At 67.8% G+C, this 56871-nt stretch carries 57 protein-coding genes and 1 pseudogene (1 of these 58 only partly in view); 17 read left to right on the top strand and 41 right to left on the bottom strand.

Going from position 1 to position 56871, the window contains the following annotated elements:
* The 4 genes in view from N536_RS0121665 to mutA are tightly spaced (at most 56 nt apart) and all read right to left on the bottom strand, a layout consistent with a single transcriptional unit that may run on beyond the window.
* A protein-coding gene (locus tag N536_RS0121665; RefSeq protein ID WP_029115530.1) for a serine hydrolase domain-containing protein crosses the window boundary here: on the bottom strand, positions 1 to 1099 show its 5' portion. The gene continues 170 nt to the left of window position 1, outside the view; 1099 of the gene's 1269 nt are visible here — the first part of the coding sequence; the start codon lies at positions 1097 to 1099; its stop codon lies beyond the left edge, outside the window.
* Positions 1100 to 1155: 56 nt separating this feature from the next.
* Entirely contained in the window at positions 1156 to 2133 is a 978-nt protein-coding gene (gene meaB, locus N536_RS0121660; RefSeq protein WP_029115529.1) for a methylmalonyl Co-A mutase-associated GTPase MeaB, read from the bottom strand.
* A gap of 39 nt (positions 2134 to 2172) precedes the next feature.
* Positions 2173 to 4398 carry a methylmalonyl-CoA mutase gene (gene scpA, locus N536_RS0121655; protein ID WP_029115528.1) on the bottom strand — a complete coding sequence of 742 codons (2226 nt, stop codon included), beginning with the start codon at positions 4396 to 4398 and terminating at the stop codon, positions 2173 to 2175.
* 1 nt (position 4399) lies between these two features.
* Positions 4400 to 6274 carry a methylmalonyl-CoA mutase small subunit gene (gene mutA / locus N536_RS0121650; RefSeq protein ID WP_197040204.1) on the bottom strand — a complete coding sequence of 625 codons (1875 nt, stop codon included), beginning with the start codon at positions 6272 to 6274 and terminating at the stop codon, positions 4400 to 4402.
* A 137-nt stretch (positions 6275 to 6411) separates the two neighbouring features.
* Between mutA and N536_RS0121645 the strand changes: the two genes are divergently transcribed.
* Complete coding sequence (locus N536_RS0121645; protein WP_029115526.1) at positions 6412 to 7155, top strand: TVP38/TMEM64 family protein; 744 nt, start codon at positions 6412 to 6414, stop codon at positions 7153 to 7155.
* Here the strand turns inward: N536_RS0121645 and N536_RS0121640 are convergent.
* Genes N536_RS0121640 through N536_RS0121630 form a run of 3 tightly spaced genes read right to left on the bottom strand, consistent with a single transcriptional unit; the run spans position 7145 to position 9153 of the window.
* Positions 7145 to 7504 (bottom strand): DoxX family protein, encoded by a 360-nt coding sequence (locus tag N536_RS0121640; protein WP_029115525.1) that lies wholly within the window; start codon positions 7502 to 7504, stop codon positions 7145 to 7147. The two genes, N536_RS0121645 and N536_RS0121640, sit on opposite strands and share 11 nt — an antisense overlap.
* On the bottom strand, positions 7501 to 8712 hold the full coding sequence (locus N536_RS0121635; RefSeq protein ID WP_029115524.1) for an SPFH domain-containing protein: 1212 nt from the start codon (positions 8710 to 8712) through the stop codon (positions 7501 to 7503). Before N536_RS0121635 ends, N536_RS0121640 begins: the two co-directional genes overlap by 4 nt.
* Positions 8713 to 8724: 12 nt before the next feature.
* Entirely contained in the window at positions 8725 to 9153 is a 429-nt protein-coding gene (locus N536_RS0121630) for an NfeD family protein (protein WP_029115523.1), read from the bottom strand.
* Positions 9154 to 9212: 59 nt separating this feature from the next.
* Here N536_RS0121630 and N536_RS0121625 point away from each other — a divergent pair, with 59 nt between their 5' ends.
* The gene (locus N536_RS0121625) at positions 9213 to 10073 is read left to right on the top strand and encodes a hypothetical protein (protein WP_029115522.1); all 861 of its coding nucleotides are present in this window, start codon (positions 9213 to 9215) and stop codon (positions 10071 to 10073) included.
* Here N536_RS0121625 and N536_RS0121620 read toward each other — a convergent pair.
* The 10 genes from N536_RS0121620 to N536_RS0121575 all read right to left on the bottom strand — a co-directional run bounded on the left by N536_RS0121620 (position 10070) and on the right by N536_RS0121575 (position 19335).
* On the bottom strand, positions 10070 to 10291 hold the full coding sequence (locus N536_RS0121620) for a hypothetical protein (protein ID WP_029115521.1): 222 nt from the start codon (positions 10289 to 10291) through the stop codon (positions 10070 to 10072). The two genes, N536_RS0121625 and N536_RS0121620, sit on opposite strands and share 4 nt — an antisense overlap.
* Positions 10292 to 10353: 62 nt before the next feature.
* Positions 10354 to 11412, bottom strand: coding sequence for a ferrochelatase (locus N536_RS0121615; RefSeq protein WP_029115520.1), 1059 nt, complete (start codon positions 11410 to 11412; stop codon positions 10354 to 10356).
* A gap of 7 nt (positions 11413 to 11419) precedes the next feature.
* Positions 11420 to 12229: an NADH-dependent enoyl-ACP reductase InhA gene (gene inhA, locus N536_RS0121610; protein WP_029115519.1), complete on the bottom strand. Its 810-nt coding sequence runs from the start codon at positions 12227 to 12229 to the stop codon at positions 11420 to 11422.
* A 49-nt stretch (positions 12230 to 12278) separates the two neighbouring features.
* Positions 12279 to 12995: a 3-oxoacyl-ACP reductase FabG1 gene (gene fabG1, locus N536_RS0121605; protein ID WP_051574672.1), complete on the bottom strand. Its 717-nt coding sequence runs from the start codon at positions 12993 to 12995 to the stop codon at positions 12279 to 12281.
* A 106-nt stretch (positions 12996 to 13101) separates the two neighbouring features.
* Positions 13102 to 14109, bottom strand: coding sequence for a VWA domain-containing protein (locus N536_RS0121600; RefSeq protein WP_029115517.1), 1008 nt, complete (start codon positions 14107 to 14109; stop codon positions 13102 to 13104).
* Positions 14110 to 14197: 88 nt separating this feature from the next.
* Positions 14198 to 15151, bottom strand: coding sequence for a DUF58 domain-containing protein (locus tag N536_RS0121595; protein WP_029115516.1), 954 nt, complete (start codon positions 15149 to 15151; stop codon positions 14198 to 14200).
* Positions 15148 to 16299, bottom strand: coding sequence for a MoxR family ATPase (locus N536_RS0121590; protein ID WP_029115515.1), 1152 nt, complete (start codon positions 16297 to 16299; stop codon positions 15148 to 15150). Before N536_RS0121590 ends, N536_RS0121595 begins: the two co-directional genes overlap by 4 nt.
* A 134-nt stretch (positions 16300 to 16433) precedes the next feature.
* A complete protein-coding gene (ripB, locus tag N536_RS0121585; RefSeq protein ID WP_081809320.1) occupies positions 16434 to 17150 on the bottom strand; it encodes an NlpC/P60 family peptidoglycan endopeptidase RipB in 717 nt (238 codons plus the stop codon).
* A complete protein-coding gene (gene ripA, locus N536_RS0121580) occupies positions 17150 to 18586 on the bottom strand; it encodes an NlpC/P60 family peptidoglycan endopeptidase RipA (protein WP_029115513.1) in 1437 nt (478 codons plus the stop codon). Before ripA ends, ripB begins: the two co-directional genes overlap by 1 nt.
* Before the next feature lie 218 nt (positions 18587 to 18804).
* Positions 18805 to 19335: a DUF6676 family protein gene (locus N536_RS0121575; RefSeq protein ID WP_029115512.1), complete on the bottom strand. Its 531-nt coding sequence runs from the start codon at positions 19333 to 19335 to the stop codon at positions 18805 to 18807.
* Between the two features lie 163 nt (positions 19336 to 19498).
* Here N536_RS0121575 and N536_RS0121570 point away from each other — a divergent pair, with 163 nt between their 5' ends.
* Positions 19499 to 22312: an aconitate hydratase gene (locus N536_RS0121570; RefSeq protein WP_029115511.1), complete on the top strand. Its 2814-nt coding sequence runs from the start codon at positions 19499 to 19501 to the stop codon at positions 22310 to 22312.
* A gap of 34 nt (positions 22313 to 22346) precedes the next feature.
* Positions 22347 to 22910, top strand: coding sequence for a TetR/AcrR family transcriptional regulator (locus N536_RS0121565; protein WP_029115510.1), 564 nt, complete (start codon positions 22347 to 22349; stop codon positions 22908 to 22910).
* Here the strand turns inward: N536_RS0121565 and N536_RS0121560 are convergent, their stop codons facing one another.
* The 16 genes from N536_RS0121560 to N536_RS39105 form a co-directional block, all read right to left on the bottom strand.
* Positions 22911 to 23102 (bottom strand): helix-turn-helix domain-containing protein, encoded by a 192-nt coding sequence (locus N536_RS0121560; protein WP_029115509.1) that lies wholly within the window; start codon positions 23100 to 23102, stop codon positions 22911 to 22913.
* Between the two features lie 98 nt (positions 23103 to 23200).
* Positions 23201 to 24829, bottom strand: a complete 1629-nt coding sequence (locus N536_RS0121555; protein WP_029115508.1) for an ABC-F family ATP-binding cassette domain-containing protein — start codon at positions 24827 to 24829, stop codon at positions 23201 to 23203.
* Between the two features lie 26 nt (positions 24830 to 24855).
* On the bottom strand, positions 24856 to 25701 hold the full coding sequence (locus tag N536_RS0121550; protein ID WP_197040203.1) for an enoyl-CoA hydratase: 846 nt from the start codon (positions 25699 to 25701) through the stop codon (positions 24856 to 24858).
* A gap of 24 nt (positions 25702 to 25725) precedes the next feature.
* Positions 25726 to 26091, bottom strand: a complete 366-nt coding sequence (trxA, locus tag N536_RS0121545; protein WP_029115506.1) for a thioredoxin — start codon at positions 26089 to 26091, stop codon at positions 25726 to 25728.
* Between the two features lie 49 nt (positions 26092 to 26140).
* Positions 26141 to 27295, bottom strand: coding sequence for an NADH:flavin oxidoreductase (locus tag N536_RS0121540; RefSeq protein WP_081809319.1), 1155 nt, complete (start codon positions 27293 to 27295; stop codon positions 26141 to 26143).
* Positions 27296 to 27520: an anti-sigma factor gene (locus tag N536_RS0121535; protein ID WP_029115504.1), complete on the bottom strand. Its 225-nt coding sequence runs from the start codon at positions 27518 to 27520 to the stop codon at positions 27296 to 27298.
* Positions 27521 to 27522: 2 nt separating this feature from the next.
* Entirely contained in the window at positions 27523 to 28161 is a 639-nt protein-coding gene (locus N536_RS0121530) for an RNA polymerase sigma factor (protein WP_029115503.1), read from the bottom strand.
* A complete protein-coding gene (locus tag N536_RS0121525; protein WP_029115502.1) occupies positions 28158 to 28799 on the bottom strand; it encodes a hypothetical protein in 642 nt (213 codons plus the stop codon). The genes N536_RS0121530 and N536_RS0121525 overlap by 4 nt, the downstream gene beginning before the upstream one ends.
* A gap of 66 nt (positions 28800 to 28865) precedes the next feature.
* Positions 28866 to 29378, bottom strand: coding sequence for a hypothetical protein (locus N536_RS0121520; protein ID WP_369798455.1), 513 nt, complete (start codon positions 29376 to 29378; stop codon positions 28866 to 28868).
* A 67-nt stretch (positions 29379 to 29445) separates the two neighbouring features.
* On the bottom strand, positions 29446 to 29853 hold the full coding sequence (locus N536_RS0121515) for a metal-sulfur cluster assembly factor (RefSeq protein WP_197040196.1): 408 nt from the start codon (positions 29851 to 29853) through the stop codon (positions 29446 to 29448).
* The gene (gene sufU / locus N536_RS0121510; protein WP_197040202.1) at positions 29850 to 30311 is read right to left on the bottom strand and encodes a Fe-S cluster assembly sulfur transfer protein SufU; all 462 of its coding nucleotides are present in this window, start codon (positions 30309 to 30311) and stop codon (positions 29850 to 29852) included. Before sufU ends, N536_RS0121515 begins: the two co-directional genes overlap by 4 nt.
* Before the next feature lie 6 nt (positions 30312 to 30317).
* Positions 30318 to 31583, bottom strand: coding sequence for a cysteine desulfurase (locus tag N536_RS0121505; RefSeq protein ID WP_051574671.1), 1266 nt, complete (start codon positions 31581 to 31583; stop codon positions 30318 to 30320).
* An 11-nt stretch (positions 31584 to 31594) separates the two neighbouring features.
* On the bottom strand, positions 31595 to 32365 hold the full coding sequence (gene sufC / locus N536_RS0121500) for a Fe-S cluster assembly ATPase SufC (RefSeq protein WP_029115497.1): 771 nt from the start codon (positions 32363 to 32365) through the stop codon (positions 31595 to 31597).
* A 2-nt stretch (positions 32366 to 32367) separates the two neighbouring features.
* Positions 32368 to 33543 carry a Fe-S cluster assembly protein SufD gene (sufD, locus tag N536_RS0121495; protein ID WP_029115496.1) on the bottom strand — a complete coding sequence of 392 codons (1176 nt, stop codon included), beginning with the start codon at positions 33541 to 33543 and terminating at the stop codon, positions 32368 to 32370.
* Positions 33540 to 34970 (bottom strand): Fe-S cluster assembly protein SufB, encoded by a 1431-nt coding sequence (gene sufB / locus N536_RS0121490; RefSeq protein WP_029115495.1) that lies wholly within the window; start codon positions 34968 to 34970, stop codon positions 33540 to 33542. Before sufB ends, sufD begins: the two co-directional genes overlap by 4 nt.
* Positions 34967 to 35719, bottom strand: coding sequence for a metalloregulator ArsR/SmtB family transcription factor (locus tag N536_RS39105; protein ID WP_081809318.1), 753 nt, complete (start codon positions 35717 to 35719; stop codon positions 34967 to 34969). Before N536_RS39105 ends, sufB begins: the two co-directional genes overlap by 4 nt.
* A 76-nt stretch (positions 35720 to 35795) precedes the next feature.
* Between N536_RS39105 and mptB the strand changes: the two genes are divergently transcribed.
* The 4 genes from mptB to N536_RS0121465 all read left to right on the top strand — a co-directional run bounded on the left by mptB (position 35796) and on the right by N536_RS0121465 (position 40329).
* Positions 35796 to 37511: a polyprenol phosphomannose-dependent alpha 1,6 mannosyltransferase MptB gene (gene mptB / locus N536_RS0121480; RefSeq protein WP_029115494.1), complete on the top strand. Its 1716-nt coding sequence runs from the start codon at positions 35796 to 35798 to the stop codon at positions 37509 to 37511.
* Positions 37502 to 38440: an ABC transporter ATP-binding protein gene (locus N536_RS0121475; protein ID WP_369798460.1), complete on the top strand. Its 939-nt coding sequence runs from the start codon at positions 37502 to 37504 to the stop codon at positions 38438 to 38440. Before mptB ends, N536_RS0121475 begins: the two co-directional genes overlap by 10 nt.
* A gap of 97 nt (positions 38441 to 38537) precedes the next feature.
* Positions 38538 to 39311, top strand: coding sequence for an ABC transporter permease (locus tag N536_RS0121470; RefSeq protein ID WP_029115492.1), 774 nt, complete (start codon positions 38538 to 38540; stop codon positions 39309 to 39311).
* A gap of 61 nt (positions 39312 to 39372) precedes the next feature.
* Positions 39373 to 40329, top strand: a complete 957-nt coding sequence (locus N536_RS0121465) for a heme A synthase (RefSeq protein WP_029115491.1) — start codon at positions 39373 to 39375, stop codon at positions 40327 to 40329.
* On the opposite strand, the gene N536_RS0121460 is transcribed toward N536_RS0121465, so the two are convergent.
* Entirely contained in the window at positions 40279 to 41217 is a 939-nt protein-coding gene (locus N536_RS0121460) for a RimK family alpha-L-glutamate ligase (protein WP_029115490.1), read from the bottom strand. The two genes, N536_RS0121465 and N536_RS0121460, sit on opposite strands and share 51 nt — an antisense overlap.
* A gap of 18 nt (positions 41218 to 41235) precedes the next feature.
* On the opposite strand from N536_RS0121460, the gene N536_RS0121455 reads away from it, so the two are divergent.
* Positions 41236 to 42210 carry a quinone oxidoreductase gene (locus tag N536_RS0121455; RefSeq protein ID WP_029115489.1) on the top strand — a complete coding sequence of 325 codons (975 nt, stop codon included), beginning with the start codon at positions 41236 to 41238 and terminating at the stop codon, positions 42208 to 42210.
* A 32-nt stretch (positions 42211 to 42242) separates the two neighbouring features.
* Positions 42243 to 42674 (top strand): alternative ribosome rescue aminoacyl-tRNA hydrolase ArfB, encoded by a 432-nt coding sequence (arfB, locus tag N536_RS0121450; protein ID WP_029115488.1) that lies wholly within the window; start codon positions 42243 to 42245, stop codon positions 42672 to 42674.
* On the opposite strand, the gene N536_RS0121445 is transcribed toward arfB, so the two are convergent.
* Positions 42671 to 43588 (bottom strand): heme o synthase, encoded by a 918-nt coding sequence (locus N536_RS0121445; RefSeq protein WP_029115487.1) that lies wholly within the window; start codon positions 43586 to 43588, stop codon positions 42671 to 42673. The two genes, arfB and N536_RS0121445, sit on opposite strands and share 4 nt — an antisense overlap.
* Positions 43589 to 43796: 208 nt before the next feature.
* Here N536_RS0121445 and tkt point away from each other — a divergent pair, with 208 nt between their 5' ends.
* The 6 genes from tkt (at position 43797) to N536_RS0121415 (ending at position 50711) form a co-directional block, all read left to right on the top strand.
* The gene (gene tkt / locus N536_RS0121440) at positions 43797 to 45890 is read left to right on the top strand and encodes a transketolase (RefSeq protein WP_029115486.1); all 2094 of its coding nucleotides are present in this window, start codon (positions 43797 to 43799) and stop codon (positions 45888 to 45890) included.
* 34 nt (positions 45891 to 45924) lie between these two features.
* A complete protein-coding gene (gene tal / locus N536_RS0121435; RefSeq protein ID WP_029115485.1) occupies positions 45925 to 47043 on the top strand; it encodes a transaldolase in 1119 nt (372 codons plus the stop codon).
* Positions 47040 to 48581 carry a glucose-6-phosphate dehydrogenase gene (gene zwf / locus N536_RS0121430; RefSeq protein WP_029115484.1) on the top strand — a complete coding sequence of 514 codons (1542 nt, stop codon included), beginning with the start codon at positions 47040 to 47042 and terminating at the stop codon, positions 48579 to 48581. Before tal ends, zwf begins: the two co-directional genes overlap by 4 nt.
* A gap of 72 nt (positions 48582 to 48653) precedes the next feature.
* Positions 48654 to 49583 carry a glucose-6-phosphate dehydrogenase assembly protein OpcA gene (gene opcA, locus N536_RS0121425; RefSeq protein WP_029115483.1) on the top strand — a complete coding sequence of 310 codons (930 nt, stop codon included), beginning with the start codon at positions 48654 to 48656 and terminating at the stop codon, positions 49581 to 49583.
* On the top strand, positions 49580 to 50317 hold the full coding sequence (pgl, locus tag N536_RS0121420) for a 6-phosphogluconolactonase (RefSeq protein WP_029115482.1): 738 nt from the start codon (positions 49580 to 49582) through the stop codon (positions 50315 to 50317). Before opcA ends, pgl begins: the two co-directional genes overlap by 4 nt.
* 19 nt (positions 50318 to 50336) lie before the next feature.
* Positions 50337 to 50711 carry a hypothetical protein gene (locus tag N536_RS0121415; RefSeq protein ID WP_029115481.1) on the top strand — a complete coding sequence of 125 codons (375 nt, stop codon included), beginning with the start codon at positions 50337 to 50339 and terminating at the stop codon, positions 50709 to 50711.
* Between the two features lie 9 nt (positions 50712 to 50720).
* Here the strand turns inward: N536_RS0121415 and ppc are convergent, their stop codons facing one another.
* Entirely contained in the window at positions 50721 to 53516 is a 2796-nt protein-coding gene (gene ppc, locus N536_RS0121410; protein ID WP_029115480.1) for a phosphoenolpyruvate carboxylase, read from the bottom strand.
* A gap of 131 nt (positions 53517 to 53647) precedes the next feature.
* Here ppc and N536_RS0121405 point away from each other — a divergent pair, with 131 nt between their 5' ends.
* A complete protein-coding gene (locus tag N536_RS0121405; protein ID WP_155948677.1) occupies positions 53648 to 53902 on the top strand; it encodes a hypothetical protein in 255 nt (84 codons plus the stop codon).
* Positions 53903 to 53909: 7 nt separating this feature from the next.
* Here N536_RS0121405 and N536_RS39100 read toward each other — a convergent pair whose 3' ends face one another.
* From N536_RS39100 to N536_RS42275, 5 genes and pseudogenes are all read right to left on the bottom strand, one after another.
* Positions 53910 to 54398, bottom strand: coding sequence for a hypothetical protein (locus N536_RS39100; RefSeq protein ID WP_051574670.1), 489 nt, complete (start codon positions 54396 to 54398; stop codon positions 53910 to 53912).
* 22 nt (positions 54399 to 54420) lie between these two features.
* Complete coding sequence (gene secG / locus N536_RS0121395) at positions 54421 to 54657, bottom strand: preprotein translocase subunit SecG (protein WP_029115478.1); 237 nt, start codon at positions 54655 to 54657, stop codon at positions 54421 to 54423.
* Between the two features lie 45 nt (positions 54658 to 54702).
* Positions 54703 to 55488: a triose-phosphate isomerase gene (gene tpiA, locus N536_RS0121390; protein WP_029115477.1), complete on the bottom strand. Its 786-nt coding sequence runs from the start codon at positions 55486 to 55488 to the stop codon at positions 54703 to 54705.
* A gap of 46 nt (positions 55489 to 55534) precedes the next feature.
* Positions 55535 to 56764, bottom strand: coding sequence for a phosphoglycerate kinase (gene pgk, locus N536_RS0121385; RefSeq protein WP_029115476.1), 1230 nt, complete (start codon positions 56762 to 56764; stop codon positions 55535 to 55537).
* A gap of 2 nt (positions 56765 to 56766) precedes the next feature.
* Positions 56767 to 56871, bottom strand: a pseudogene (locus N536_RS42275) (type I glyceraldehyde-3-phosphate dehydrogenase); the annotation flags it as partial.

Raw genomic sequence — 56871 nt, 5'->3', positions numbered from 1 at the left:
CGAACGCCAAACCGGTGGCGGGGTCGGCCCAGCCCAGCGAGCCGCCCAGACCCACGTGCCCGAACCCGGGCATGATGCCTGGCAGCGGGAGGCCGTGATAACCCAGGTTGAACGACAGCGGCATCAAGATGCTGCCGTCGGGGTGCAGGCTGGGTCTGCTGATGAGCCGGGCGACGAGTTCAGCCGACAGGAACTGCTTTCCGTCCATCGTGCCGCCGTTGGCGATGGCCCCGTACATGCGGGCCAGGCCCCGGGCGGTCGCCACGCCATTGGCCGCTGGCAGTTCGGTGTCGAGCAGCGGTAAGTCACCCTGCACGGTGGCCTTCATGCCAGGGAAGTACAGCGAGCCGAAGCCCCCCGAGAACGGAAGGGCAGCCAGGTGCGGAGCCACCAGGTTGAAGAGGGGATTCTGCAACCTGCTCTGCGGCCCGATGATCTGGGCCGGTTGCGTCGGCCCCCCGACCGGCGGGCGACCAAGGTGCAGGCCGTCGGTGTCGAGCGGTTCGGCGAGTTCGGTGCGGATCAACTCCCGCATGCCGCAGCCGGTGACGGCGCGGGCCAGGCCCGCCATCAGCCATCCGTAGGTCAGCGCGTGGTAGGCGGGTCTCCCCCGCAGCCATCCCATGGCGGCGGCCGCCATGCGCTCCTCCATCAGGAGGTGGTCCATCAGGTCCGCCTTGGTCGCGCGATTCAGCTGCGACAGGCCCGCCCGATGTCGCATCAGGTCGCGCACGGTGACCGCCGACTTGCCGTTGGCGGCGAAGGCCGGCCAGTAGTCGGCGACTGCGGCGTCGTAGTCGATCAACCCCCGGTCGACGAGCCGGTGGATGACGGTCGATGCCATGCCCTTGGTCGCCGAGAACACCACGGTTCCGGTGTCGGCGGTCCAGTGTGTGGTGCCACGGCGGTCCGACCATCCGGTCCACACGTCGACGACCGGTACGCCGTCGAGGTACACGGTCAACGCGCCGCCGCCGAACCTACGGCCGGGAAAGAGTTGAGAGAACGCGCGCACGGCGCAGCCGAAATTCGGGTCCGCGGCGCCTTGGACGCCGTGCGGGAGCGCTACGCTGCGCTCCCGAGCCGTAGCTGGGGTCACATACTGAATTTACCTGGAACCGCGGCTAACAAAACTTCTGTTATCTATCTGTTAAATCAACCCGCGTCGGCGGCGTCGAGAATCTCCTGCGCAGCAAGCGCCGGAGTGAGCTCGCCATCGCGCACCCGTCGCTCCACGTCCGCCCGGATCCGGCGCACGTCGGGGTGTGACAGGATGCGGTCGAGCACCGTGTCGCGAACCATCGACCACGTCCAATCGACCTGTTGGGCACGTCGTTTCGCCTCGAACTCCCCCGCGTCCTTCAGGACGTCGCGGTGCTTGAGCACCGTGTCCCATAGTTCGGTGAGTCCGTCGCCGGTCAAGGCGCTCATCGTGAGAACCGGTGGGCGCCAAAGTGTTTCGCGCGGATAGATCAGTCGGATGGCGCCGGATAGTTCCCGCGCGGCGGCCTTGGCCTCGACCGCGTGCGCACCATCGGCCTTGTTGACCACCACGACGTCGGCCAGCTCGAGCACGCCCTTCTTGATGCCTTGCAACTGATCACCGGTGCGCGCCAGAGTCAGGAACACGAACGTGTCGACCATGTTGGCAACCGTCACCTCGGATTGGCCCACCCCCACCGTCTCGACCAGGATCACGTCGTAACCGGCAGCCTCCAGCAAAACAATCGTCTCGCGGGTGGCCCTGGCGACGCCACCGAGGGCGCCCGACGTCGGCGAGGGCCGGATGTAGGCATCCGCGTGTATGGCCAGCTGAGCCATCCGGGTCTTGTCCCCGAGGATCGACCCGCCGGTCCTGGTGGACGACGGGTCCACGGCCAGCACCGCAACCCGGTGCCCCTGCTCGATCAGATACATGCCGAGCGCTTCGATCGTCGTGGACTTACCGACGCCGGGAACCCCCGTAATGCCGACGTGCAGGGCATTGCCTGCATCGGGCATCAGCTCCAGCAGCAGGTGTTGCGCCTGGTCGCGGTGATCGGCACGGGTCGACTCCACCAACGTGATCGCCCGCGCGAGCGCGGCGCGGTCCCGGTTGCGGACCGCCGCCGCGAGATCCGCCACGGAGGACATTTCCCCGGTCGCTCCGCTCCTGCCCGCCGAGGAGGCCATCTAGCCGATGTCGTAACCGAGGCGCTCGGCGAGCTTCTCCAACAGGCCGATCGCGGCGTCGGCGATCACCGTGCCTGGCGGGAAGATCGCCGTCGCACCGGCGGCGTACAACTCGTCGAAGTCGCCCGGCGGGATCACGCCGCCGACGACGACCATGATGTCCGGCCTGCCCGCCTCGGCGAGCGCGTCGCGCAGTGCGGGCACCAAGGTCAAGTGCCCAGCAGCCAGGGACGACACTCCCACCACGTGGACGTCGTTGTCGGCGGCCTGGCGGGCGACCTCGTCGGGCGTGGAGAACAACGAACCTACGTCGACGTCGAAGCCGATGTCGGCGAACGCCGTGGCGATCACCTTCTGGCCGCGGTCGTGGCCGTCCTGCCCCATCTTGGCCACCAGGATGCGGGGCCGGCGGCCGTCCGCCTCGGCGAACTTCTCGACCAGTTCGGTTGCGGTACTCACGTTGCTCACCTTGCCCACCTCGTCGCGGTAGACGCCTGCGATGGTCCGGATCTCCGCCTGATGACGTCCCCACACCTTCTCGAGCGCATCGGAGATCTCGCCAAGCGAGGCCTTGGCGCGCGCGGCGTCGATGGCCAGGGCCAGGAGGTTGCCTTCTCCTCCGGAGGCAGCCGCCGAGAGTGCCGCCAATGCCGCCTCGACTGCCCCGGAGTCCCGATCGGCGCGCAACTGCTCGAGCTTGGCGATCTGCTCGGCGCGCACCCGGCTGTTCTCGACCTTGCGCACCTCGATCTCGTGGTCCTCGTCCACCTGGTACTTGTTGACGCCGATCACCGTCTGCGCGCCCGAGTCGATGCGGGCCTGGGTGCGCGCCGCGGCCTCCTCGATCCGCAGCTTCGGGATGCCGTCGCCGATGGCCTGCGCCATCCCACCGTGCTCGGCGACCTCGCGGATGTGCGCGCGGGCCTTCTCGGCGAGCTGGTGGGTCAGCCACTCCACGTAGTACGAGCCGCCCCACGGGTCGATGGGCCGGGTGGTCCCGGATTCCTGCTGCAGCAGCAACTGCGTGTTGCGTGCGATGCGTGCGGAGAAGTCGGTGGGCAGCGCCAGCGCCTCGTCGAGGGCGTTGGTGTGCAGTGACTGGGTGTGGCCCTGGGTTGCGGCCATGGCCTCGATGCAGGTTCTCGCGACGTTGTTGAACGGGTCCTGCGCGGTCAGCGACCAGCCCGACGTCTGCGAATGGGTGCGCAGTGACAGCGACTTGTCGCTCTTGGGCTGGAATTCCGAGACCAGTTCGCTCCACAGCAGCCGGCCGGCACGAAGCTTGGCGACCTCCATGAAGAAGTTCATCCCGATGCCCCAGAAGAACGACAGTCGCGGCGCGAACTTGTCGATGTCCAGGCCCGCGGCGAGGCCGGCCTTGATGTATTCGACGCCGTCGGCCAGCGTGTACGCCAGCTCCAAATCGGCTGTGGCACCGGCCTCTTGGATGTGGTAGCCGGAGATGGAGATCGAGTTGAACTTCGGCATCTTGGTGCTGGTGTAACCGAAGATGTCGGAGATGATCCGCATCGACGCCTGCGGAGGATAGATGTAGGTGTTGCGGACCATGAACTCCTTGAGGATGTCGTTCTGAATGGTCCCGGCCAGCTTCTCCGGCGGTACGCCCTGCTCCTCGGCGGCCACCACGTAGAGCGCGAGGATCGGCAGCACCGCACCGTTCATCGTCATCGACACCGACACCGTCGACAGGTCGATGCCGTCGAACAGCTGGCGCATGTCGAGAATGGAATCGATTGCGACACCGGCCATTCCGACGTCACCGGCCACCCGTGGGTGGTCGGAGTCGTAGCCGCGGTGGGTGGCGAGGTCGAACGCCACCGAGAGACCCTTCTGCCCCGCCGCGAGGTTGCGCCGGTAGAACGCGTTGGACTCGGCTGCCGTGGAGAAGCCCGCGTACTGGCGAATGGTCCACGGCTGGTTGACGTACATGGTCGGATATGGCCCGCGAATGAACGGCGGCTCGCCAGGAAAGCTGTCGAGCGGATAGCCGGCCGCTACGGCGGCGTCACGGTCGGCTTGCACGTACACCGGCTTCACGTCGATGCCCTCGGGCGTGACCCAGTCCAATTGATCGGGGGTGTAGCCGTGCGCGGCAGCGGCGGCCGCGACGTGGTCGGCGACGGCGGCCTCGGTCGCCGGCTGGCCCGCGCCCTCGCCGTGCAGCGGAACGTCGGCGAAGCTGCCGATTCCTGTTGTTGCAGTCACCTCAGGCCCCCAATCGGGTGAGCATGGTCGACAGCGCGGCGACGGCGTCGATCTTGGCGGTCAGGTACTCGTCGGGCAGGTGCGCGGCGTCGGCACCGGAACCGTCCAGCGCCTTCTGCGGGCCGGCCAGGTACACGTGCGAAACACCTGCGGAGCGGGCGGCTGCCACCACGTCGGCGACGTCGCTGGCGTACCGCGCGTCGGTGCCGCAGATCACCGCGGCCACCGGGTTGCCCGCCGCCGACACGGCCTCGCGCACGCCTGCGGCGTCGACGGTTCCGGGATTGACGGTCTCGACGCCGCCGGACGCCAGCAGGTTCGCCGCGAACGTGGTCCGAATGTTGTGCTCGGCGAGCGGTCCGAGCGGCAGCAGCAGGGCTTTCGGCCGTTCGCCCGTGGACGCGAGGTGGGCGTCGGACCGGTCCCGCAGCGCCTCGAAGCCGGCCGCGTATCGAGCCACGCCACCGGTTTCGGTACGGGCGGGCAGCGGTGTCTCGGCCAAGTTCGGGTACTCGTTGACGCCGGTGAGTGCCGTGCGCCGGTGGGCAATGTCGTCGCTTCGACGGTCGCGGACCTGCTCGATCTGAGCGACGACGTAGTCGCGGGCGTCCACGAAGCCACCGCGCGACTCGACGTCCTGGAAGTGCTTCCACGCCTCCTCGGCGAGGCGGCGGGTCAGATCCTCGACGTGCCAAGAACCTCCGCCGGGATCGAGGACGCGACCGACGTGCGATTCCTCGAGGAGCAGCAGTTGGGTGTTGCGAGCGATCCGGCGCGCGAAACTCGGTGCGATACCGGGCAATCCACCTGGGATCGCAGTGTCGAACGGCTGCACGAACACGGTATCGGCGCCCCCGACGCCGGCCGCGAAGGCGGCGAGCGTGGTGCGCAACATGTTCACCCACGGGTCGCGCTGAGCCATCATCGGCGCCGACGTCACGGCATGCAGGGTGGCGGCGCCGGCTTCGGGCTCGCCAAGCACTTCGGCCACCCGGGCCCAGAGTTGGCGCGCCGCCCGCAGTTTGGCGATCGTCATGAACTGGTCGTCGTCGGCGGCGTACCGGAAGCTCAACTGCCGCAGGGCATCGGCGACCGACACCCCTGCCTCGCCGAGGACCCGCAGATAGCTGGTTCCCGCAGCAACGGCGCCGGCGAGTTCCCACGATGCGCTCGCGCCGAGATCGTGGAAGGCGGGACCGTCGACGGTGACGGCGCGCACGCCGCCGTCGTACGCGACGGCCTTGACCGCGGTGCCGACCACCTCGTCGAGCGACGGTGCCGCGCGTCGGCTCAGCGGTGCGGTCAGCGGGTCCGCACCCAGATCGACCGACAGCCTGGCGCGCCGGTCGCCGTCGAGGTCGGTGATCAACGCCAGCACGGCGTCGGCCGCGGCGACGTAGTCGGCGCCCGCGTCGATCAGGACGGGCACGAGTTCGAGGAAGACGCCTTCGAGCAACTGGTCGAGCTCCGCTGCCGATGCGGCACCGGGACCCACCCGCAGCACCAGCGCGCTGGTGCCCTCGGTGAGTGCGGACAACACCGCGCCGTTGCCGTCGGCCACCGAGACCTGCCCGGGCAAGGGGAAGGCCTCGGCGACCCTCCACCCCGACTTCACGTCACGCAGCGCGTCGCCGCCGCGGACGAAGGGCCACTTGCCCGGTAGTGGCGGTTCCGGCAATGCGTCGAGCGCGGTGTAGAGGGGGCGGATCGGGAAGCCCTCGTACGTGGCCGAGTCGAGGAGCCGCTCGGGCTCCGCACCCAGTTCCGCCGGATCCTTGCGGCTGCCCTTGGCCAGCACGCCCGCCACGGCGGATCGCCAGCGCGCGTGATCCGACTCGGTGACACTGGTACTGGACCCCTGTACGGACACCGGCATCTCCTGTTGTCGCAGCGTGTGACTCAACACCTGCCCATCAGGCTAAATGATCGCGATCACGCGATTGACCGCCGGGCAGGCGACGCGCGTGCGCGTGGACGGGTGCCAGCCAGCAACGGCCCGTACCCTTGATAGACGTGAAGCCCGTCGTCAGCACCGTGCGCGCAGTATGCGGCGCCATCGTGACGACCGCGGCGCAAGTCCCCCGGCGACGGGTGGTGATGCTGGCAACCGCGATTGTGATTCTCGTCGCAGTCGCCGTGTTGGTGCCGCTACCCACTGCCGTGCAGCTCCGCGACTGGGCAACCTCGGTCGGCCCGTGGTTCCCGTTGGCCTTCCTGGCTGCCCACATCGTGGTGACGGTGTTCCCCTTCCCGAGGACCGCGTTCACGCTGGCCGCCGGGCTGTTGTTCGGGCCGCTCCTCGGCGTCGCGATCGGCGTCGTCGCCAGCACCACCAGCGCGATCATCGCCCTGCTCCTGGTGCGCGCGGCGGGTTGGCAGCTCAGCCGCCTGGTCAAGCATCCGCGGATCGACGTGCTCGACGCGCGCCTGCGGGCGCGTGGTTGGCCCGCGATCCTGTCGATGCGGATGATTCCGGCGGTGCCGTTCTCGGTGCTCAACTACGCCGCGGGCGCGTCCGCCGTGCGCGTGCTGCCGTACGCGCTGGCGTCGTTCTTCGGCTTGCTGCCGGGTACCGCGGCCGTTGTCATCCTCGGCGATGCACTCACCGGCAACGTCAGCCCGCTGCTGTTCCTGGTGTCGCTGTGCACGGCGAGCCTCGGCGTCGCAGGGATGGTCTACGAGATCCGCACCCACCGCAAGCACCACCGAGAGCACGCCGGCGAACAAACCGCCACCGAACCGGCCGTCACTCCCTGACCGACGGCCCCTTCACCGCCATTGCGCCATAGATCGCCAGCAAGGTGGTCGCGGCCGCCGCGTTGCGACCGAAATCGCGGGCGCGGACATGTGCTCCCACGGCGAGCACGAAATACACCGTCAGCATGAACGTGGTCAGGCGGGCAAGCGCCGGATACCGCCACACCGACACCAGCCCGACCGCGGACGCTGCCTTGATGACCGTGAAGATCCAGCGATGCCGCGCCGGAAAGCCGACGTCGTCGAGGCACTCCGTCACCGTCCGGACCGGTACGGCGCAGAGCGCGGCGTCGCCGGCCTGTCCGACCGCCAGCAGCGTGTACGTCCTGCTATCGGTCAGCAAGCTCACTGACCGGGGGCGCCGTGCCGCGGCGGCTGCGAGTAATCGGGTGTGGGCGGCTGCTCCTGCTGCGACAGCGGCAGGTACTGCGGTGGCGGGTCGATGGTTCCCTGCACGGGTGCCCGGGCCTCGGCCACCGCAGCAGCGACCGCCTGCGCGATCTCGGGATCGGTCTGCGTGTTGAACCACTCGGCCACCTCGGCCGAATCGTCTTCCGGCTTGGGCAGGTCGCCGTCCACCGGCGACGGGGTGTACCGGAACACGCCGTCCTCGCCGGGGGCACCCAACATCTTGGTGAATCCCTGCAGCGCGGAGCCGAAGTCGCTCGGCACGATCCACACCTTGTTCGCCTCACCCTTCGCCATCAGCGGCAAGGTCTGCAGGTACTGGTAGGCGAGCATCTCCGGGGTGGGCCTGCCTGCCTTGATGGCGGCGAACGTCTTCTCGATGGCCTTGGCCTGACCCTGCGCCTGCAGGTACTGGGCGGCGCGTTCACCCTGAGCGCGCAGCATCCTGGACTGACGGTCGGCCTCGGCCGCCAGGATCGCGGCCTGCTTGGCGCCTTCGGCGGCGAGGATCTGGGCCTGCTTCTGACCTTCGGCCTGCTTGATCGACGCCTCGCGGTTGCCCTCGGCGGTCAGGATCATGGCGCGCTTCTCCCGGTCGGCGCGCATCTGCTTCTCCATCGAGTCCTGGATCGACGGCGGCGGATCGATGCTGCGGAGTTCGACGCGCGCCACGCGCAGACCCCAGCGCCCGGTCGCCTCGTCGAGCACGCCGCGAAGCTGGCCGTTGATCTGGTCGCGCGACGTCAGCGTCTGCTCCAGCGTCATGCCGCCCACCACGTTGCGCAACGTGGTGGTGGTCAGCTGCTCGACGCCGACGATGTAGTTGCTGATCTGGTAGACCGCGGCCTGCGGGTTGGTGACCTGGAAGTAGACGACGGTGTCGATGTTGACCGTCAGGTTGTCCTCGGTGATCACCGGCTGCGGCGGGAACGACACCACCCGCTCGCGCAGGTCGACGCGCGCGCGGATCTTGTCGACGAACGGCAGCAGCAGTGTCAGCTGACCCGACACGGTCTTGCTGTAGCGGCCCAGCCGCTCGATCACCGCGGCCTCGGCCTGCGGGATCAGTGCAACCGACTTGGCGACGACGATGACGGCGAACAGCACCAGCACCGCCACCAGAATCAGACCGGCGATGGCACCATCCATGGGGGTTCCTTCCTAGGCCTTGAATACGACGGCGGTGGCGCCGTCGATGCGCATGACGGTCACGTGATCGCCAGCTTCGTACACATCGTTGTCGTTGAGCGGCCGCGCCGTCCAGACTTCTCCGTCGAGCTTCACCTGGCCTTCGTGGCGGGCCACCTTGTCCAACACCAACGCGCTCTTGCCTTCCAGTGCCTTCGCGGGTTCGAGTAGCCCCGGACCGGAAGCCAACCGACGCCGCAGCGCGGGCCGCACCAACAGCAGAAGCATGATCGAAACCACCAGGAATACGACGCCGTCGACCACGTAGTTGTCGACGAGCAGGCTCGAGGCTACGGCCGCCAGCGCGCCGCCGCTGAGCATTAGCAGGAAGAGGTCACCGGTCAACGCCTCGGCACCGGCGAGCCCGAGCGCTGCGATGAGCCAGATCAACCAGACGGGCATGCGCGCAGCCTATCGCGTGCCGGGCCTCTCGAGCCGTCAACAACTACACTGCGTGCATCATGTGGTGTCCAAGTGTTTCGCTGTCGGTGTGGGCCAACGCCTGGCTCGCCGGCCTCGCCGCGCCCGACGACGTTCTGGACGCGCTGTCACTGTGGGCGCCAAGACATTCCGTGACCGCGTACGACTCCGTCGCCGCAGGTCGAACGGGGCTGCCGTGGCCCGACCTCACCAATGCCGGCGGCGTGTCGATGCTGCAGACGCTGCGCACGGCGTCGGGCCCCGCAACCGGCGAACCCGCCATCACGGTGGTGTTGCCGGTGCCCGGCGACGTGCGCGGCCTGGTGGCCGGCAGCCCGTTCCAGACGGACGCACTGACGGCCGGTGAGGCGATCATCGTCTCGCGCATGGGCTCGGAGGCAGTGGGACTCGTTCCCGAATACGAGTACGACGACGGCTACCAGGACGACGACGACTCCGACTACGACCCCGAGATCCGCGCCCTGTCCTGGACGGTGTACTCCCTGCCCGGCATGCCCATCGCCGAGCACATCGACCTCGGCGAGGCCGAGTACGAACTACGGTCGGCGGTTCGCGCTGCGGCCAACGCGCTCGGCACGCTGCGCGCCGGCATGACGGGCGCCGACGTCGCCGATCCGCGCGGGCTCGTCGAGCAGGTGCTCGAGGCGGGGCGCCTTCACCAACTGCCCGAGCACTCGCCGGAACGGGCAGTCCGGGTGCTGGAGAACGCTGCCCACGTCGACGCGATCATCACGGTCAGTTCCGGGCTGATGCCGATCGGGCTGCAGTCGTCCTCGGAGATGCAGATCGCCAACGAAGCGTTGCGCCCATTGAACGGCGTGGTCCGGCAGGCGCGGATTGCCGCCGTCGGCGCGATCCTGCACTCGGCCTGGCGCCGCTAAACCGCCAGTACGGCCGCAAGGACGGCCACGATCAGCACCATCGCGACGGCCCCGATGATCCACGGCAGCTTGCTCTTCCGCGATGCGTCACCGTCCGGGCCGTGCGGTGCGAAACCGGGCTGAAGGTAGTCCGGCAGGGGGCCGCCGTAATCGGCTTGCCGCGCAGGCTCTGGCTGACCCTGACCGTAGGGGGATCCATCCCCGTAACCTGGCTGCACTCCGCCTACCCCCTGACTCGCGGCGCCGGTGAATCGACGCTATCACGGGTTTTCGGGATGCCTCAGCGGCTCTTTTCCATCGGCGCGCCGCCCGGCGCAACACACCAGGGCGACAGCCCGCACGGCTGGCCGTCGACGTCATATCCGCAGCCGGGCACCGGGTCTGGCCCGCTGACCCGAGCCGGTTCGGCGTCCGTGCGCAGCTCGTCGATCAGGTCGGCGACCAGCCGTGCGAACCGTGGGTCGGCGTTCGGCGTGGTCGCCCGCGCGAAGGCGATCCCGGCCCGTTCGGCCTGCAGGCGCAGTTCCTCATCGAGGTCCCACACCACCTCGATGTGGTCGGCGACGAAGCCGATCGGACTTACGATCACCGCCTTGGTGCCCGCCGCCGCGAGAGCCGAGAGGTGGTCACCGACATCGGGTTCCAGCCACGGTATGCGCGGCGGACCGGAGCGCGACTGCCACACCTGGTCGTAGTCGGAATAGCCGGCGGCCGCCGCGACCAGCCGCGCCGCATAGGCGACCTGCCGGCTGTACAGCCTGGGGCCCTGCCGATCGTCGGCCGCGATCGGCACGGAATGCGCGGTGAACACCAACCGGGCCTCGCCGCGCAGCTCGGCAGGCAACGACGCCGCCGCGGCCGCGATGCCATCGGCGAACATCTCGACGAAGAGCGGATGGTCGAAGTACTGCCGCAACTTGATCAACTCCGGCGCGCCCTCCCCTGCCGCTGCGCGGCCACGGGCGATGTCCTCGACGTACTGAGTGCAACTCGAATATCCACCCCAGGCCGACGTGGCGAACACTGCGGCACGGTGAATCCCGTTGTCCCGCATCTGCACAACGGCGTCTTCGACGTAGGGCTCCCAGTTGCGATTGCCGAAGTAGATCGGCACGTCGGCGCCGCGGCGGTCGAGTTCGGTCCGCAACGCGTCGATCAGCGCACGGTTGATGCCGTTGATCGGCGACACTCCACCGAAGTGCAGGTAGTGCTCGGCGACGTCGTCGAGGCGTTCCGGCGGGATATTGCGGCCCCGAGTGACGTTCTCCAAGAAGGGACGCACCTGCTCGGGGCCCTCGGGGCCGCCGAACGATAGCACCAGGACGGCATCGAAGTCCATCGACGGGTCAGAGCAATTGCGTGCTGGCGCCGCCGTCGGCGTAGATCACCGTGCCGGTCGTGGCGGGCAGCCAGTCGGACAGCAGGGCACACACCGTCTTCGCCACGGGCGTGGGGTCCTTCATGTTCCAGCCGACGGGAGCACGCTGATCCCAGCCCTCCTCGAGCAGCCGCATCTGATCGCCCGCCTCGGCGCCCAGCGCGCCGCCGACGATGGCGCTCATCGCCAGCGTCCGGATCGGCCCGGCGGCAACGAGATTCGACCGCACGCCGAACGGTCCCGCTTCGCGCGCCACGAACCGGTTGACCGATTCCAGCGCACTCTTGGCGACGGTCATCCAGTTGTAGGCAGGCATCGCCCTGGTCGGGTCGAAGTCCATGCCGACGATGCTGCCGCCGCGGTTCAGCACCGGCAGCGTCGCCTTCGCCAGCGAGGCGTACGAGTACGCCGAGATGTGAATGCCCTTCGCGACGTCCTCGTAGGGCGCGTCGAAGAACGGGTTGATGCCCATGCCGGTCTGCGGCATGAAGCCGATCGAGTGCACGACGCCGTCGAGCTTGTTGCCCTCGCCGATCACCTCGGTGATGCGACCGGCGAGGCTGTCGAGGTGCTCGGTGTTCTGCACGTCGAGTTCCAACAGCGGTGCCGGGTTGGGCAGCCGGTCGGCGATGCGCTGGATCAGCTTCATCCGGTCGAATCCGGTGAGCACCAGTTCGGCGCCCGCCTCCTGCGCGACCTTGGCGATGTGGAACGCGATCGACGAGTCGGTGATGATGCCCGTGACGAGGATGCGCTTGCCCTCGAGAAACCCTGTCATTGTCTTGACTCCTTCATGGGGAAGTGTTGAAGATCCGAAGCGCGCGGGCTCAGTGGCCCATGCCCATGCCGCCGTCGACCGGGATCACCGCGCCCGCGATGTAGCTGGCATCCTCGGATGCCAGGAAGCTGACCGCGCCTGCGACCTCCTCGGCGGTGCCGACGCGCTTGGCCGGGATGAACTCCAGCGCGCCCTCCTGGATGCGTTCATCCAAGGACCTGGTCATTTCGGTGTCGATGTAGCCGGGGGCCACGACGTTGGCGGTGACGTTGGCCTTGGACAGCTCGCGTGAAATCGAGCGGGCCATGCCGATGAGCCCGGCCTTGGCGGCGGCGTAGTTCGACTGGTTGCCGATGCCCCACATTCCCGAGACCGAGCCGATGAAGATGATGCGGCCGAAGCGCTTGCGCTGCATGCTGCGCGAGGCCCGCTGGGCCACCCGGAACGCACCGGTGAGGTTCGCGTTGATGACGTTCTCGAAGCGCTCCTCGGTCATCCGGATCAGGAACGCATCCTGGGAAATGCCGGCGTTGGACACCAGCACCTCGACGGCGCCCTGGTGCTCTTCGACTTCCTTGAACGCGCGGTCGACGGCCTCGCTGTCGGTGACGTCGCAGACGACACCGAAAAGACCGTCGGGCGCACCCGATCCGCGGTGCGTGACCGCGACCTTGTGACCGTCTGCGGCGAGGCGCTGAGCGATGGCGAGTCCGATGCCGCGGTTGCCGCCGGTGACCAGCACGGAGCGCGATACGAATTCGGGCATGTCCGCCAACCTATCGCCTCGCGGGGGTCCGTCCGAAATCGGCTCCGGAGGGCAGTCCACGCAAGCGCGGCTCCAGCGAGGCGACCCGGGAAATGAGCGGTGCGCCTCAGCCCGGCAGTCGACGGTTGAGCAGCAGCGCCGCCAGCGCCGCTAACGCGAGCACCAGGGCACCCAGCCGCAACCAGCCTGCGCTGGCGTCGCCCTTGGTGGTTTCGTAGCCGATCTGCTCCTGCAGGGTGGTGAAGACCTCCTTCAGCTGCTCCAGGCTCGACGCCGTATAGGCGTTCCCCCCGGACAGCTCGGCGATCTTCTTCAGCATCTCGTCGTCGACGGGCACCGGCTGCCGCTGCTCGTTGATCTCGACGTACCCGTACGGGGTGCCGAACGACACCGTCGAAATCGGCACGCCCTGATCCTTGGCCGTGCGCGCAGCGGTGTACGCGCCCTTCGGATTGTCCGGGTTGGACGGCACCGTCTCCTTGCCGTCCGACATCAGCACGATGCGCGCGGGCGGTGCCTCATCACCGCCGCCGATGACCGCGCCGACCGTCGCGATGGCCTGCAGCGCGGTGAAGATGCCCTCACCCGTGGCGGTGCGGTCGGCCAGTTGCAGCTTGTCGATGGCGGCCTTGGTCGCCACCCGGTTGGTGGTCGGCGCCGTCAGCACCGTTGCGGTACCGGCATACGCGATCAGACCCAGATTGATGCCAGGCGTGAGCTGATCGGCGAACTGCTTGGCCGCCTCCTGCGCGGCGACCAGTCGGCTCGGTGACACGTCGGTGGCGCGCATCGACTGCGACACGTCGATCACCAACATCACCACCGCACGGTTGCGTGGAATCCGGACGTCGTTGGTTGGCCCTGCCATGGCGACCGTCAGCAGTGTCAGCGACAGCACCAACAGGATCGCGGGCAGGTGCCGCCATCGGGTGGGCCGCTTGGGGGCAACGCTCTCCAGCAGCTCCATGTTGGCGAAGCGCAGCATCCGCTTCTGCCGTGCCATCTGCACGACGATGTAGAGGCCCACCACACCGAGCACCACCAGCAGGAACAGGAGGTACCAGGCGTGTTCGAAGCCCGACAACGTCATCGGTCCGAGCAGCGGTAAATTCATGTGCGACTTGTGGTCTCAGCGCTCATCGGTGCCTGTCTACTCTTCGCGCAAGCGCTCATCGGGGCCAGTCTGCTCTTCGCGCAAGCGCTCATCGGCGACCCGTCAGGGCACCGCGTTTGCGATTCGAAGCGACGAACCGGACCACGTCGGCGATCCAGTCCCGGTCCGTGCGCAGTGTGAGAAGCGGCGCGCCGCAGCGCCGTAGCGTGCGAGCCACTTCCGCACGGTGGGCCTGCGCGGCCTTGGCGAAGTCGTTGCGCAACTGCGCGTCGATGGTGAACTCCCGCGTGACGCCGGATTCGGTGTCCTGCAGGATCACGTCGCCGACGTCGGGCAACTCGACGTCGCGCGGGTCGATGATCTCGATGCCCAGCACCTCGTGCCGCCCCGCGATGGCGCGCAACGGCCGCATCCAGTTGATCGGACCGAGGAAGTCGCTGATGACGACCACCATGCCGCGTCGGCGTTCGGGCCTGCGCAGGGCATCGATGGCCGTCGCGAGGTCACCCCGCACCCCGACCGGCGCCTTCGGCGTGGTGGCGATCGCGCGCAACAGCTCCTGCTCGTGCATGCGACCCGACAGTGCGGGCACCCGCCGGGTGACGTCACCGTTGGTGATCACGGCGCCCAGCCGGTTGCCCCCACCGCTGTTGAGGAACGCGATGGAAGCCGCGGCGGCCACGGCGAGGTCGCGCTTCTCGCAACCGGCGGTACCGAAGTCGAGGCTGGCCGACACGTCGACCACCAGCCAGGTCTCGAGCTCGCGGTCGGCGATCATCTGCCGTACGTGCGGCGTGGTGGTCCGCGCGGTCACCGACCAGTCCATCCGGCGAACGTCGTCGCCGGGCTGGTAGATGCGTGACTCGCCCGGTTCCGAACCCGGGCCCGGCATGAGCCCCTGATGGTCGCCGTGCAACACGCCGTCGAGCTTGCGGCGGACCGTCAGCTCGAGCTTGCGCAGTGCCGCCGACAGGGCGGGGTCGCGGATCTCGCCACGCTGCAGGGACGGCAGGTCGACCGTCCGGCGTTGCGACCCGGTCACCGACCGCTGGCCGCCGCCGCAGGAGCGGGCATGGCCGGCGCGACCGAATGGCCTTGCTGCGGAATGGCGTTCACCTGAGGCAGCGCGACAGTCTGCAGGATGCGGTTGACCACGGTCTCCGCGGAGATCTCGTCGGCCAGCGCATCGTAGGTGAGCACCAGACGGTGCCGCAGCACGTCGGGGATGACCTCGACGACGTCCTGAGGGACGACGTAGTCGCGGCCACGGATCAATGCCAGCGCACGTGACGCGGCGATGATGCCCAGCGAAGCGCGCGGCGAGGCGCCGTAGGCGATCCACGCCTTTGCGTCGGGCATGCCGAACTTCTCGGGCTCACGGGTGGCGGTGACGACGCGGACCACGTAGTCGACCAGGGCGTGGTGCACGAACGTGTTCGCCGCGACGTTCTGCAACCGCAGCAGGTCGTTGGGGTCGAGGATCTGCTTCGGCGTGGGCGGCGTGACACCCATGCGGTAGATGATCTCGCGCTCTTCCTCCGGCGACGGGTAGTCGATGTTCAGCTTGAACAGGAAGCGGTCGCGCTGGGCCTCGGGCAGGGCGTAGACGCCTTCCTGCTCGATCGGGTTCTGCGTCGCCATGACCAGGAACGGGCTTGGCAGCGGGAAGGTCTTGCCGCCGATGGACACCTTGCGCTCGGCCATGACCTCGAGAAGTGCCGACTGCACCTTGGCGGGCGCACGGTTGATCTCGTCCGCGAGCAGGAAGTTGACCATCACGGGGCCGACTTCGATGTCGAACTCTTCCTTGCCCACCCGGTAGATGCGGGTACCGACGATGTCGGTGGGCACCAGGTCGGGGGTGAACTGGATGCGGGCGAAGGTGCCGCCGACGACCTTGGCGAACGTCTCCACCGCAAGGGTCTTGGCGACGCCTGGCACGCCCTCGAGCAGCACGTGCCCCTTGGCGAGCAGGCCGACCAGCATGCGTTCGACCAGCTGGTCCTGGCCGACGATGATGCGCTTCACCTCGAAGATCGCGCGCTCCAGCGTGTGCACCTCACCCTGCAGGCCGCCTGCCGGTTGCCCTCCGTTGGTCGGGCCCTGCTGGGAGCCGGGAGTAAAGCCCTGCGCCGGGCCAGGACCGGGGAACCCTCCGGCGCCCTGCGGCGGCCCACTCGGTGACGTCATTCAGCTTCCTCCCACTTGGTTCACTTCAGACCTACTGGTCAACGCGGCGCCCGGGCCTCTCGGCGGGCGTCCCTCGTCAACTATTCCAGGCAGTTCGGAATCCGTCGACGTCGCCGCTCGGATGGCAGTGTCGGTCAGCTCTCGATGATGCGCGCCAGGTAGGGCTGCAAGCCTGCCATCCGCACCGGGCTCACGGTCACCTTCTCCGCGCTACCCGAGGCCTCGAGCATCTTGCCGCCGCCGAGATAGATGGCGACGTGCTGGCTTCCGCCCGGTCCCCAGAACAGCAGATCTCCGCGCTTGGCCTGTGACTGCGGCACCTTGCGGCCGGTGTTGTACTGGTCGCCCGAGAACTTGGGAATCTGCACGCCCACGCCGGCGAACGCATATCTGGTGAACCCCGAGCAGTCGTAGCCGATCTTGCCCGCGTCGTAGTCGACGCCCGCGCTGGGACCGTTGAGCGCACCGCCGCCCCACGAGTACGGAACGCCCATCTGCGACGCGCCACGCCGAATCACGTACTCGATCGCCTGGGGGCCGCGCACCCGCCCGCCGGGCATCGCGGCGGCGGCCGGAGACCCTCCGAGGCCGATGCTCGACAGGAACTGCTGCCCCAGGCTCTGCGTGGTCTGCAGCGCGATCTGGCTGACCTGAAACGAGGCGTTGGCGATCGCCACCGGGTCGCCGGGCGCACCGGAGCTGACGATCTTCGGCAGCGTCGGATCCCACTGTCCGTCGTCGGGCTCGGCGGCCGCGGGCACGGCCGCACCAACCATGAGCGCGAGCGCGCACACCAGCGGTGCGAGCACCCACGCGGGACGAAAGAACTTCAATCGCAAGCTAATCACCATCAGTATTCGATGTAACGGACCACGTACGGCGTCATACCGCTGGTCCGTACGGGCGAGACCTTCACGGTCGAACCGGTGTAGGGAGCCTCGAGCATCTGCCCGCCGCCGAGATACAGCGTCACGTGCTGGCTGCCGCCAGGGCCGTAGAAGATCACGTCGCCCCTACGCATCTGCGACGACGGGATCTTGCGGCCCATGTCGTATTGCGCACCGGAATAATGCGGCAGCTTGATGCCGACGCCGGCGAAGGCGTACAGGATCAGGCCCGAACAGTCGAAACCGGTTGTGCCCGCGCCAGAGTCGATGCCCCTGCTCGGACCCACAGCGTTGCCGCCGCCCCACGAGTAGGGAACGCCCAGCTGTGAGCCCGCCCGCTTGATGACGTACTCCGCGGCCTCTCGGCCATAGACGCGCGGTATCGCACCGTTGGTGAAACCCGTTGGCGTTGGCAGAATTCCGAGCTTCTGCAGGAACTGGGTACCCATCTGGCTCGTCGCCTGCGCCGACGTCGAGGCGATCCCGAGCACCGCGTTGATGATCGCGATCGGGTCACCGCTGACGAACGCGCTGGGGATGGCTGGCAGCGTCGGGTCCCACGGCGATGCCCAGTCGGAGGCGCCCGGCGCCGCTGCAGCAGGCGCACGGTCCCAGTTCGCGGCGGGGTCGCCAGCCGGAGCGGCCGCCGCAGCCGCAGCCTGCGGTACGGCCTTGCCCGCCGGCGCTGACCACTGCCGCGCCTGGTCCAGCTTGGCTTGCGCCGCCGACCGTTCGGCCGTCAGTCGGTCGAGGTCGGCCTGTTGACTGCCGAAGGTCTGCTGCGCCTGAGTGAGCGCCGCCACGGCCGAATCCTGGCTGGCCTGCGCGTCGAGCACCGCCTGGTCGGCCTTCTGCTTCGCCAACCGAGCCGCCGACTCGCGATTCGACTCCTCGGTGCGGGCACGCTGCAGGTTGGCCATGACCTGCTGGCTGCTGAGCGACAGCGTCTGACTGGTGGCCGCCGTGTCGATGATGTCGGCGGGATCGCTGGCGGTCACGTAGGAGGCCGACGGTCCGCTCATGTACGTCGACGCCGCGAATCCGTCGAATCTCTGTTGCGCAGCGGTGATCGCGGCGGTGGCATCGGACAGACCCGCTTGGCTCGCGTCGACCTCCTGCTGGGCGGCCACCGCGGCGTCACGCGCTGTTTGAACGTCGACGAGCGCCTTGTTCACGCTCTCCTGTTGGGTCTGAATGGCGGCGCCGAGGTCCTGCAGCTTCTGATTGGCCTCGGCCACTGCGGTGACGAGCCCCGCTATTCCCTCTTGATTGCCGGGTTCGGCGACCGCGGTACCGGTGCCGGGCGCGATTACGGAAGCGACCAGGACTCCGAATACGAGTGAACCCACTCCGAATCGGCTCCACAGCCGCGACGCAGAGGCGCGAGTGATGCGTCTCATTGGCTTCTGGTCTCCCTCGGGCTGGATGCGAACGTGCCGGCGCGTTCGTCTGTGCCCTGTCACAGAAGTCACACCAAGCACAACTGCAACAACAGGCACCTTTTGCACCGTACGTCACAACAAGCGCTAAAGAAACGTCAGCAACAAATTACAAGTTTGTAATTGAAATGAGCGTTACCGAATGGTGATCTTCGAATTCGCCGAGCGCGCCTTTTGCGTCAGTCGGAGGACGTCGCGGGGTCCTGCTCGTCCACCGTTCGCCGCGCCCGAACCTGCAGCATGCGGGTGGCGACGGCAGTCAGCGCGACGCCAAGCACCAGAACGATCGTGAATGGCGTCCACGGAAAATGCGACGCAGTCAACTCACCGACGAAATTCTTCGACGACAGCACCGGATTGCCGGTCTTCGCCACGTCTTGACCCGCCTCCAAAGTGACGCGGTCGAACTCCTGGCTATACGTGCCCGCGAAGAACGGACTGATCGCCAGCACCGTCGAGCCGGGGTGGGCCTGGCCGACCTCGGTGGCGATGTCGCGCAGCGGGGTGTCGATCGGAGGATTGGTGGGAATCACCACGATCTTCAGGTCGATGCCCTGAGCGCGCGCATCCGCCACGACCTGCTTGAGCGCGGGCACGTCGGCGGCGGGTGCGCTCACGCCGTCGGCGGCGACGGCAGCATTGACCGCGTTCATGTCCACGTCGGGCGGGATGTACTCCGGCAGGAACGGGATGACGAGCGGTCCGGTCACAGGGGGGAGGTTACGGCACACCTTCTTTGTGGACTGGCAGCCCATGCCGATGAGGACAAGACTGGGAACCGCCCCGTGGTGGCTTACAGGACAAGCGTACTGTTAGAATCGACACCGCCGTTCGACACAGCCCGTCACGGCGAAAACTAAACCGGGAGTTGATGTGAGCAGCAAGGATTCGGTGAATTCATTCGGAGCCCGCGACACGTTGAAGGTCGGGGACTCCGACTACGAGATCTACCGCCTCGACGCGGTACCCGGAACCGAGAAACTCCCCTACAGCCTCAAGGTGCTCGCCGAGAATCTGCTGCGCACCGAGGACGGCGCGAACATCACCAAGGATCACATCGAGGCCATCGCGAACTGGGATCCGTCAGCCGACCCCAGCATCGAGATCCAGTTCACCCCCGGGCGGGTGATCATGCAGGACTTCACCGGCGTGCCGTGCATCGTCGACCTGGCCACCATGCGGGAAGCCGTCGGCGACCTTGGCGGGGACCCGCAGAAGGTCAACCCGCTCGCCCCGGCGGACCTGGTGATCGACCACTCCGTCATCGCTGACCTCTTCGGCACCGCCAACGCGTTCGAGCGCAACGTGGAGATCGAGTACGAGCGCAACGGTGAGCGCTATCAGTTCCTGCGTTGGGGCCAGGGCGCATTCGACGACTTCAAGGTGGTCCCCCCGGGCACCGGCATCGTCCACCAGGTCAACATCGAGTACCTGGCCTCGGTCGTCATGGAGCGCGACGGTGTCGCTTACCCCGACACCTGCGTGGGCACCGACTCGCACACCACGATGGAGAACGGCCTCGGCGTCCTAGGCTGGGGCGTCGGCGGCATCGAGGCCGAGGCGGCGATGTTGGGCCAGCCCGTGTCGATGCTCATCCCCCGCGTCGTCGGGTTCAAGCTGACCGGTGAACGCCCGACCGGCGTGACCGCCACCGACGTCGTACTCACCGTCACCGAGATGCTGCGCAAGCACGGGGTGGTCGGCAAGTTCGTCGAGTTCTACGGCGAGGGCGTGGCCGAGGTCCCCCTGGCCAACCGCGCCACCCTGGGCAACATGAGCCCCGAATTCGGCTCCACCGCAGCGATTTTCCCGATCGACGACGTCACGATCGACTACCTGCGGATGACCGGCCGCAGCGAGCAGCAGCTGGCTCTGGTCGAGGCCTACGCCAAGGCACAGGGCATGTGGCATGACCCGCAGCGCGAGCCGACGTTCTCCGAGTACATCGAGCTGGACCTGTCGGACGTCGTCCCATCGATCGCCGGACCCAAGCGGCCGCAGGACCGCATCGCGCTGAGCGACGCAAAGACAGCCTTCCGCAAGGACATTCACAACTACGTCGAGGAAAACATGCCGGTCGAGCACTCCAAGCTCGACGAGGCAGTCGAGGAAAGCTTCCCGGCCAGCGATCCCGCGGTGCTGTCTTTCGCGGACGCCGACGCGGTCGAGGTGGCCTCGGCCGCCGTGGGCTCCAACGGGCGGCCGAGCAAGCCCGTGGAGGTGCATTCCGACGAGCATGGCGACTTCATCCTCGACCACGGCGCCGTTGCGATCGCGGCGATCACGTCGTGCACCAACACCTCCAACCCGGAGGTCATGATCGGCGCGGCACTGCTGGCCCGCAACGCCGTGGACAAGGGCCTGGCCTCCAAGCCGTGGGTCAAGACGACGATGGCGCCCGGCTCGCAGGTGGTCAGCGACTACTACGACAAGGCCGGCCTGTGGCCGTACCTGGAGAAGCTGGGCTTCTACCTCGTCGGTTACGGCTGCACCACCTGCATCGGCAACTCCGGGCCGCTGTCGGATGAGATCAGCAAGGCCATCAACGACAACGACCTGTCGGTCACCGCAGTCCTCTCGGGCAACCGCAACTTCGAGGGTCGCATCAACCCCGACGTGAAGATGAACTACCTGGCGTCTCCGCCGCTCGTCATCGCCTATGCCCTGGCGGGCACGATGGACTTCGACTTCGAGACCGACCGCCTCGGCAAGGACACAGACGGCAACGACGTATTCCTCCGGGACATCTGGCCGACGCAGAAGGACATCAGCGACACCATCGCCTCGGCGATCAACACGGAGATGTTCACGAAGAACTACGGCGACGTGTTCAAGGGTGACGACCGGTGGCGCAACCTGCCAACGCCGAGTGGCAACACCTTCGAGTGGAACCCGGACTCGACCTACGTGCGCAAGCCACCGTACTTCGACGGCATGCCACCGGAGCCGCAGCCGGTGACCGACATCTCCGGTGCCAGAGTTCTTGCGCTGCTTGGCGATTCGGTGACCACCGACCACATCTCCCCCGCGGGCAGCATCAAGCCGGGCACCCCGGCCGCGCAGTATCTCGACGCACACGGCATCGACAAGAAGGACTACAACTCCTACGGGTCGCGCCGCGGCAACCACGAGGTCATGATCCGGGGCACGTTCGCCAACATCCGGCTGAAGAACCAATTGCTCGACGACGTGTCGGGCGGCTACACCCGCGACTTCACCGCTGAAGGGGCACCTCAGGCGTTCATCTACGACGCCGCCCAGAACTACGCGGCACAGAACGTTCCGCTGGTCGTGTTGGGCGGCAAGGAGTACGGCTCCGGATCGTCTCGCGACTGGGCGGCCAAGGGCACCAGCCTGTTGGGCGTGCGCGCGGTGATCGTGGAGTCGTTCGAGCGCATCCACCGCTCCAACCTCATCGGCATGGGGGTCATCCCGCTGCAGTTCCCGCAGGGCGAGTCGGCGGCGAGCCTCAAGCTGGACGGCACCGAAGTGTTCGACATCTCGGGCATCGAGGCACTCAATGAGGGCAAGACGCCGAAGACCGTGCACGTCACCGCCGCCAAGGGCGACGGTTCCAAGGTCGAGTTCGACGCGGTGGTGCGCATCGACACCCCCGGAGAGGCCGACTACTACCGCAACGGCGGCATCCTGCAGTACGTCTTGCGCAACATGCTGAAGACGAGCTGACCGCGGAACGCGGCCGAGAAGAAAAGGCATTCCGTTGCCCCGGGTGACCGAGGACCATCTGGCGGCCAGGCGCCGTCAGATTCTCGACGGCGCACGCCGGTGCTTCGCCGAGTACGGATATGACAAGGCGACCGTGCGGCGGCTCGAACACACCATCGGGCTGTCGCGCGGCGCCATCTTCCATCACTTCCGTGACAAGGACACCTTGTTCTTCGAGCTGGCACGCGAAGACGCGGAACGGATGGCGGACGTGGCATCGCGGGAGGGCTTGATCCAGGTGATGCGCGATCTGCTGGCCGCGCCCGAGCAGTTCGACTGGCTGGCGACCCGGCTGGAGATCGCGCGCAAGCTGCGCAATGATCCAGTGTTCAATCGCGGTTGGGCGGAGCGCTCAGCGGAGCTGTCCGTGGCGACGACCGAACGCCTTCGCCGGCAGAAGCAGGCGGGACGACTGCGGGACGACGTGCCGAGCGACGTGTTGCAGACCTACCTGGACCTCGTCCTCGACGGACTGGTGGCTCGGCTCGCTTCCGGTGACCAGCCCGAACGGCTCAGCGCCGTATTGGATCTGGTCGAGGCTTCAGTACGCCAGCAGTGATCAGCGCCGGTTGCGGTGATTGGGCCCACCGCGGCTTCGCATCGTCGTCCCCGACTCGCGCAGCATGCTGTGGACCGAACCGTACGAGCGTCCCGTCTTCTCCACCAGGGTCCGGATGCTGGCGCCCCCCTCGTAGGCATTGCGCAACTCGTTGAGCAACTGATCCCGGGACTTGTTCTTCAGATCTTGCATCGAAGCGTCTCCCACCTGTCGTATCCCCGACCCGTTTACGTCAACTACCCAGGTTCAAAGGCATTCAATCTGGGACGAAACGATTTTCGCGAGCGGCCTCAGGCCAGTTCGATGAGATCCCGGTATTCGTCGGACCAGTAGTCCTCGGTCGCGTCGGGCAGCAACACCACGCGCTGAGGTTCGAGTGCCTCGGCCGCGCCCGGGTCGTGGGTCACCAGCACGACGGCGCCCTGGTAGCTGCGCAACGCGTCGAGAACCTGTTCCCGCGACGCGGGGTCGAGGTTGTTGGTCGGCTCGTCGAGCAACAGGACGTTGGCCGTCGACGCCACGAGACCGGCCAGCGCCAGCCGGGTCTTCTCACCACCGGACAGCGTGCCTGCAGGCTGATCGAGCTGCGGTCCGCTGAACATGAAGGCGCCCAGCAGGCTGCGCAGGTCCTGCTCGCCCGTGTCGGGTGCGGCGTGACGGATGTTCTCCCACACCGACGCCATTCCGTCGATCGTGTCGTGTTCCTGCGCGAAGTACCCGAGCTTCAATCCATGGCCGGGCTCGATAGCTCCCGCATCGGCCGTCTCGACCCCCGCGAGGATGCGCAGCAGGGTGGTCTTGCCGGCACCGTTGAGCCCGAGGACGACGACGCGCGACCCCTTGTCGATGGCGAGGTCGACGCCGGTGAAGATCTCCAGCGAACCGTAGGTCTTGGTGAGCCCCTTGCCCACGAGTGGGGTGCGACCGCACACCGCGGGTGTGGGAAACCTGATCTTGGCGACCCTGTCGGCCACCCGCTCCTCGTCGAGTTCGGACATCATCCGCTCGGCACGGCGCAGCATGTTCTGTGCGGCAACGGCTTTGGTGGCCTTGGCACCCATCTTGGCGGCCTGGGTACGCAGCGCGGAGGCCTTCTTCTCGGCATTCGCGCGTTCGCGTCGACGGCGTTGCTCGTCGGTGGCGCGGGCGTCGAGGTACTTCTGCCAGCCCATGTTGTAGACGTCGGCCTCACCGCGCACGGCGTCGAGGAACCAGACCCGATTCACCACGTCAGCGAGCAGTTCGACGTTGTGGCTGATGACCACGAGCCCACCGGTGTGGTTCTGCAGGAAGCTGCGCAGCCAGCCGATGGAGTCCGCGTCGAGGTGGTTGGTCGGCTCGTCGAGCAGCAGCGTGGTGTCCGAACCCGACCCGGTGTCCGACGCAGCGAACAGGATGCGGCTGAGTTCGACCCGGCGCCGCTGACCGCCCGACAGCGTCCTCAGTGGCTGCGTCAGAACCCGTTCCGGCAGGCCGAGACTCGCGCAGATCCGGCCCGCCTCGCTCTCGGCGGCATACCCGCCGAGAGCGGAGAACCGCTCCTCGAGCTCACCGTAACGGCGCACTGCCTTGTCGCGGGCGGCGTCGTCGGCCACCTCGGCCATGATCGCCTGCTGCTTCTCCAGGTCCGCGAGCAGTGTGTCGAGGCCGCGCGCCGAGAGCACCCGGTCCCGGGCCAGCATGTCGAGGTCGCCTTCCCTCGGATCCTGCGGCAGGTAGCCGATCTCGCCGGTCCGCTCGATGGTCCCCGCGTAGGGCTCGCCCTCGCCTGCCAGAATTCGCATCGTGGTGGTCTTGCCCGCACCGTTGCGCCCCACCAGGCCGATCCGGTCACCGGGCTGGATCCGCAGTGCGGCGCCCTCGACGGACAGCAGCGTGCGCGCGCCGGCGCGGACCTCGAGGTCCGTTGCGGTGATCACGCTGCTTCTCCCTATCGGTTAGTCGGTCACTTGTCGTCGGTAAAGACCGCGGGCCGCTTCTCGGCGCGCGCGGCAACCGCTTCCTCGAAGTTGGCGGTGAGTAGGCGCACGAAGAGCTGGCCCAGGCCCTCGGCCTGCATGTGACCTTCCAGGCTACCGGCGTCCAGTCCACTCCAAAGTGTGCGCTTGGTCAACTCGATACCCGGCCGCGAGAACGTCGCGATCCGCTCGGCCATGTCGAAGCACGCGTCGAGCAGCTCGCCGTCGGGCACGGTGCGCGACACCAGACCGATGCGCTCGGCCTCCTGGGCGTCGATGTCGCGACCGGTCAGCATCGCCTCGAACGCCCGTGACGTCCCGATCGCCCGTGGCAGCAGGTAGGACAGCCCGAGCTCGCTGGCCGTCAGCCCGTTGTTGATGCCTGCAGCGCGGAAGTAGGCGCCCTCGGCCGCGAGCCGGATGTCCGCGGCCAGGGCCAGGCACAACCCTCCACCGATGGCCGCTCCGTTGACGGCGGCGATGACCGGCTGATGCATCTTGCGTAGGGCCAAGATCACATCGTCGAGCACCTCCATCGACCGCAACGCGAAGGTCGGACGAGTCAGACCGTCGACGTGTGGGACGGATCCGGCCGACTTGTGGTCGGCACCGGAGGAGAACCCGCGGCCGGCGCCGGTGAGCACCACGACGCGCGTGTCGTTGTCGTGATTGAGCTCGTCGAGGGCCTTCTTCAGCGGCACCATGACGTCGAACGCCATCGAGTTCATCCGCTCCGGCCGGTTCAACGTGACCAACGCCACGTTCGGTCTCGGGTGGTCGACGAGGACTAGCGGTTGCTGGGCGTTCTGTTCGGTCACGACAAAGCACGTTATAGCGTGCCGCGCGCGGCCCCGCCGTTACGCCTGTTGGGTGTCGCCCTGCTCAGCGATCGCGGCCTCGACGTCGAAGTCCTTGATCTTGGTGATGATGTCGTCCAGCTGATCGGCGGGCAGCATGCCGGAGTGCCGGAACACCATGTGGCCCTTCTTGAACGCCATCAGGGTGGGGATCGCCTGGATCTCGGCGGCTGCGGCCAGACCCTGTTCGGCCTCGGTGTCGACTTTGCCGTGGACCACGTCGGGATGCTTCTCCGACGACGCGGCGAACGTCGGCGCGAACGCACGACACGGCCCGCACCAGGACGCCCAGAAGTCGACCAACACGATCTCGTTGTCGGTGACGGTGGCATTGAATTCTTCTGCGGTGATGTCTTGCGTGCTCACGCCTCTCCTAACGTTGCGGTTTACCTGGTTGTTCCCTGTGAACGCGCGGCTAACTCAGCCGAGCCAACGCGGTTTCGGCGTCAAACCCTTCGAACCCGTCAAGCGAACCATCACGCAGCCGGTTCACCCACGTCGGGTCGGCCAGCAGCGCCCGCCCGATCGCGACGACGTCGAACTCCCCCGCGGCGTACTGATCGAGCAACCGGTCGACGGGCGCCGGCGGGATCCGCCCGCCGGCCCGTCCCGGCGTGAACTCCGTCTCCAGGCCCACCGAGCCGACCGCGATCACTGGGACACCGGTGACCTTCTTGGTCCATCCGGACAGGCTCAGTTCGGGGTCGGCGTCCGGGAACGCCGGCTTGTAGTGCCTGCGCGTCGACGGGTGCAGAACATCCACGCCGGCGTCGACCAGCGGCGCCAACAGCTCTTGCAGCTCCGTCGGATCGTCGGCGATCGACGCGGCGTAGTCGGTCTGCTTCCACTGCGAGAACCGGAAGATGATCGGGTAGTCCGGCCCGACGGCCGCGCGCACCGCCGCGACCACTTCGGTCGGGAACCGGGTCCGGTCGGCCAGCTCACCGCCGTAGCCGTCGGTGCGCAGATTCGTCTTAGCCCACAGGAATTCGTCGAGCAGATAGCCATGCGCGCCATGCAGTTCGACGGCATCGAAGCCGGCGTCGCGGGCGTTGCGGGCGGCTTGGGCGAACGAGTCGGCGACACCGGCGAGTTCATCGGTGCGCAGCGCCCGCCCCCGCGGTTCGCCGGCACTGTTGACCCCCGACGGGCTCACCGGGGCGATCCCGTCGGCGTCGCCGCGTTCGGCGCCCTGATGCCACAGCTGCGCGGCGATCGCGCCGCCATGTCCGTGCACCGCTGCGGTCACCGCTCGCCAGCCGGCCAGCACGTCGTCGCCTGCGATGGTGGGGATGCTGGCGGGCCAGCCTGCTTCCGGCTGCGCCAGCCGGATTCCCTCGGTGATGATCAGCCCCACGCCGCCCGCGGCCCGGCGGGCGTAGTACTTGGCGACGTCTGCTCCCGGTATCCCGTCGGGCGACGCCCTACGCGTCATGGGGGCCATCGCGAACCGGTTGCGGACCGTCAGCGACCGCACGCTCAACGGCTGGAACAGGTCGGTCACGCGATCGTCGAGAGCCACGGACCGGTACAACACCGCCGCCGACCGGTTCGATTCCGTTGCGCTCATTCAGCCGAAGTTCTTGAACGCGTCGAGCAGGCGGGCACGGTAGGCCGGATCCAGTTCGTCGTCACGGACACCACCAACGGCGCGCACCGTCTCGCGGAACTGCTGCAGGTAGTTCTCACAGCCGTCGCATTCGACGAGATGCATGTCGAAGCGCTCGCGGGTGTCCGGGTCGAGCGACCCGTCGAGATAGGCGGTGACGAGTTCGACGAGTTCGTTGCAGTCCATCATCAGGACACCTCTTCCAAATAATCCTCGAGGACGGCTCGCACGGCGGCGCGCCCGCGATGCAGCAGCACCCGTTGATTGGCCACGCTGATGTCGAGCATTTCGCACACCTCGGCGGAGTCGAACCCGAGCATGTCGCGCAGCGTCACGACGATCCGCTGCCGGTCAGGCAATCCGTCGAGGCCACGCCGCGCAACGCCGACCAGTTCGTCGCCGAGTACCGATCCCTCGGGTGTCTCCGGAAACGCGGCGGGCACGGCGTCCTCGCGCCAGTGGCCGGGCCACGGATCGTCGCTCCCGCGAAACCGCGCGGGATCGACGGTGCCACCGGTGTACGCGGCGATGGCCGCATCGGAATCGCGGCGTTCGCGTATCCCGCGCGCCTTGGCGATGTTGATCATCACGGCGAACAACCAGGTCCGCAGCGATGAGCGCCCCTCGAACCCGTCGATGCCCTTCAGCAGGGCGATCCACGCCTCCTGGACCACCTCTTCGGCGATCTCGCGGCTCGGCACGTAGCCCCTGGCGACCCGAAGCAACGCAGGGGTGTGTTGGTCGACGAGGGTGGCGAAGGCCCGTTCGTCACCCTCGCGCAAGGCGTCGATCAGCGGAGCTTCGTCGACGGTGCCCGCCGTGTTCACGCGTTGCTCCCGAGATGTTCTCGCGCGCGATCGAAGAAGTCGGTGATGTCGTCGGCGAGTTCGTTGACGTCGTGCGTTGGGTCCAGGCTCCGCACGGCGCCGAACGGCGCGTTCCAGAACGTGCCGGTGCGGGCCGTCCACGGGCCGACGTAGACGTACGGCGTGGGGTGATACGAATCGCCCGCGGACACACCGTAGTTGACCTCGCTGTCGGTGACCGCGACGTCGAAGTGCTCCGGCCACAGCACCGGATGTTGTTCGGGCAGAAACTGTTTCAACGCGAAGCCGCCCGCGTACAAACTCCTGTGGAGCAGTGCGGCGGCCTCGGGGTGGATGTCGAGCACCGCGTCGGCGGCCAGCGGGTCGTCGATCTCGTAGACGCCCTCGGGCGGCCCGAACCGAACGCCCGCGGCCGCGGCGAGCGCGCCCGGGCTGCTACCGGCCAGCGGTGCGCTGCCGTCCTGCCAAGTGAACTCGGTGCCATGCACGGCGAGTGGAAGCGCGACGCCGACGAACCCGTCCTGCCGCACGGCGAGACGGATGGTGCCCGCCGCCCGGTGCTGGGGGCCGGCGATCAGGCTCTCGGCGATGCCGCGCAGCTGTCGACGGGTTGCGACGTAGTCGATCCCACTGTCCATCCCGCTGTCCATGGCGCCCCTCTCCCAGGCTCGATACGAACTGTGTTCATCCAACGGGCTCGAGCGTTACACGTCCAAGCACTCGCGAGCCATCTCTGCAGCGCGATCGGCATTGGTCAGCAGCTGCGCCTGACGTTTGGGCCACCAGAAGACATCGATCAGCAGTAACCCGAGATACACACACGACGCCACACTGTCCCGCCTCGATCCCGCCACCGTGTCCCATACCGCCAATGCCGCGGCCACCGCCAGGACCAGCCAGATCAACCACCGAAAGAGTCGACCGCGGTCGGCAGCCGCATGTAGGCCGTCGCAGTAGTCGATGACCGCCTGCGCGAGCCGCGGATCGGAGATTCGCTCACCGCGCCGGGCGGCCCGTACGACCGCCACACGTTGTTCGCCGCCCAGATCCCTTGCGCCAGGCCAATATCGGCCCATCCGGCGAGCCATGACGATTCCCCATGCGACGCCAAGGATGACGAACACGATCACGGCGGCCAGCAGGAATCCTGAGTCGAGAAGCGCCAACGCCCCGAAGAAGAGCCCGACAACGACGCCGACCGTCGCTGCCCTCGTCACGCGACCACCCCGCCATACCGGGGCCGGGACGGTGATCACAGAGTGATTGTGACCGCCTTAGCGACGGTTAGACGGTGAAACCGAGCGCCCGCAGTTGCTCGCGGCCGTCCTCGGTGATCTTGTCCGGGCCCCACGGCGGGTTCCACACCCAGTTGATCTTGATGTCGCTGACCAGGCCGGCCCCGACGAGGGCGGTGCGTGACTGATCCTCGATGACGTCGGTGAGCGGACAGGCCGCCGAGGTGAGCGTCATGTCGATCAACGCCACCGCGCCCGGGCCCTCCTTGTCGACGTTGAGACCGTAGACCAGGCCGAGGTCGACGACGTTGATGCCGAGTTCGGGATCGACGACGTCACGCATCGCCTCTTCGAGGTCGGCCAGCAGCTCCTCGCTGGGCTGGAAGGACGCCGCGCTCGCGTCGCTCGGCAGTGATTCCCCGCTCGCTTCGCTGGTGCCCGTGGTCGTCTCGCTCATCGCTTTCCTCCATCGCCGTCTTCGGTGTGGGATGCCTGCGCGACCGCGTCCTTAAACGCCATCCATCCCAATAACGCACATTTCACCCGTGCCGGGTACTTGGCCACGCCTGCGAACGCGATGCCGTCGCCGATCACGTCCTCGTCGCCCTCGACGTTTCCGCGCGAGGAGATCATCTCGGTGAACGCCGCGACAGTTTTGAGCGCATCCCCGACCGTCTGGCCGATCACCTGGTCGGCGAGCACCGACGTCGCCGCCTGGCTGATCGAGCAGCCCTGCCCGTCGTAGGACACGTCGGCGACGTGCTCGCCGTCGTCGGCGAGCGCCACCCGCAGCGTCACCTCGTCACCGCACGTCGGATTGACGTGGTGCACTTCCGCGCCGAAGGGCTCGCGCAGCCCACGGTGGTGCGGCCGCTTGTAGTGATCGAGGATCACTTCCTGATACATCTGCTCCATGCGCACTTACGGCCTGCCAAAGAACTCGACGGCTCGCTTGACACCCGCGACCAGCCGGTCGACCTCGTCGAGTGTGTTGTAGACCGCGAACGACGCCCGCGCGGTGGCAGCGATGCCGAACCTGCGGTGCAGCGGCCATGCGCAGTGGTGTCCGACCCGGACCGCCACGCCCTCGTCGTCGAGCACCTGGCCGACGTCGTGCGCGTGAATTCCGTCCACCACGAAGCTCACCGGCGACCCGCGGTGCTCGAGGGAATCGGGGCCGACGACGCGCACGCCCTCGACCGAACGCAAGCCTTCGAGTGCGGCCGCGACCAATTCGTTCTCATGGGCCTCGACGACGTCCATGCCGATGGCGGTGAGATACCTCGCCGCGGCCGCCAACCCGACGACCTGCGACGTCATCGGCGTGCCCGCCTCGAACCGCTGCGGCGCGGGTGCGTACGTGGTGGCCTCCATGGTGACGGTCTCGATCATGGAGCCACCGGTGATGAATGGCGGCATGGCGTTGAGCAGCTCGTGCTGGCCGTACAGCACGCCGATCCCGTTGGGCCCCAGCATCTTGTGGCCCGAGAACGCGGCGAAGTCGACGTCGAGGGCGTGGAAGTCGACGGGCTGGTGCGGCACCGACTGGCACGCATCCAGCAGCGTCAGCGCACCGACGGCCTTGGCCCGCGACACCAGCTCGGCGACCGGCGCGATGGCGCCGGTGACGTTCGAATGGTGGCTGAACGCAACGAGTTTGACGCGCTCGTCGAGTTGCAGCGAGTCCAGATCGATCCGGCCGTCGTCGGTCACGCCGTACCAGCGCAGGGTGGCTCCGGTGCGACGGGCCAGCTCCTGCCACGGGATCAGGTTCGCGTGGTGTTCGAGCTCGGTGGTGACGATGACGTCACCCGGTCCGATGGCGCGCTCGAAGCGGTTGTCGCCCAACGCATACGACACCAGGTTGATCGACTCGGTGGCGTTCTTGGTGAACACCAACTCGTCGGTGTCGGCACCGACGAAGGACGCGATGTCCTCACGGCCCTGCTCGTAGGCGTCGGTGGACTCCTCCATCAACTGATGGGCGCCGCGGTGCACCGCACCGTTCGAGGTGGAGAGGAACTCCCGCTCGGCGTCGAGCACCTGCAGCGGGCGCTGCGACGTTGCGCCGGAATCCAGGTAGGCCAGCTGATTTCCACCGCGCATCACCCGGTGCAGAATCGGGAAGTCGGCCCGGATCCTGGACAGGTCCGTCAGATCGAGCTGGCCGGCGGCCTGAATCGTCATGACGCGTCCCCTCAGGCTCCGCTGGCCGCGGCCTGCGTGAAGCGCTCGTAGCCGTTCTCTTCCAGCTCGTCGGCGAGCTCGGGCCCACCGGACTGGATGATCCGGCCGCCGACGAACACGTGCACGAACTGCGGCTGGATGTAGCGCAGGATGCGGGTGTAGTGGGTGATCAGCAGGACGCCGCCGTGCTCCGCCTCGGCGTAGCGGTTGACGCCTTCGCTGACGATGCGCAGCGCGTCGACGTCCAGACCGGAGTCGGTTTCGTCGAGGATCGCGATCTTGGGCTTCAGCAGACCGAGTTGCAGGATTTCGTGGCGCTTCTTCTCGCCACCCGAGAACCCTTCGTTGACACTGCGTTCGGAGAACGCCGGGTCGATGTCGAGGTCGGTCATCGCGGTCTTGACCTCCTTGACCCAGTGCCGCAGCTTGGGTGCCTCGCCGCGGACCGCCGTGGCGGCCGTGCGCAGGAAGTTCGACATCGAGACGCCGGGTACTTCGATCGGGTACTGCATGGCGAGGAACAGGCCGGCCCGTGCGCGTTCGTCGACGCTCATGTCCAGGACGTTCTCGCCGTCCAGGGTGATCGACCCCGACGTCACGACGTACTTCGGGTGCCCGGCGATCGCGTAGGACAGCGTCGACTTGCCGGAACCGTTGGGGCCCATCACCGCATGGGTCTCGCCCGAGCGCACGGTGAGGTCGACGCCCTTGAGGATGGGGATGTCGCCCTCGTCGGCGGAGGTGACGGAGACGTGCAGGTCCTTGATTTCGAGTGTGGTCATGATCAGTTGATTCTCGATTCGGTAATCGCTAGTTCGTGTTCGATGGCGTCGGTGAGGCGCTCGCGGATGTCGGGCACGGCGATCTTGGCGATGATCTCGCCAAAGAAGCCGCGCACCACCAGCCGTCGGGCCTGGTCTTCGGGAATGCCGCGGGCACGCAGGTAGAACAGCTGCTCGTCGTCGAAACGCCCCGTGGCGCTGGCGTGTCCGGCTCCGCGGATCTCGCCCGTCTCGATCTCGAGGTTGGGCACCGAGTCGGCGCGGGCGCCGTCGGTGAGCACCAGGTTGCGGTTCGCCTCGTAGGTGTCGGTGCCGGTGGCCTCCGCGCGGATCAGCACGTCGCCGATCCAGACGGTATGGGCGTCGGGCTTCTTGGAGTCCGGATCACCTTGCAGCGCACCCTTGTACAGCACGTTGGAGCGGCAGTTCGGCTGTGCGTGGTCGACCAGCAAGCGCGACTCGAAGTGCTGTCCGTCGTCGGCGAAGTACAGCCCGAGCATTTCGACGTCACCGCCCTGCGCCTCGAACCGCGTCCGAGCAGTCAGCCGCACCACGTCCCCACCGAGGGTGACCGCGACGTGCCTCAGCACCGCGTCCTTGCCCAGCGTTGCGTGATGAGTGCTGACGTAGACCGCGTCGTCGGCCCAGTCGGAGATCGACACCACGGTCAACCGGGCGGCGTCGCCGACGATGAGTTCGATGTTGTCGGCGTAGGTTCCGCTGCCGCGCTGGTCGATGACGACCACGGACTCCGCCAGTTCCTCGACCCGGATCTGGAGGTGGCCGTACGCCGTCGCACCCTCGCCCGGACCGGTCAGCGTGATCTCGATCGGCTGCTCGGGCGTCGCACCCCGCGCCACGGTGACGATGGTCGCCTGGTCGAACGAGGAGAAGGCCTGTGCGGCAACCCGATCGGCGGGAACGCCGGCCCGGCCGAGCCGTTCGTCACCGCGGCGAACGGATTCCACCGTCACACCGGGGCGGTCACTGACCTCGATGAGCGCGCTTCCGGTCACGGCCGCGGTGCCGTCGTGCAATCCGCGCAACCGCTTGAGTGGGGTAAAGCGCCACAGTTCGTCGCGGCCACCGGGTACCTCGAAGGCGTCGACGTCGAACGACGTGAACAGCTCGCCCTTGGTGCGCCCCTCCAATGACTCCGTCAGATTCTGAGGGGTCATCCGACCGCGCCCTCCATTTGCAGCTCGATCAGTCGGTTGAGTTCCAGCGCGTACTCCATCGGGAGTTCCTTGGCGATCGGCTCGACGAAGCCACGCACCACCATGGCCATCGCCTCGTCCTCGGTCATGCCGCGGCTCATCAGATAGAACAGCTGATCCTCGCTGACCTTCGACACCGTCGCCTCGTGACCCATCGTGACGTCGTCCTCACGGATGTCGACATACGGGTAGGTGTCGCTGCGGCTGATCGTATCGACCAGCAGCGCATCGCATTTCACGCTGGAACGGGAGCCGTGGGCACCCTTGTTCACCTGAACCAGGCCACGGTAGGACGCGCGGCCGCCGCCGCGGGCCACCGACTTCGACACGATGTTGCTCGACGTGTTCGGCGCCAGGTGCAGCATCTTGGCGCCGGTGTCCTGGTGCTGGCCCGGGCCCGAGAATGCCACCGAGAGCACCTCGCCCTTGGCGTGCTCACCGGTCATCCAGACGGCCGGGTACTTCATGGTGACCTTGGAGCCGATGTTGCCGTCGACCCACTCCATGGTGGCGCCTGCTTCTGCCCGAGCACGCTTGGTGACCAGGTTGTAGACGTTGTTCGACCAGTTCTGGATGGTGGTGTAGCGGCAGCGTCCGCCGGGCTTCACGATGATCTCGACCACCGCGGAGTGCAGCGAGTCGCTCTTGTAGATCGGCGCGGTACATCCCTCGACGTAGTGCACGTAGGCACCCTCGTCGACGATGATCAGCGTCCGCTCGAACTGACCCATGTTCTCGGTGTTGATCCGGAAGTAGGCCTGCAGCGGGATGTCGACGTGCACGCCCTTCGGCACGTAGATGAACGAGCCACCCGACCACACCGCCGTGTTCAGCGCGGAGAACTTGTTGTCACCGGCCGGGATGACCGTGCCGAAGTACTCCTTGAACAGCTCGGGGTGTTCACGCAGACCCGAGTCGGTGTCGAGGAAGATGACGCCGAGCGCCTCCAGGTCCTCGCGGATCGAGTGGTAGACCACCTCGGACTCGTACTGGGCCGCGACACCGGAGACCAGGCGCTGCTTCTCCGCCTCGGGGATCCCGAGCCGGTCGTAGGTGTTCTTGATGTCGGCGGGCAGGTCGTCCCACGTCGCGGCCTGCTTCTCGCTCGACCGCACGAAGTACTTGATGTTGTCGAAGTGGATGCCCTCGAGGTTGGAACCCCAGTTCGGCATCGGCTTCTTGTAGAACGTCTTCAGCGCCTTGAGCCGGTCCTCGAGCATCCACTCGGGCTCGCTCTTCTTCGCCGAGATGTCGCGCACCACGGCTTCGGAAAGCCCGCGCTGTGCGCTGGCGCCGGCGACGTCCGAGTCGGACCAGCCGTAGCCGTAGTTGCCCAGCGAGGCGATGGTCTCCTCTTGGCTGAGTTGCGTCTCCGGTGTGGTCGTCATGTCGACGCTCCTTGGTGGGTCTTGGGCGAGATGGACAGTTGCTTCTCGGGACTGATCGGTACGTGGGTGGTGCAGGCGCAGTCACCGTTGACGATGGTGGCCAGCCGTTGGACGTGCGTGCCGAGGATCTCGGCGAAGGCCTCGCGCTCGGCCTCACAGAGCTCGGGGAACTCCTCGGCCGCATGCGACACCGGGCAGTGGTGCTGACAGATCTGCACTCCGCCCACCGGCCCGGTGACCGGCGTGGTGGTGGTGGCGTAGCCGGCGTCGGTCAGCGCGGACGCGACCCGGTCGGCCGCACCCTCGACGTCACCGTCGGCGGCATCGGACACCCCGGCCAGGATCTTGTCGATGCGACGGCGCGCGAACGTCTGGATGGCTTCGTCGCCGCCGATCTCGCGCAGCTGCCGCATCGCGGCGATCGCCAGGTCGTCGTAGGTGTGACCGAGCTTGGCGCGTCCTGCGGCCGTGAGCCGGTACCGCTTGGCGGGCCTGCCTCGGCCGTTGTGCTGCCAGATGGCCGCGGCGTTCGATTCCGCGTCGCCCGCGTCGGTGAGCGCGTCGAGGTGCCTGCGCACGCCCGCGGCGGAGATACCCAGCCGTTCACCGATTTGACCGGCGGTGACGGGGCCCTCGAGGAGCAGCGCGACGATCGCTTGCCGGGTGTGGCCGTCAGGGGTCGGCACGACTCCGCCGGTGGACGCGGGCACGACGGCAGTCGCGCTCGTAGTCTCCGAACGGAATTTCACAACACCATTGTGACGGAATTCAGCAAGCCGTGCTAGCAAGGCCACCCTTACAACGGCGAATGGCTACGCTGCTGTGATGGCCGCCCGCCTACGGTCCCTCAGCACGGCCGTCGCCCGCTGGCACGCCGACGAGTCGACCGTCGGATCGCCACTCATCGCCGCAGAGGTGGCCGCGCTGCGTCGCACCCGGGTGTTCGGCGCCACCGGCACGGTGCTGATGGCGATCGGAGCGCTCGGAGCTGGCGCACGACCCGTCGTCCAGGATCCCACCTTCGGGGTGCGGCTGCTGAACTTGCCGTCCCGCATCCAGACCGTCTCGCTGACCATGACCACCACCGGCGCGGTGATGATGGCGCTGGCCTGGCTCATGCTGGGCCGCTTCGCCCTCGGCAACCGCCGCATGTCGCGCAGCCAACTGGACCGCACCCTGCTGCTGTGGGCACTGCCGCTGCTGATCGCGCCGCCGATGTACAGCAAGGACGTCTACTCCTATCTGGCGCAGAGCCAGATCGCCCGGCTAGGGCTCGACCCGTACCGCGTCGGCCCCGCACCGGGTCTCGGTCTCGATCACGTCTTCACGCTGTCGGTCCCCAGCCTGTGGCGCGATACGCCCGCGCCGTACGGCCCGCTGTTCCTGTGGGTCGGCCGCAGCATTTCCGCCGTCACCGGCGACAACATCGTCGCCGCCGTGCTCTTCCACCGCGTGATCGTCCTGCTGGGCGTCGGTCTGATCGTCTGGGCGACACCGCGATTGGCGCGGCGGTGCGGCGTGGCGGAGGTCAGCGCGCTGTGGCTTGGCCCGTGCAACCCGCTGCTGTTCATGCACCTGGTCGCGGGCATCCACAACGAGGCCCTGATGCTGGGCCTGATGCTGGCCGGAACCGAGTTCGCCCTGCGCGGTGTGGACGCCGCCCGGCCGCTGGTCCCGCGACCGTTGCACTGGCCCGGCCACCGTGACGAGTGGGCCCGGTGGAAGCCGATGTCGATGCTGATCGCGGGCACGGTGCTGATCGCACTCTCCTCACAGGTGAAGCTGCCGTCGCTGCTGGCCATCGGGTTCGTGGCGATGGCGCTGGCATGCCGGTGGGGCGGCACCCTGAAGGCGTTCTTCATCGCGGGCGGGTCGCTGGCCGCCGTGTCACTGGCGGTGATCGCGCTGGTCGGCTGGGCCAGCGGCCTTGGCTTCGGCTGGGTGTTCACGCTGGGCACGGCCAACGTCGTGCGGTCGTGGATGTCGCCACCGACGCTGCTCGCGCTCGGCACGGGTCAGGTGGGCATCCTGCTCGGGCTCGGCGACCACACCACCGCGGTCCTCGGCCTCACCCGCGCCATCGGTGTGATCATCATCGCAATTCTGGTCTCGTACCTGCTGCTGGCCGTGCTGCGCGGACGGCTGCACCCGGTCGGCGGACTCGGCGTCGCACTGGGCGCCACCGTGCTGCTGTTCCCCGTGGTGCAGCCGTGGTACCTGCTGTGGGCGATCATCCCGTTGGCCGCCTGGGCGACGCGACCCGGCTTCCGCGGCACCACCATCGCGATCACGCTGGTCGTGGGCATCTTCGGGCCGACGGCCAACGGCGACCGGTTCGCCTTGTTCCAGATCGTCGACGCGACGCTCGCGAGCGCGGTCATCGTCGCGATCCTCATCGCCATCACCTACCGCAGGCTGCCGTGGCGGCCACTGCCGGACACCAACGGCGCCGGGCCGCCGGTCGGCACCGTTTCCGGGCCGGTGTCTGGGCCACCGGCAACACCGGTGCCAAAGCCGGACGCCTACGCTGAATCCCCGTGAGCTCCCGTTCCGATGCCGTCGTGCTGCTGCGCGGCGTGACGAAGCGGTACGGGTCGACGACGGCGGTGGACGGGCTCGACCTCGACGTGCAGCGCGCCGAGATATTCGCGCTTCTCGGGCCGAACGGTGCGGGTAAGACCACCACCGTCGAGATGTGCGAGGGCTTCATCCGGCCCGACGCGGGCAGCATCGAGATCCTCGGGCTCGATCCCGTCGCCGACAACGCCCGGCTGCGCGAGCGCATCGGCGTCATGCTGCAGGGCGGCGGCGGCTATCCGGCGGCGCGGGCCGGCGAGATGCTCGACCTGGTCGCCGCGTACTCCGCCAACCCGCTCGACCCGGCGTGGCTGATGGACGTCCTCGGCCTGACGGAGTCGGCCCGTACCACCTACCGGCGGCTCTCTGGCGGCCAACAGCAACGCCTCGCACTGGCCTGCGCGGTGGTCGGCAGGCCCGAGCTGGTATTCCTCGACGAGCCGACCGCGGGCATGGACGCACACGCCCGAATCGTCGTGTGGGAGTTGATCGATGGCCTTCGCCGCGACGGCGTCACCGTCGTCCTCACCACCCACCAGCTCACCGAGGCCGAGCAGCTGGCCGACCGGCTGATGATCATCGACCACGGCGTAGCGGTGGCCACCGGAACCCCCGCCGAACTGATGGGCCGCGGCGCCGAGAATCAGCTGCGCTTCTCCGCTCCCCCGAAACTCGATCTTTCCCTGCTCATTTCGGCTCTTCCCGAGAGCTACAAGGCCATCGAGACGATGCCCGGCGAGTATCTGGTCGAGGGTCACGTCGACCCGCAGGTGCTGGCTACGGTGACGGCGTGGTGCGCGCGGCTCAACGTGCTGGCCACCGACATGCGCGTCGAGCAGCGCAGCCTCGAGGACGTCTTCCTCGATCTGACCGGACGGGAGCTTCGCCCGTGAACGCCACCTCGCAAGCATCGAGACTGCTGGCAGATCGCGAAATCGTGCAAAATCGCGATCTCCCAGCAGTCTCGGCGAGTGGGAGTGGGACGGTGGCATGACCGAGCGCTTCGCCGCGGGCACCTTCACCCCGGACCCGCGGCCCGCGACGGTGCCCAAGATGCTGACCGCGCAGTTCGGCCTGGAGCTGAAGCTGCTGCTGCGCAACGGCGAACAGCTGCTGCTGACGATGTTCATCCCGATCACACTGCTGGTGGGCCTGACATTGCTGCCGCTTGGCTCGTTCGGGGACAACCGGGCGGCCACGTTCGCGCCGGCGATCATGGGACTCGCGGTGATCTCGACGGCCTTCACCGGTCAGGCCATCGCTGTGGCGTTCGACCGGCGCTACGGCGCACTGAAACGACTGGGCGCCACGGCCCTTCCGGTGTGGGGCATCATCGCGGGCAAGTCGCTTGCCGTGGTCACGGTCGTTTTCCTGCAGTCGATTCTGTTGGGCGCCATCGGGTTTGCGCTGGGCTGGCGGCCCGCAATCGCGGGGCTGGCCCTTGGCGCGGTGATCATCGCGCTCGGCACCGCCGGGTTCGCCGCGCTGGGCCTGCTGCTCGGCGGCACCCTGCGCGCGGAGATCGTGCTGGCGGTGGCCAACCTGCTGTGGTTCGTCTTCGCGGGCCTCGGCGCGCTGACCCTCGGCGGCGGCATGGTCTCGCACGGCGTGCAATGGGTGGCGAGGCTGACGCCATCCGGCGCGCTGACCGAGGCGCTGACGCAAGCGATGACGCCGTCCGTGGACTGGTTCGGCATCGCGGTGCTCGCGGTGTGGGGCGGCGTGGCGGCGGTAGCCGCGCTGCGCTGGTTCCGCTTCACCTGAGCACGGTCACCAGCGACTCCCACTACTACAGGTCGTAGTTGGGATGCTCTACGATCGGGCGATGCCCGTCGGACGGTTGTTGCTGCGACTGGTGGACGTGCTGCCGATGCCGAGCCTGCGGACGCAGCGGCTGGTGGCATTCGCGGTCATTCTGACTCAGGGCGGCATCGCCGTCACCGGCGCGATCGTCCGCGTAACCGCATCCGGCCTCGGCTGCCCCACGTGGCCGCAATGCTTCCCCGGCAGCTTCACGCCGGTCCCCGTCGCCGAGGTCCCAGTGATCCATCAGGCCGTCGAGTTCGGCAACCGGATGATCACCTTCCTCGTCGTGCTCACCGCGGCGCTGGCGGTGCTCACGGTGACGCGTGCCCGCCGCCGCCGCGAGGTCCTGTTCTACGCCTGGCTGATGCCCGCCTCGACGGTCGTGCAGGCGGTGATCGGCGGAATCACGGTGCTGACCGGGCTGCTGTGGTGGACCGTCGCGATCCACCTCATCGCCTCGATGACGATGGTCTGGCTCGCGGTGCTGCTGTACGTGAAGATCGGCGAATCCGATGACGGGGTCCCCGCGCTGCGCGTGCCGAAGCCGTTGCGCTGGTTGACCGTGCTCATCGCCGTCACGCTCTCGGCCGTACTCGTCACCGGAACGCTGGTGACGGGTGCTGGGCCGCATGCCGGCGACAAGAGCGTCGAACAGCCCGTGCCGCGGTTGCAGGTCGAGATCACCACATTGGTGCACCTGCACTCGACGCTGTTGATCGCGTACCTGTCGCTCGTCGTCGCCACGGGTTTCGCACTTCTCGCGGTGCGCGCGCCGCGGCCCGTCGGGCTGCGCTGGGCCGTGCTGGTGGCGCTCGTCTGCGCGCAGGGTCTCGTCGGCGCCGTGCAGTTCTTCACGGGCGTGCCTGCCGCGCTCGTTGCCGTCCACGTCGCCGGGGCGGCCGCGTGCACGGCAGCCACCGCGGCGCTATGGGCGTCGATGCGAGAACGGGCCGAGCCCGAGCCGGTCGAGCGCTGACTCGACGGCGAGCGCGAACTCGCGCTGCTGCAAGCCACGGTCGGCGTCGCCGAGCTGGCGCCAGCCCAGCGACGGCTCGACCAGTTCCAACTCCAGCAGCCGCGGGTCCTGCCGCCCGCCGATGACGTCGACGCGGGCGTAGAGGAATTCCGACGCCGCGATGCCCAGGTGCGCTGCCGCGGCGGCCAACGCGGCATGCCCGACGTCCCACAGCTCGAAGTCGGGGTCGGCGGGCCGCAACGACTCCTCTGCGTATGTTCCGCTGTCGTCGAAGACTGGCTTGCTTCCCGGTGCAGGCAGGATCGGACCCTTGGTGAACGCGTGCGACTGGCGACCGGCGAGGAAGACCAGCGCCGTCTCGCCGTCGGCGATCCGCGGATCGTAGGGCTGCACCAGCACGGTGCGTCCGTCGGACTGCAGCGCCGCGGCGTGCGCGCGCGCCGCGTCGGCATCGGTGAAACGTTGTGCACCAAAGGATCCCGCACCGACCGCGGGTTTGACCACGACCTCGCCACCAAACGGGTCCACCGCTTCGCCGGGGCCGAAGAAGCGGCTCGGCACCGTCGGCACCCCGGCCGCAGCGAGGTCGGCCAGGTAGCGCTTGTCGACGTTCCAGGCCACCACGTCCGGCGCGTTCAGCAGGTTGGGCACCCGCCGCGTCCAGGCCAGGAACTCGTCGCGCCGGTCGATGTAGTCCCACGTGGCGCGCAGGACGACCAGATCCGCACGCTCCGTCTCGGGATCGTCCCAAGCCAGCCAGCGGGCGTGCAGTCCGCGCGCCCGCAGCGCCTCGACCAAGCCGTCGTCGTCGCCGTCCCCCTCGACGAGGGCGCGGCAACCTGCGAAGACGATGCGGGGATGGCGGACATCGGGCCTGGCGAGTTTCACCTTGGAATGATAGGTGGCATGCACGCCATCGAAGTCGCCGAAACCGGCGGTCCCGAAGTCCTGAACTATGTCGAGAAGCCGCAACCCTCCCCCGGCCCGGGCCAGGTGTTGATCAAGGCCGAAGCCATCGGCGTCAACTTCATCGACACCTACTTCCGCTCCGGTCAGTACCCGCGCGAGGTGCCGTTCGTGGTTGGCACCGAGGTGTGCGGCACCATCGCCGCGGTCGGGGACGACGTCGCCGCGCTCAGCGTCGGCGACCGGGTGGTCACGGCACAGGCGGACGGCGCCTATGCCGAGTTCTGCGTCGCACCAGCCGATTTCGTCGCGTACGTGCCCGACGGCGTGCCCGCGGAGGTGGCCGCGTCGTCGCTGCTGAAGGGCATGACCGCCCACTACCTGATCAAGTCCACGTACCCGGTACAGCAGGGCGACACGGTGCTGCTGCACGCCGGGGCAGGCGGGGTCGGCCTGATCCTCACGCAATGGGCCACCAGCATGGCCGTGCGGGTTATCACCACGGTGTCGACGCGCGAGAAGGCCGAGCTGTCCCGCCGGGCGGGCGCCGTGGAGGTACTCGACTACCCCGACGACCCCGCCGAGTTCGGCGCATCGATCCGGGAACTGACCGGTGGCGACGGGGTGGCGGCGGTGTACGACGGCGTCGGCGCGTCGACGTTCGACGCCAGCCTCGCGAGCCTCGCGGTGCGCGGCACCCTCGCCCTGTTCGGTGCGGCCAGCGGACCGGTGCCGCCGGTGGATCCGCAGCGGCTCAACGCCGCGGGGTCGGTGTTCCTGACCCGGCCGACGCTGGCGCACCACACCCGCACGGCCGACGAGTTCGGCTGGCGCGCCGGCGAACTGCTCGACGCGATCGCCAAGGGCACCCTCGACATCACGGTCAGCAATCGGTACCCACTCGCCGATGCCGCCGACGCGCACCGCGACCTGCAGGGTCGCAAGACCGTCGGCTCGGTGGTGTTGGTGCCCTAACGGGTGCCCAACGGCGTTCTACGCTTGTCGGCGTGGCCGAGGACCTGATCGTGACGCGCACCCTCGTGGTCCCCGCGCGCGATCTGAGCGAACGGTTCTCGCGATCGTCGGGCCCCGGCGGGCAGGGCGTCAACACCGCCGACAGCAGGGTCGAGTTGTCGTTCGACGTGGCCCGCTCGCCGGCGATACCGGAGCACCTGCGCCATCGAATGCTGTGCCGTCTGAGCGGCCGGCTCACCGACGGCGTGCTCACCGTCACCGCGAGTGAGCATCGCGCGCAACTGCAGAACCGCGCGGCGGCCCGCGAACGCATGGCGGGTCTGCTGCGCGCTGCCGCGGCCGCGCCCGCCCCCATCCGACGGCCGACCAAGCCCACCAGGGGCTCGAAGGAACGCCGGCTCGCGGAGAAGAAGCGGCGAGGCACCACCAAGCAGGGGCGCCGCGGAAGCTGGGACGCGACCTAGCCGAAGACCGTCGGCAACGCCAGCGCAGAGTCGACGGCGAGTGCGCAGAAGACGACGGCCAGATAGTTGTTCGACTGCAGGAACAGGCGCAGCGGCTTGACGGGTTCCCCCCGCTTGACGCCGGAGTACAGCTGGTGGGCCATCGTCAGGAACCACGCGCCGGCCAGCAGCGCCACCGACGCGTACAGCCAGCCGGTCGCCAGCGCCAGCGCCAGCGTCGTCACGACGGTCAGCCAGGTGTAGATCAGGATCTGCCTGGTGACCTGCAACTCGGTGGCCACCGTCGGCAGCATCGGTACGCCTGCGGCCTTGTAGTCGTCCTTGTAGCGCATGGCCAGCGCCCACGTGTGCGGCGGCGTCCAGAAGAAGATGACGGCGAACATCACCAGCGCGGGCCACTGAATGGTGCCGGTCACCGCCGACCAGCCGATCATCACGGGCATGCAGCCGGCCGCGCCGCCCCACACCACGTTCTGTGACGTGCGGCGCTTCAGCAGCAGCGTGTAGACGAACACGTAGAACGCGATCGTGGCGACGGCCAGCAGGCCCGACAGCAGGTTGGTGGTCCACCACAGCCAGAAGAACGAGCCGACCGACAGCACCAGGCCGAATACCAGCGCGTTGCGGGTGGGCACCGACGCGCGCGCCAGCGGCCGCCGGGCAGTGCGCTTCATCACCTTGTCGATGTCGGCGTCGGCCACGCAGTTCAGCGTGTTGGCGCCTGCAGCGGCCAACAAGCCGCCGACCAGCGTGTTCAGGATGAGCAGCGGGTCGACGGTGCCACGGTGCGCCAACAGCATGGCGGGAATGGCGGTGACGAGCAGCAGCTCGATCACGCGCGGTTTGGTCAGCGCCACATAAGCCAGGAACGTGGTGGGGGTTCGGCTCTGCGCGACGCGCTCGCGAATGCTCACGCAGTTGACTCCTCGGTGGTTCACGGCAGCGCGCAGCTTCTACTACAGACGATGGTAGACCGCGATCCGGCGGTTCGAACAATGCAGGGTCGGTTCGCCCGTAACGACGGGATTGAATGCACGCCAACTCGTGGGATGCGTCCTGCGGGCCGCAAGCGTTCCGCATTAGGGTGAACATGACCGGCTTGCCTACCCGAGGAGTGAGTTCGTGACCACCGTGGAAGAGATCTCCGCACTCACCCGTCCGAACCACCCGGACGACTGGACCGAGCTCGACTCGGTCGCCGTCGACACCGTGCGCGTTCTGGCGGCTGACGCCGTGCAGAAGGTCGGCAACGGCCATCCCGGCACGGCGATGAGCCTGGCCCCGCTGGCGTACACGTTGTTCCAGCGCGCGATGACGCACGACCCCAGCGACGTGCACTGGTTGGGACGCGACCGCTTCGTGTTGTCCTGCGGGCACAGCAGCCTGACCCTCTACATCCAGCTGTACCTGGGTGGTTTCGGCCTGGAGCTCGAAGACATCGAGTCGCTGCGCACCTGGAAGTCGAAGACGCCGGGGCACCCGGAGTTCCGCCACACCAAGGGCGTGGAGATCACCACCGGCCCGCTGGGCCAGGGCCTGGCATCGGCGGTCGGCATGGCGATGGCGTCCCGCTACGAGCGCGGCCTGTTCGATCCCGACGCAGCACCGGGCACCAGCCCGTTCGACCACTTCATCTACGTGATCGCCTCCGACGGCGACATGGAGGAAGGCGTGACCAGCGAGGCGTCGTCGCTGGCCGGCACGCAGCAGCTCGGCAACCTCATCGTGTTCTACGACCAGAATCAGATCTCGATCGAGCACGACACGAACATCGCGCTGTCCGAGGACGTTCCGGCCCGCTACCGCGCGTACGGCTGGCACGTGCAGGAAGTCGAGGGCGGCGAGAACGTCACTGGAATAGAACAAGCCATCGAGGCCGCGCGCGCCGTCACCGACAAGCCGTCGTTCATCTCCGTGCGCACCATCATCGGTTATCCCGCCCCCACCAAGATGAACACCGGCGGGGTGCACGGCTCCGCGCTCGGCGACGAAGAGGTGGCCGCCACCAAGCGCGTGCTCGGCTTCGATCCCGACAAGACGTTCGAGGTACGTCCGGAGGTCATCGAGCACACCCGCAAGCTGGTGGACCGCGGCAGGGAAGCCCACGAGAAATGGCAACCGGCGTTTGACGCATGGGCTGAGCGCGAACCCGAACGCAAGCAACTGCTGGACCGGCTGCTTGCCCAGGAACTGCCCGACGGCTGGGACGCCGACATCACGTACTGGGAGCCAGGGTCCAAGCCGCTGGCCACCAGGGCTGCGTTCGGCCAGGTGCTCAACGACGTCGCGCCGAAGCTGCCCGAATTGTGGGGCGGCTCAGCCGATTTGGCGGGCAGCAACAACACGACCATCAAGGGCGTGAAGTCGTTCGGTCCGCCGTCGATTTCGACGTCGGACTTCACCGCGGACTGGTACGGCCGGGTGCTGCACTTCGGCATCCGCGAGCACGCGATGGGTTCGATCCTGTCCGGCATCGTGCTGCACGGGCCCACCCGGGCCTTCGGTGGCACCTTCCTGCAGTTCTCCGATTACATGCGCCCCGCGGTGCGGCTGGCGTCGCTGATGGACATCGACACCATCTACATCTGGACGCACGACTCGATCGGACTGGGTGAGGACGGCCCCACCCACCAGCCGATCGAGCATCTCGCGGCGCTACGGGCCATCCCCAACCTGTCCGTGGTGCGTCCCGGCGATCCGAACGAGACCGCCTACGCGTGGCGCACCATCGTGGCGCGGGGCGCGGGCAGCGGCCCGGTCGGTTTCATCCTCACCCGGCAGGGCATCCCAGTGCTGGAGGGCACCAGCGCCGACGGCGTCGCAAAGGGTGGTTACGTGTTGGGCGGCGGCAACCCCGCCGACGACGCGGACGTCATCATCATCGCCACCGGCTCGGAGCTGCAGTTGGCCGTGGAGGCTCGAAAGCAGTTGGCGGAGAAGGACATCGTCGCCTACGTCGTGTCGATGCCCTGTGTGGAATGGTTCGAGAGCCAACCGAAGGAGTACCGCGACCAGGTACTACCTCCCACCGTGTCGGCGCGCGTGGCCGTGGAGGCGGCCGTCGCGCAGAGCTGGCACAAGCTGGTCGGCGACACCGGCGAGATCGTCTCGATCGAGCACTACGGCGAATCGGCCGACGACAAGACGTTGTTCCGCGAGTTCGGCTTCACCCCAGAGGCAGTGGTGGCCGCGGCGGAACGATCTCTAGAGAACTAAGACGGATCAACTGACAACCGACTAAGGAGCACCAATGACTCAGAACCCGAATCTCGCGGCGCTGAGTGCCGCGGGCGTATCCGTATGGCTCGACGACCTCTCGCGTGACCGGTTGCAGACCGGCAACCTGCAGAACCTGATCGACACCCGCAGTGTCGTCGGTGTCACCACGAACCCGTCGATCTTCCAGGCGGCGCTGTCGAAGGGGCATGCCTACGACGCGCAGGTCACCGAGCTCGCCGAGCGTGGCGCCGACGTCGACGCGACCATCCGCACCGTCACCACCGACGACGTCCGCAACGCCTGTGACGTGCTGGCCAAGGCCTACGAGTCCTCCGGTGGCATCGACGGCCGGGTGTCCATCGAGGTGGACCCGCGGCTCGCGCACGACACCGACAAGACCATCCTGCAGGCCATCGAGCTGTGGAAGATCGTCGATCGGCCCAACGTCCTGATCAAGATCCCGGCCACCGAGGCGGGCCTGCCTGCCATCACCGCGGTCATCGCGGAGGGCATCTCGGTCAACGTCACGTTGATCTTCTCCGTCGAGCGGCACGAGGCCGTGATGGACGCGTACCTCAGCGGTCTGGAGAAGGCGAAGGAAGCCGGCCACGACCTGAGCAAGATCCACTCCGTCGCATCGTTCTTCGTCTCCCGCGTGGACACCGAGATCGACGCCCGGCTGGACAAGATCGGCACCGACGAGGCGCTGGCGCTGCGCGGCCAGGCGGGCGTGGCGAACGCGCGGCTGGCGTACAAGGCGTACGAGGACGTGTTCGTGGGTGGCCCGCGCTTCGAAGCGCTCAAGGCCGACGGGGCGCGGGTGCAGCGCCCGCTCTGGGCGTCGACGGGCGTGAAGAACCCCGACTACTCCGACACGTTGTACGTCACCGAACTGGTGGCGCCCAACACGGTGAACACGATGCCGGAGAAGACGCTCGAGGCGGTCGCCGATCACGGTGTCGTCACCGGCGACACGGTGTCGGGCACGTCCGTGGCGGCGCAGGAGGTGTTCGACAAGCTCGAGGCCATCGGCATCGACCTCACCGACGTCTTCCTGGTGCTGGAGAACGAGGGCGTCGACAAGTTCGAGAAGTCGTGGCAGGAACTACTCGAGGCCACTGCCGGCCAGTTGGCTGCCGCCGCCAAATGAGCAGCGCTGGGTCTGCCGGCTGGGTGAACCCGCTGCGCGACAAGCGTGACAAGCGCCTGCCGCGCATCGCGGGACCGTGCGCGGTGGTCATCTTCGGCGTGACGGGTGATCTGGCCACCAAGAAGCTGATGCCCGCGATCTACGATCTGGCCAACCGTGGCCTGATGCCGCCGACTTTTTCGCTGGTGGGTTTCGCGAGGCGGGACTGGGCCGACGAGGACTTCGGCGACATCGTCCTGAAGGCGGTGCGGGCCCACGCCCGCACGCCCTTCCGCCAAGAGGTCTGGGACCGGCTGAACGAGGGCATCCGCTTCGTCCAGGGCACGTTCGACGACGACGACGCGTTCGTGCGGTTGGCCGACACGCTGGCCAAGCTCGACGCCGAGCGTGGCACCGGCGGCAATCACGCGTTCTACCTGTCGATTCCGCCGAAGGCGTTCCCCACGGTGTGCGAGCAGCTGTCCAAGTCGGGGCTGGCTCGACCCGAGGGTGAGCGGTGGAGCCGCGTCGTCATCGAGAAGCCCTTCGGCCACGATCTGGAAAGTGCCCGCTCCCTCAACCAGGTCGTCAACAGCGTCTTCCCCGAGTCGTCGGTCTTCCGCATCGACCACTACCTGGGCAAGGAGACGGTGCAGAACATCCTGGCGCTGCGCTTCGCCAACCAACTGTTCGATCCCATTTGGAACGCCCACTACGTGGACCACGTCCAGATCACGATGGCCGAGGACATCGGTCTCGGCGGCCGCGGCGGGTACTACGACGGTGTCGGCGCCGCACGCGACGTCATTCAGAACCACTTGACGCAACTGTTGGCGCTGACGGCAATGGAAGAGCCGGTCAGCTTCAGTCCCGCCGAACTGCAAGCCGAGAAGATCAAGGTGCTCTCGGCCACCCGGCTCGCGGAACCGTTGGACGAGAACACGTCTCGCGGGCAATACACCGCGGGCTGGCAGGGCGGCGAGAAGGTGGTCGGCCTCCTCGACGAGGAGGGTTTCTCGAAGACCTCCACCACCGAGACCTTCGCCGCCATCACCCTCGAAGTCGACACCCGACGGTGGGCCGGGGTGCCGTTCTACCTTCGCACCGGAAAGCGGTTGGGGCGCAGGGTGACCGAGATCGCGCTGGTCTTCAAGCGTGCTCCCCACCTGCCGTTCGACGCCACGATGACGGACGAACTCGGCAAGAACGCATTGGTGATCCGGGTTCAGCCCGACGAAGGGATCACGCTCCGGTTCGGCTCCAAGGTGCCGGGCCACGCGATGGAAGTCCGCGACGTCAACATGGACTTCTCCTACGGTTCTGCGTTCGCCGAGGACTCCCCCGAGGCCTACGAACGATTGATCCTCGACGTCCTGCTCGGCGAGCCGTCGTTGTTCCCCGTGAACCAGGAGGTCGAATTGTCTTGGGAGATCCTTGATCCCGCACTCGAGTACTGGGCAACGCACGGCAAGCCCGACCCGTACGAGTCGGGAGGCTGGGGCCCCGATTCGGCGATGGAGATGCTGAGGCGGACCGGCCGGGAATGGCGGCGGCCGTGATTTCCGAAGGCGACGACGAGTGAGCATCGCAGCGAGGTACGAGCGAGGAGCGGAACGAGAAGGAGCCGAGCAATGATCGTCGACCTTGCCGCCACCACGACCAACGAGGTCAACAAGAAGCTGGTCGGCCTGCGCGAAGAAGGCGGCGCATTCACGATGGCGAGGGTGCTCACCCTGGTCATCGCACCCGACAGCGAGGCCATGCTCGAGGAGTCCATCGAGGCGGCCAACGCCGCAAGCCGTGAGCATCCCTGCCGGGTGATCGTCGTCCTTGCCGTGAACCGTGATGCCCCGGACGCCAAACTCGATGCGCAGATCCGGGTGGGCCACGATGCCGGGGCCGGCGAGGTCGTGGTGCTCAAGCTGTCCGGACCGCTGGCCGCGGAGGCCAGTAGCGTCGTGATGCCCTTCCTGCTGCCGGACACTCCGGTGGTGGCGTGGTGGCCGGATCTCGCTCCCGTCGTCCCGGCTCAGGATCCGTTGGGACAGTTGGCGATCCGCCGGATCACCGACGCCACCTACGGAGCAGATCCGCTGGCCTGCATCAAGAGCAGGCTGCAGGGCTACACCCCGGGTGACACCGACCTCGCGTGGAGCCGGATCACGTACTGGCGGGCGATGCTGACGTCCGCACTGGATCAGGGCCCGCACGAACCGATCCAGTCGGCCGTCGTGTCGGGGTTGAAGACCGAACCGGCACTGGACATCCTGGCGGGCTGGCTGGCGAGCCGGATCGACGGGCCGGTGCAACGCGCCGTCGGCGAACTCAAGGTCGAGTTGGTGCGCAACAGCGAGACCATCACGTTGAGTCGGCCGCAGGAGGGCGTCACGGCTACGTTGACCCGCACGGCCAAGCCGGACGCGCTTCTTCCGTTGGCGCGCAGGGAGACCCGCGAATGCCTCGCCGAGGACATGCGCAGGCTCGACGCGGACGAGATCTATCTCTCCGCGCTGCAGGGCATCGACAGGGTGCAGTACCTGCCGGAGGGCAGCCAATCATGACCAACTCGGTGCTGACCTACCCCGACACGGCCACGCTGGTCGCTGCCGCCGGCGACCGGTTGGCCGAGGAGATCGTGTCCCTCGTGGAGTTCCGCGGTCGCGCCTTGATCGTGCTGACCGGCGGCGGTACGGGCATCGGACTGCTCAAGCACGTCGGCGAGCATGGCAAGGGAATCGACTGGTCGCGGGTTCACCTGTTCTGGGGCGACGAGCGCTACGTCCCCGCCGACGACGACGACCGCAACGACAAGCAGGCCCGCGAGGCGTTGCTCGACCACATCGACATCCCCGCGGCCAACGTGCACACGATGCCGGCCAGCGATGGCGAGTTCGGCGACGACATCGACGCCGCCGCGTTGGCATACGAACAAGTGCTGGCCGCGACCGCAGCACCGGGCGATTCGGAACTGAGCTTCGACGTCCACCTGCTCGGAATGGGCGAGGAGGGACACGTCAATTCACTGTTCCCCCACACACCGGCAGTGCGCGAGACGAGCCGCATGGTGGTTGGAGTCACCGACTCCCCCAAGCCTCCGCCACGGCGGATCACGTTGACACTGCCCGCCGTTCAGCGTTCCCGCGAGGTCTGGGTGGTGGCCTCCGGTTCCGGCAAGGCCGACGCGGTAGCCGCCGCCATCAACGGTGCCGACCCCGTCGACGTTCCCGTCGCGGGAGCAGTGGGCCGCGACGCCACGGTGTGGCTCCTCGACGAAGCCGCCGCGGCAAAGCTATAACCGTCGCATACTGACTTCCATGGCAGACAAAGGTGTTGGTCGGCGCCCGAACCCGGCACGGCAACGGATCAAGACGTTGACGCAGGCCGCGCTGAACGCCGACGTCACCGTCGAACAGGTGGACACCTTGCTCACCGAACTCGGCGAGACGCTGACCGACCTCGACAAGTCGACCAGCAGCCTCGACGCCACCCTCGTTCGGTTCAACGACACCATCACCCGCATCGACGAACTGGCTCCCCGACTGATCGGCGTCGTCGAGCGTCTCGAGGCGATCGTGGACCGCGTCGAACGCATCGTCGGCCTCGGCGAGTCGGTGATCGCCCCGTGGTCGGCGACCGAGAACGCGGTACGCGGCGCCGTCAACGCGGTGCGCAAGACCACGGGACTGTAGGCGGCCGGCTCAGCCGCTGTTGCGCAGGGCGGTGGCCAACCCACTCATGGTCAGCAGGATGCCGCGCTGGACCAGCTCATCGGTGTCCCCGGACCGGAACCTGCGCAACAACTCGACCTGCAGGTGGTTGAGCGGCTCGAGGTACGGGAACCGGTTGAAGACCGACCGCGCCAGGGCCGGGTTGTCGGCCAGCAGGTCGTCGTGACCGGTGATGAGCTCGTGCATCCGCAGGGTCCGCTGATATTCGGCGACGATCTTGTCGAACACCCTGTGCCGCAACGCCTCATCGTCGACGAGCTCGGCATAGCGTGCGGCCAGACCCATGTCCGCCTTCGCGAGGACCTGCGCCATGTTGGACAGCACCGTGCGGAAGAACGGCCACCGCCGGTACAGGTCCTGCAGCACCTCGAGACGGCCGTCCCCTCCCGCGACCCAGTCCTCGAATGCGGTCCCCGTGCCGTACCAGCCGGGCAGCATGACGCGCGACTGGCTCCAGGCCAGCACCCACGGAATGGCGCGCAGGTCGCTGATCGACGTGGTCGGCTTGCGGGACGTGGGACGGCTGCCGATGTTCAGCGCGCCGATCTCGCTGACCGGTGTGGACGCCTTGAAGTACTCGACGAAACCCGGCGTGTCGTGGACTAGTTCGCCGTAGGCCCGCTGCGCCCTGGCAGCCAGGTCGTCGAGCACTTCGTACGCGGGTTCCGCCGCATCGCCGAGACCCTCGACGTCGAGCAGCGTCGACTCCAGCGTGGCCGCCAACAGCGTCTCCAGGTTGCGCAGCGCCGTGCGGGGCTCGGCGTACTTCGCGGCGATCACCTCACCCTGCTCGGTGATGCGCAGGGAGCCCTTCACCGCTCCCGGCGGCTGCGCGAGGATGGCGTCATAGCTGGGGCCGCCGCCGCGGCCGACGGTACCGCCGCGACCGTGGAACAAGCGCAACCGGATTCCGGTCTTGCGCGCCGACTCCACCAGATCCAGTTCTGCGCGGTACAGCGCCCAGTTGGCCGCGAGGTAACCGCCGTCCTTGTTCGAGTCGGAGTAGCCGAGCATGATTTCCTGGTGCTCGCCGCGGGCGCGCACCACGGCGCGGTACAGCGGAAGGTCAAGCACCGCTTCGAGAATCGACGCTCCGCGCTGCAGGTCGTCGATCGTTTCGAACAGCGGGACGATGCCGACGGGACTGTGGGGTTCATCCCCCGACGCGTCGAGCAGGCCGGCCTCCTTCAGCAGGATCGCCGCCTCGAGCATGTCCGACACCGACTGGCACATCGAGATGATGTAGTTGGGAACCGCGTTGGGCCCGAACACCTTCACCGCTCTGGCCGCGGCTCCCACGATGTCGAGTTCCTTGCGGGCGAGCTCGGACAGTTCGGCACCCGCACCGACGAGCGGCCTGCGGGTGGCCAACTCGGCGACCAGCAGGTCGACGCGGTCGGGCTCGGGCAGCGACCGGTAGTCGGGATGGACGCCTGCCCAGGCGAGTAACTCGGCGACGACTTCCTCGTGCACGTCGGAGTTCTGCCGTAGGTCCAGGCCGGAGAGGTGAAACCCGAAGACCCGCACGGCTTCCCGGAACCGTGCGAGTCGGTCGTCGGCCAGCACGGTGCTTCCGTTCGCCCGCAGCGACGCGTCGACGACGTCCAGATCGGCCTGCAGTTCACCGGGTGTCTCGTATCGCGGCATGCCGAGGTCGAGCAGCCGTTCGGGTTGCCGGTCGAGGATCTCGGCCGCCGTCGCGGTGAGGCGGCCGTGGATGACGCGCAGTGCCCGCCGGTACGGTTCGTCCGCCCTGGCGGGTTCACCGCAGGTGTCGGCGAGGGCGGCCAGTTCGTCGCTGATCTTCACCAGCCGAACCGACATCGACAACTCCTCCTCGAGCGCGGTGAGTTCGTCGAAGTAATGGGCTAGCGCCGTATGCGCCGCGCTGCCGGTGGCCAACCGGACCACTTCGGCGGTGACGTTCGGATTGCCGTCGCGGTCCCCGCCGATCCAGGAGCCAGGCCGCAGGATGGGCTCCGTCAGCAGTTCGGCGTCGGGCCAGCGGGCCTGCAGGGCCGCGCGTACTTCGGCGTTCACCCGTGGAATGACCTCGAAGAAGGCCGCCGGGTAGTACCGCAGCCCGGTCTCGATCTCGTCCTGAATCTTCAACCGCGACAGTCGAATCAGCGCCGTCTGCCACAGGACCAAGATATGGCGGCGCAGTTCCAGTTCGATGCTGCGACCGTCGTCGGTGGTGCTGTGTCCGTGCGCGCGCAGACGCATCAACTCGGTGATGCGGTGCTGGGTGTCGAACACGGTGCGTCGCCGCGTTTCGGTGGGGTGCGCGGTGATCACGGGTGACACCAGTGCGCCGGTCAGCGCGTCGGCAACGGTGGCGGAATCGAGGTCGGCCGATTCGAGCTTCAGGTACGTCGAGGCCAGGCTGCTGTTCTGCGGCGGCTCGCCCGCGGCGACGTGCACGGCGCGGCGGCGTTCCCGGTGGATGTCCTCGGCCACGTTGGCGAGCAGCGCGAAGTGCGTGAAGGCGCGGATGACCGGCAGTGCCTGGTGGATCTCGATGCCGTCGAACAGACCGGCGAGTTCGGCGCGGTCGATTTCCGAACGGCGTACCCGGAACGACTCGACCCTGGCACGTTCGATGAGGTCGAACACCGCTTCGCCGTTCTGTTCACGCACGGTGTCGCCGAGGATGGCGCCCAGCAGGCGGATGTCCTCCCGCATCGGTTCGGTCGCCTCCCGGCCCACCTGCGTGCGGAGCACGGAGCCGATGGGGTCGAGCGCGGTGTCGGGAGCCTCGGCCATGCTTTAAGTATCGTGGCCCGCCCAACGTGCCGCAGGACGAGGGTCCGCGACCTGGGTGTCAACGGTTGCCAGCAACCGGCTCCTGCGCGCATGCTTATGGACACAGCAAACCCAAGAGGTCGGGGGATTCGATGACTACAACCACCACAGGTCTGCGTCGGCTCGTGTTCGCGGTTTCGCTCGCGGTCGGCGGCGTCGTACTCGGTGTGCCCGCGATCGCAAGCGCTGCGCCGTGCCCGGCGGGCACCCGCGCCGCCCAGTGTTGCGTCCAGTACGGCGACATCGCCGGCACGAATCAGACGTGCCGCCACGAGCTGGAGAACGACGGGCTGCTCGGCAACGCGCCCGTCCTCGGTAACCTCCCAGGACTGGGCGGTCTGCTCTGAGCGGCGGTTAGACGGCGCCGGCGAACGCCAATAGGAACATGACCGCAAACGCCAACACGAGTGCGACGACCGTGACGACGACGACCGCCGTCTGCCCGTTGACGGTCTGAGGCGGCGGGCCCAGCGAGCCGGGACTGAAAGTCCATGCGGGCGCCTTGTACTCGAGCTCCACCCACTGCCCCGGTGCAACCATGACCGTGTAGTCGGCAGGACCGACCCGGCTCGGCACGAAGTACGGCGTGTGGACGTGCACGTGATACTGACCCGGTGCCGCGGGCACCACGGTTCGTCCCCAGCCCGCCGACGGCATCTCGTAGCCGTTCACGATCACTTTCGGCTTGACCAGCGCGAACATCCACGCCAATGGCGAGTACGCCGTGGTGACGACGATCCCCTCGCGCGGCTGCGGCGGGTACTGCGGCCCGTAGTGCGGCTGCTGCTGAGGGTATTGGGGGTGTTGCGGGTACTGAGGGTTCCAGTGCTGTGGGCCGCTCATCGCTCGCCCGTTCGCGCGGTGGTTAGGCGCCGTACTTGATCTGCAGCGCCACGCCGATGATCGAGACGACCCAGATGCCGGTGACGAAGTACGTCAGCCGGTCGAGGTTCTTCTCGACGACGGTCGAGCCGGAGAGGCTGGACTGGACGCCGCCACCGAACAGCGTCGACAGGCCGCCACCCTTCGCACGATGCAACAACACCAGCAACACCACCAACACGCTGGTGACGGCCAGAGTGATCTGCAGAGCGAAAACCATGGCCGCCAGACTACCGGGTAGCGGCGAAGATCAGGGCTTCGGGGTTCACGGGAGAGGCCCGCCAGCGGCGATCGCCGACAGGATCGCGAACTGCTCACCGTCCAACGACGCCCCGCCGACCAGCGCGCCGTCGACGTCCTCCTGCGCGACGATCTCGCCCACGTTCTTGGCATTGACGGAACCGCCGTAGAGCACGCGCACGCCCGCGGCGGCCTGCGCTGACGACAGCTCGGCCAGTTCCTTGCGGATGGCCGCGCACACCTCCTGCGCGTCGCCTGCGCTGGCCACGCGGCCCGTACCGATCGCCCACACCGGCTCGTAGGCGATGACGATGGTGGCGATCTGCTCGGCGGTCAGCCCTGCCAGCGAACCCCGGAGTTGATTCACGTTGTGGCTGACGTGGTCGCCGGCCTCGCGGATCTCCAGCCCCTCACCGATGCAGACGATCGGCGTCAGTCCGTGCTTGAGCGCCGCGGCGGCCTTGGCGGCCACCAGCGCGTCGTCCTCATCGTGGTACGTCCTACGCTCGGAGTGACCGACGACCGCGAACGTGCAGCCCAGCTTGGCCAGGAAGGCACCGCTGATTTCCCCGGTGTATGCGCCGGAGTCGTGCTGCGACAGATCCTGCGCCCCGTAGGTGAGCCGAAGCTTGTCTCCGTCGACCAGCGTCTGGACGCTGCGAAGATCGGTGAACGGCGGGATGACGGTGACGTCCACCTTGTCGAAGTACTTGTCCGGCAACGAGAACGCGATCTTCTGCACCAGGGCGATGGCCTCGAAGTGGTTGAGGTTCATCTTCCAGTTGCCGGCAATCAGCGGCTTACGGGCCACGGGGCTCCTCGGTTTCTTCTCGGACTGCGGGGCGGTCGGGACTGCTTCAGGACTGCTCGAGCACTGCGATGCCGGGAAGCGTCTTGCCCTCAAGGTATTCCAGCGACGCCCCACCTCCGGTCGAAATGTGGGAGAAACCGTCCTCGCCGAGGTCGAGTTGGCGTACCGCCGCGGCGGAATCACCGCCGCCCACCACGCTGAAGGCACCCTTGGCGGTCGCGCCGATGATCGCCTCGGCGACGCCCTTGGTGCCCGCGGCGAATGCCGGGAACTCGAAGACGCCCATGGGGCCGTTCCAGAAGATGGTCTTCGCGTTCGACAGCAGCGCCGCGAACCGCTTGACGGACTCCGGGCCGATGTCGAGGCCCATCTTGCCGTCCGGGATCCGATCGGCGGCGACCGTCTCGTGCGGCGAATCCGCGGCAAACCCATCGGCCACCTCGATGTCCACCGGCAGGTGGATGACGTCGCCGTAGGTTTCCAGCAGCTTCTTGCAGGTATCGATCATCTCGACCTGGCAGAGTGAGTCGCCCACCGAAAGCCCTTGTGCGGCAAGGAAGGTGTAGCACATACCGCCGCCGATGACGATGCTGTCGGCCTTGGTCGCCAGGTTCTCGATGACCGCCAGCTTGTCCGACACCTTGGACCCGCCGAGAACCACGGCATAGGGGCGCTCGGTCGAGCTGGTCAACTGCTCGAGCACCTTCACCTCGGTGGCCACCAGCGTGCCCGCATAGTGCGGCAGCAGCGTGGCCACGTCGTACACGGAGGCCTGCTTGCGGTGCACCACCCCGAAACCGTCGGAGACGAAGGCCCCCGGTGAACCGTCGGCACCCTCGACCAGGGCGGCCAGCGCCTTGGCCAACGCCAGCCGTTCGGCGTCGTCCTTGCTGGTCTCGCGAGCGTCGAAGCGGATGTTCTCCAGCAGCAGTACGTCACCGTCGGTGAGGCCCTCGGCGCGCGCCAGCGCGTCGGTGCCGACGACGTCACCGGCGAGCTGGACGTGCCTACCCAGCTGTTCGCCGAGTGCCGCCGCGACGGGCGCCAGCGAATACTTCGGGTCGGGGCCGCCCTTGGGCCTGCCGAGGTGCGCGGTGACGATCACCTTGGCACCGGCGTCGGCAAGCGCCTTCAGCGTGGGCCCCGACGCGATGATGCGGCCGGGATCGGTGATGTTGCCGTCGTCGTCGAGCGGGACGTTCAGGTCGGAGCGCACCAGCACTCCCCGACCCTCGATGCCGCTGGCGAGCAGATCGTCGAGCGTCGAAACTGCCACGGCTAGAGGGACTTACCGACCAGTGCGACGAGGTCGACGAGGCGGTTGGAGTAGCCCCACTCGTTGTCGTACCAGGACACCACCTTGGCCTGGTTGTCGATCACCTT

The sequence above is a fragment of the Mycobacterium sp. URHB0044 genome (assembly GCF_000620625.1).
GTDB lineage: Bacteria > Actinomycetota > Actinomycetes > Mycobacteriales > Mycobacteriaceae > Mycobacterium.
Note: the sequence above shows the minus strand (reverse complement) of the source record. Positions and strands in the feature narration are given on the sequence as shown.

Excerpts from the sequence above, each read along its gene's own strand:
- meaB (WP_029115529.1), bottom strand. The coding sequence starts at position 2,133 with ATGTCCTCCGTGGCGGATCTCGCGGCGGCGGTCCGCAACCGGGACCGC.
- mutA (WP_197040204.1), bottom strand. The coding sequence starts at position 6,274 with ATGCCGGTGTCCGTACAGGGGTCCAGTACCAGTGTCACCGAGTCGGAT.
- N536_RS0121635 (WP_029115524.1), bottom strand. The coding sequence starts at position 8,712 with ATGGATGGTGCCATCGCCGGTCTGATTCTGGTGGCGGTGCTGGTGCTG.
- N536_RS0121630 (WP_029115523.1), bottom strand. The coding sequence starts at position 9,153 with ATGCCCGTCTGGTTGATCTGGCTCATCGCAGCGCTCGGGCTCGCCGGT.
- N536_RS0121625 (WP_029115522.1), top strand. The coding sequence starts at position 9,213 with ATGTGGTGTCCAAGTGTTTCGCTGTCGGTGTGGGCCAACGCCTGGCTC.
- N536_RS0121615 (WP_029115520.1), bottom strand. The coding sequence starts at position 11,412 with ATGGACTTCGATGCCGTCCTGGTGCTATCGTTCGGCGGCCCCGAGGGC.
- inhA (WP_029115519.1), bottom strand. The coding sequence starts at position 12,229 with ATGACAGGGTTTCTCGAGGGCAAGCGCATCCTCGTCACGGGCATCATC.
- fabG1 (WP_051574672.1), bottom strand. The coding sequence starts at position 12,995 with ATGCCCGAATTCGTATCGCGCTCCGTGCTGGTCACCGGCGGCAACCGC.
- N536_RS0121600 (WP_029115517.1), bottom strand. The coding sequence starts at position 14,109 with ATGAATTTACCGCTGCTCGGACCGATGACGTTGTCGGGCTTCGAACAC.
- N536_RS0121590 (WP_029115515.1), bottom strand. The coding sequence starts at position 16,299 with ATGACGTCACCGAGTGGGCCGCCGCAGGGCGCCGGAGGGTTCCCCGGT.
- ripB (WP_081809320.1), bottom strand. The coding sequence starts at position 17,150 with ATGGTGATTAGCTTGCGATTGAAGTTCTTTCGTCCCGCGTGGGTGCTC.
- ripA (WP_029115513.1), bottom strand. The coding sequence starts at position 18,586 with ATGAGACGCATCACTCGCGCCTCTGCGTCGCGGCTGTGGAGCCGATTC.
- N536_RS0121560 (WP_029115509.1), bottom strand. The coding sequence starts at position 23,102 with ATGCAAGATCTGAAGAACAAGTCCCGGGATCAGTTGCTCAACGAGTTG.
- N536_RS0121540 (WP_081809319.1), bottom strand. The coding sequence starts at position 27,295 with ATGAGCGCAACGGAATCGAACCGGTCGGCGGCGGTGTTGTACCGGTCC.
- N536_RS0121535 (WP_029115504.1), bottom strand. The coding sequence starts at position 27,520 with ATGGACTGCAACGAACTCGTCGAACTCGTCACCGCCTATCTCGACGGG.
- N536_RS0121525 (WP_029115502.1), bottom strand. The coding sequence starts at position 28,799 with ATGGACAGTGGGATCGACTACGTCGCAACCCGTCGACAGCTGCGCGGC.
- N536_RS0121515 (WP_197040196.1), bottom strand. The coding sequence starts at position 29,853 with ATGAGCGAGACGACCACGGGCACCAGCGAAGCGAGCGGGGAATCACTG.
- sufU (WP_197040202.1), bottom strand. The coding sequence starts at position 30,311 with ATGGAGCAGATGTATCAGGAAGTGATCCTCGATCACTACAAGCGGCCG.
- N536_RS0121505 (WP_051574671.1), bottom strand. The coding sequence starts at position 31,583 with ATGACGATTCAGGCCGCCGGCCAGCTCGATCTGACGGACCTGTCCAGG.
- sufC (WP_029115497.1), bottom strand. The coding sequence starts at position 32,365 with ATGACCACACTCGAAATCAAGGACCTGCACGTCTCCGTCACCTCCGCC.
- sufD (WP_029115496.1), bottom strand. The coding sequence starts at position 33,543 with ATGACCCCTCAGAATCTGACGGAGTCATTGGAGGGGCGCACCAAGGGC.
- sufB (WP_029115495.1), bottom strand. The coding sequence starts at position 34,970 with ATGACGACCACACCGGAGACGCAACTCAGCCAAGAGGAGACCATCGCC.
- mptB (WP_029115494.1), top strand. The coding sequence starts at position 35,796 with ATGGCCGCCCGCCTACGGTCCCTCAGCACGGCCGTCGCCCGCTGGCAC.
- N536_RS0121470 (WP_029115492.1), top strand. The coding sequence starts at position 38,538 with ATGACCGAGCGCTTCGCCGCGGGCACCTTCACCCCGGACCCGCGGCCC.
- N536_RS0121465 (WP_029115491.1), top strand. The coding sequence starts at position 39,373 with ATGCCCGTCGGACGGTTGTTGCTGCGACTGGTGGACGTGCTGCCGATG.
- N536_RS0121455 (WP_029115489.1), top strand. The coding sequence starts at position 41,236 with ATGCACGCCATCGAAGTCGCCGAAACCGGCGGTCCCGAAGTCCTGAAC.
- tal (WP_029115485.1), top strand. The coding sequence starts at position 45,925 with ATGACTCAGAACCCGAATCTCGCGGCGCTGAGTGCCGCGGGCGTATCC.
- zwf (WP_029115484.1), top strand. The coding sequence starts at position 47,040 with ATGAGCAGCGCTGGGTCTGCCGGCTGGGTGAACCCGCTGCGCGACAAG.
- opcA (WP_029115483.1), top strand. The coding sequence starts at position 48,654 with ATGATCGTCGACCTTGCCGCCACCACGACCAACGAGGTCAACAAGAAG.
- pgl (WP_029115482.1), top strand. The coding sequence starts at position 49,580 with ATGACCAACTCGGTGCTGACCTACCCCGACACGGCCACGCTGGTCGCT.
- N536_RS0121415 (WP_029115481.1), top strand. The coding sequence starts at position 50,337 with ATGGCAGACAAAGGTGTTGGTCGGCGCCCGAACCCGGCACGGCAACGG.
- ppc (WP_029115480.1), bottom strand. The coding sequence starts at position 53,516 with ATGGCCGAGGCTCCCGACACCGCGCTCGACCCCATCGGCTCCGTGCTC.
- N536_RS0121405 (WP_155948677.1), top strand. The coding sequence starts at position 53,648 with ATGACTACAACCACCACAGGTCTGCGTCGGCTCGTGTTCGCGGTTTCG.
- N536_RS39100 (WP_051574670.1), bottom strand. The coding sequence starts at position 54,398 with ATGAGCGGCCCACAGCACTGGAACCCTCAGTACCCGCAACACCCCCAA.
- secG (WP_029115478.1), bottom strand. The coding sequence starts at position 54,657 with ATGGTTTTCGCTCTGCAGATCACTCTGGCCGTCACCAGCGTGTTGGTG.